Here is a 54,197-nt window from a genome sequence, read left to right on the forward strand (position 1 = left end):
ACGATCTCGTCGATCATGTCAGCCGCACTCTTGCGCGACGTCCCCTTCTTCGATCCGCCTCCACCGCCCGCCTGCGTGCGCTCGTGGATCATCGACGGCGCGGCGCGCGGGCGTGTCACCGAGGTCGGCGCCAGACCTGTCCCGGTCCAGGCATTGTCGGCATTCCCGGTCGCATATCCTCGCCCGTCGTCACGCTCCTGCGCCGCGGCCGGGCTCCCGGGCATCGCATTGCGCAGCGTATTGGCACCCGAGATCAGCCGGTCGAGCATTGCCCCGATATCGCCGAGACCGGACAGGACACCCCCGAATTTTTGCTCATTGAGCGCCCGCAGTTCATCCTGCGCCATGCCCGCCTTGTCAGCAGCACCGCCATCGAATCCGAGCGCGCGCCCGATCTCGCTCAGCGAGCCGATCACCCCATCAAAGCGGGCTGCATTGACCGCCTGCAGCTCGGACAGTGCATCTGCCGCACGGTCCCGGGCGGCAGCAACGCCAGCTGCAAATTCCTGACCGGTGATTGCCCCCTGCCGATATTCCAGTGCCAGACGCTGCATTTCCTGCGCCGCATCGGACAGGGTCTGCGCAAGATCGTCGTTGCCCATGTCCGATGCCCGCGACGCCGCAGATTTCAGCTCGGAGGACATATCGACAGCAGCATTCGTCAGGAACAGATATCCGTCACGGATGTCCTGCACCTGCCGCATCTGCTCATCAGTCAGTGCACCAATGCTCTTATAATATTCATAGATCCCTTGCCCCAGAGACCTGATGCCCTCTTCATCGCTGCGGAAAAAATCCGTGATCCTGTTTTCAAAAATGTCGACCGGGATGTCGGCGAGCGTCACTGCCGCCCTCTTCGCGATCCGCTCAACTCTCGCCCCGAGGGCTGCATACCGCCGATCCAGCTCAGTTGCCTTCGCGATCATCTCGGCATCGAAAACGGCACCCGCCTCATGCGCCAGACGGATCGTCTCGCGCAGGCCATCCGCCCCCTGATCCAGCAGCTGCACGAACTGCTCTCCGCCGGTGCCGCCCATCACCTCGTCGAGGATGCGGATCTGCGCCGCCTTGTCCATGTGCTCGAGCCGCTTGATGATCTCGAGCATCAGCGCAGACGGGTCCTTCAGCCGCTGCGCCAGATCTGTCGCTGTGAACCCGAGGCGGCGGAAACTTTCCTCACCCGCACCGCCGCCGGTCTTGATCCACTCATCGGCGCGCAGCGACAGCTCCTTGAACCCATCGACCAGCGCATCGACCCCGACCCGGTTCTGCTCGGCGACATATTTCCACTCCTGAAACGCCTCGAGCCCCAGGCCGGATTTTTTCGCCTCGTCCCCGATCTCGGCAATGCCTCGCACCGTGCCGCGAATATTGCTCGTGATCGCGGCAAAGGCGGCGGTCACCGCGCCCCCGGCAAGGCCCGTCACGAAGGCCGTGCCGAGGCCAGTCATGCGCGACATCGTGTCGGCGACACCACCCTTGACCACCTCGCCGAAGCCGTGGACCGTCGTCTCGGATTTTTTCAACCCCTTGTCGAACTCGGCGGTGTCTATGCCGAGCTTCGCCATCAGTTTCGTCAGGATTCCCGCCATTCGCTCCAGCTCCTCGTGCGCCCCTGCGCGGCCATGACCTCGCGCAGCGCCGCCATCTCGGCACGCTGCTCTGCGGCTCTCATCTCCGGGTCATCGTCGGCATCGGCCGGCCGCGACAGCAGGCTGTCCAGCGCCGGGATTTTCTTTGCGCGGCCTAGGATCGCCCCCAGCCATGCACCATGGATCATGCCATCGTCCGCACGGTGGCGCGCAGCAACTGCCGCCCGCGTGACCAGCATGTAAAGGCGGGGCGTTGCGGACAGAAAATCGTCGATGTCGAGGCCAAGTTTCAGCCACGCATCCAGCAGGTCAGCCACTGCAACCACGGTGCCGTCTGCCGTTTTTTTTTCCGGTCTTCATCCCGGATTTCCGTGGGCAGAGATGCCCGCAGGCAACGCGCAATCAGATCCGGGTGACGCTCCAGCAGATCTGCCGCATTGCCCAGCGTGTAATCCGGCTGATGCTGCAGCGCCGCGGCATGCACGATCTGCGCCAGATCCGTGATCCTGGTCATCTCTCCGCGCTCGAACCGTGCGACGGCTGCGAATGCGCTCTCCCCGGTCTCGGCCTCATAGGCCAGATAGGCCCGGAACCCCAGGCGCAGGATGATGGTGCGGCCCGCTACATCGCGGACCGCCACATCGTCAAATCCGACCCGCCGGCTCATGCAGCCGGGTCCGCGGCATCGCCAGTCACGATGCCATTCACGCGGAAGACAACCGTGCCGGTGGCCTTTCCCTGCACCGGCGCACTGCGACCGTAGGATTTCACGAATGCCGCATAGACCTCGGGTGTCTCGGCACCGGCGGGCGTGATCTCCAGCTGGATGACCTCACCCGTGCGCCGCAGCACGCGCAGCAGGATGTCCTGCTCGCTCTCCGGGATCCAGTCGACAGGCACCGACATGGTGCCATTGTCGATCATGCCGGAAATATATTCCTTGGTACGATTGGGCGAGCTGTGCGAGGTCGCATCGACATCGTCCGCCTCGCCCGTCGGCATGTCGAAATCGCCAACCCCCTTGATCACGGTCCAGGCCGGGACCGCACCACGCCCGATGCGAATTTTCGCGCCCCAGGCAATGGCAACGCCAGTCGTGCTCATGTCATCTCTCCTTCATGTCAACGACCCCTCCACGAGGTCACGCGAAAATTCACGACGACCGTGCCGATACGGCTCGATCCATCTCCCGATGTGACGGTGGTCACCTCATCGGTGGTGCACTCCGTCTCGCGCGTCATCAGCGCACCGATGACAGCCGCTTCGATTGCATCTGCATCGAGATCGAGCTGATCCTCGATTTCGGTGCCGCCGGCACGCTTCAGCACGACCTGCAGCAGCGTGCCCCTTTCTGTCTGCCCATGGGCCGACGGGCGCGATTTTTCCGAGGGTGTCACGACGCAAATCAGCGGCATCGCCATGGTGTCGATCCGCTCCGTCCATGCCGTCATCTGCGTGATCCCGGACAGGGCTGCATCGGCAGCCATGGCCGCCCGCGCCGCAGCCCGATACTCGGCCCGGTAGTGCGCCATCACTCCACCTCGTACAGTTCGCACACCAGGTGTGCATCGACTGCCGGAGACCCACTCGGCTGGGCATTCAGGATCTCGTAGATACGCCCGTCACCAGGGGCGATGCGGTCGCCACGCTGAACCTCGGGCGCCAGATCGGATCGCACCCGCCATGTCGGCGCCATGACCAGGACTGCGTGGCCATCTCTGTCCACGTCCTCGGTAGGATGGCGCCGGAAGATCGAGCCGATCTGCCTCGATCCACCACCACGCGGCATATAGGTGACCGGGGAGCCGAGCATGTCGCTCAACACCCCGGCCATCCCATCGAAGATGCTCATCAGCGGATCACCCCATCGAGCAGCACAGACCCCACCGCCGACGGGTTTGCCGCCGCGCCCGCCGCCGCGCCGATCAGCGTGTTGTCGGTGTCCACCGTGGTCACCAGCCGGGCGGCGTCGTCCCAGTAGAGCGCATCGCCGATGCTCCACGCCTCCGCCGCGACCTTGGCAAGGTCGAACACGCCGACGCGCTCGATCTCGACGCCCGCGCCGACCTCGGCATCGTGCTGCGCGACACCGACGATCGCGCCGCGCTTGAGCAGCTGGCCGCCGGACACCGCATAGGGAGCCGGAACGGCGATCGTGCGCCCGGCCTGAAGGAAGTTCTTCATCGCAAATCTCCATTGCACAGGATGAAAACGACGAAAGCCGCCCGAAGGCGGCTCTCGTCAGGGGCAGTTAGGCTCTGAACGGGTCAGCCCGCGTTCTTGTAGCCGCCGACGAAATCGGCAGCGCCGAGACCGAAGTCATGCTCGACCGTCATCGAGAAGCCCTGCGTCCCGAAGGGCTCCTCGGTGCGCACCCGCGGCGCCTCTGCGCCGTCGAGGAAGCCATAGACCCAGCACGGCGCCCGTTCGGACAGCAGATACCAGGCGCCATCCTCGATTTCCGAGGTCACCACAGGCTTCAGACGGCCCGAGAACGGGTTGACCGCATCCGCCGAGGTCGGCGTGATCGTCGCCACGCGCCGCTCCGCCTCGGTCTCGCGCTCGGGACCAACCAGCAGGATCGTGGGGGCCAGGTTGCGCGTGATACCATCGACCGATTTCTGACGACGCATGGCCGCGCGGCCATCCGACAACGCCTCATCGGTGATATCAGTCCCGGCCGCAGCGAGGTTGCCGTGATCGGCGTGGAAGATCGCCTTGCCGTCCGACATCTTGGCGCCAAGCGCCCCGGCGTAGAACAGCTGCTCCTCGAAATGCGCCACCGTCTCGCCATAGCTCGACAGCATCTCATCGATCGCGCCCAGATCGTCGTTGATCATCATCTGGCGCGAGATCGTCAGCCCGCGACCATAGGCGGCGATCACTGCGGTCTCGCCGCTTTCCCCGAAGGTGCCCCACTTGATCTCGCCGGTTTCGCCCACCGGCAGCAGGGTCGGGAAATCCCCGGTCCGCACCAGCGGCATCGGGCGGAAATCACGGAAGTTCCGCTTGCGCGCGATCGCCCGGTAGGTGGGCTGGAAGGCGCTGTAGCGTTCAAGCAGCACCTTGTTCAGCGCATTCTGGAAGATCGCCGGAAAATCCGACGTGGCATGCGACGCATCCATGAAGATGCCGATCTTGTCACCGGCGGAACGGATGCGCCCCCGGTGCCCGATCGAGGCCGCCGCGATCTCGACGATCGACATGTCCATATAGCCGCGCGCGGCGCCGGAGGTGGGATCACGGCCGGTGATCTGGGCAGTCAGGGCCTCGGTCATCCCCTGCCGCATCGTGGTGCGCTCGTCGCGCAGGATCTGGGCCCGGCTCAGGCCGGGGCGCGGTTTCGTCATCGTCGGGTTCCCGTTGTTGGAGGTGTAATCGGAGATCGCCTGCGCGGTGGTGAGGCCGCGCCCGATCCAGTTCATCGCGATGTCGGCGCCAAGGCGGCGCGAGGCCGCAAAGCGCAGGATGCCGGCCGCATGCGGATTGTCCTGCCCCGGCTCGTCCTCTTCTTCCGGATCGGCGCCCGGCTCCCCTTCCAGCTCCCCTTCCGGGTCGTCTTCCGGGTCGTCTTCGGGCGGCGGCTCATCGCCATCCGGCTCCCCCTCGGGGTCGACGTCCATCTCGGGATCGTCGATCTGCTCCATCTCCTCCGCCGGATCGCCGGCGGCCCCGGCCGTCATCTTGGTCTTCTTCATCGTCTGTCCTTTCTCGCTCTTGCTGGGATCTGCCCCGGTCATCCGGGCCATGATGGAGGCAACCGACTGACCTGCACCGAGGCCGGAACCGACAGCCCGCAGGGCTGCCGACGCCTTCGGATAGAGCCGGTAGTCGAAGAGCGCGGCCGCCGCGGCCTCCGCCCCCTCGTCGGTCTCGGTCGCAAAGCCGGCTTCCACCGCTGCCGCACCGTCGAAATAGGTCTCAGCCCGCATGATCTCGCGCGCAGCCTCGACGCTGATGCCCGCCCGCGCCGCATAGACCGCGGCATAGGCATTGGCGCAGACCGCCAGCCCCTTGGCGGCATCGAGGTGATCCTGCTCGGTGCCGCGGCCGACCGTCCACATGCTTGCCGGGTCATGGATCATCATGATCGCCCCGACCGGCATCACGATCCGGTCGCCTGCCATCGCGATCAGCGAGGCGGCCGAGGCCGCGATCCCGTCGATCACCACCGTGACCTCGCCGTCGTGGTTCTTCAGCGCGGTGTAGATCGCCTGCCCCTCGGTCGCGATCCCGCCGCCCGAGTTGAGCCGCACCGTCAGCGGCCCCGAAAGCCCCGTCAGCTGCTCACGCACCGACGCTGCCGTGAAGCTCTCCTCGTCCCAGAAGGAGGCCCCCACCGAGCCGGAGAGACAGATCTCATTCATCCTGCGTTTCCTTGTCGCTGAACCCCGCGACCTGCCGCGACACATCGGCGCGCGGGTCGCTGTCGAACGGCAGACCGAGCCGGTCCGCCTCTTCCTTGTCCTGAAGCTGTTCCTCGAGCAGACGCTCGGGATCGACCCCGAGCTGGCGCACCACACCCTGCCGGCTCTGGAAGCCCGAGCGGACCGCCTCGCGCAGCGCACTGAACTCCCGCGCCGGGTCCACGAGGATCCGGTGCGGCGGCACCCAGGTCAGCCTGACCGCCCCGGGGATGTCCCACAGCTCTGGCGTGACGTCAGACCATGCCTCGACGATCCATCGTCCGATCGGCTGCAGCATCATCGGCACCAGCATCCGCCACTGCCAGCCGGAGACGTTGCGTTCCATCTCCAGACGTCCGATCCGGGCAGAGGAGAAGTTCACCCCGCCCAGATCCCCGGTCATCGCCTCGTAGGTGATCCCAACCCCCATTGCGACCGAGCGATAGACCCCCTTCTTGAACTCGCCATAGTCCCCGACCTGCGGCGGCTCCCCGAACGTCATGTCCTCGTCCGAGCCCACCGGCATGATCAGCCCGGGCTGCAGCGTCTCTCCCAGCTCCGGGCGCGGCATGTTGTCCATGTTCATGTGGTGGAAGGCCACGAAACAGGCGGCGATCTTCTGCCGCATCAGATGCGCGTCGTCGGCATCGTCGGCGTTGAGCAGCTTTTCCGCGACCGGCGTGTACCAGCTCACCCCGCGCGTCTGCCCCGGGCGGTCGACGCGGAAGACATGAATGAGATCCTCAGCCGGCACCCGCTCGGAGGTCAGCGGCGACGCCCCGGGGCGCCATTCACCGCCCGGATGCTGGGTATAGAGCCAATAGGCGACCCGGTTGCCGCCCTGGTCATACTCGATCCCCTCGCGGATCTCGTGGCCGTCGAGCGTCAGGCCGAAGCGCGTGTCGTCGATGTAGTCAGGCTCCAGAACCTCGAGCTGCAGCGGGATGCAAAGCCCAGCCGATGCCGGACGATGCCGGCGGATCAGGACCTCACCCGCATCGACGATCGTGTTCATCGCCAGCGCCTGCAGCCCGTAGAGGTTCTGCAGCCCGCATCGGTCGATCGCGACCGTGTCGCAATGGGTCTCGATCATCTCGAGGCCCTGCAGCTTCAGACGCTTCTGCATCGGCACCGGCAGGACGCGCGAGCACTGGATCTTCGGCAGGATGCCGTCACCGACCACATGACCGGTGATCACCTGCTGGATCCGTGCCGCCATCGGCGTGTTGCGGATCAGGTCGCGTGCGTAGAAGGCAATCCGGCGCCGGTCCCGCCCCGCAAGATCGGCATCCGAGCCGCTCGCCCGGATGCCCTCGTTGTTCCGCCCGAGCTGCGCCGCGCGATAGTGCATCGTCAGCAACCGCGCGCGTTCCCGTTCGGCAGCGCGGCGCGGAGAAAACGCCGCCACCACCCGGTCGATCATCCCCATCACCTTACCCCCTGGAAAACTTCGGCCGGTAGAGGCCCGGCCTGCTGACCGGAGAGACCTCGTCTTCGATCATCGCCGCGATCCGGCGCATCTCATCGAGCGAGCGGAAGGTGACCTTCTCGCCGTTTACCTCGAGCGAGGTCACCCCGCGCGCGATGTTGGCCTTCAGCTGGGCCAGTTGCTCTGCCGTGTAGCTCACAGCCATCCCTTCCCCTTGCGGATCCATCCGCCACGGCCGGGAGCCCCGGACCATGGCGCCTTCGGCGGCGCCGTGCGGGGCTCTGCCGGCTCGGCGCCCTTCACCTCTGCCCCGGCCGGGGCATCGGTTCGCGCGGTGTCCTTGGCCTCAGACCGCACCAGGAACGGGTTTTCCGCCCCCAGCTGCGCCCAAAGCGGCGGCGCCGCCCAGTTGATCGTCTCGCCGCGCTTGTGGATGTGCAGCGCCCGCGCCTGCACCAGGTGGTCGAGGCTTTCGTTGCGCACCATCCCGGGCCGCTTGGACCAGCCCTTGTCGCCCCGGCGCTCGGCGGTGAACTCGGTCAGGTGGTCGTCCTCCATCCACTCCCCGATGAGGCAGGCATTCACATGGCCGGCCTCGGCCCGCAGCGATGCCATCACCGCATCCTTCAGCCGGTCCGTCGCCATGTGCAGGATCTGGATGTCCTTCGCGACGCGCCGGCGCCTGGCCTTCTGGCTGGCGCTTTCCGGCGCCTTCAGCCAGACCCGGTCGGCGCGGTTCAACCCGCCCTCGCCGCGGGTCAGGAACCAGCGCTCCCCCTGCCCGGCCCGACGCCGCCCGCGGTAGAACCGATAGGCGTTGTCCGTCGTGGCGCCGCCGCCGTGCATGTCGATCGCCAGCGCCACCGCCCGGAGCCGCACCTCCGTGCCCTCGACCGGCCAGCTGCGCTCGGCCAGAGGTTCAAGCGCGGCCCAGTCCTCGGCCTGCTCGAACGGCTTGAGCAACCGCTCCGCCTCCGCCCCCGGCATCGAGAAGATGTCGAAGCGGTCGATCGGCATGTGCTGCCCGTCCTGCCCCCAGGCGGTCACCCCGACGGCAAAGCGCGTTCCCTGAACGTCGACCGACACCGTCACGTAGCGCGCCCAGGAGGGCGCCACCCCGCGCGGAAGATCGACCCCGCGCGCCTTGTCGCGCAGCCCCTGCACCGTGACTTCCATCTCGGACCCGGCCGAGCGCGGAAAGTGAGGCTGGGCAAAGCCGGTGTTCATCACCGTCTTCAGCTTTTCCTCGTCCCCCGTCGCCTCGAATGTCACAATCGCCTGACGATACATCGTGACCAACTCCTTCCAGGACGAAAAGGCCGCGGCCGTGCCGTCGAGCCAGTAGCTCAGCATGTCGGTGCGGCGGACCCGTCCGCTGTCGATCGGCACAAGCTGTGGACGCCCCTCGGCGTCGGCCTCGCCGCTCTCGTGCAGCCAGCGCCCCGCCGCATTCAGCTCGCGCTTGAGCTCGTGGCCAAAGGTCTCGCGGCAATGCGGGCAGCGCATCCGCGCCGCCTCGCCCGCCTCCATCGGGTCGCCGCTCTCGGGATAGACGAGCCGCTTGTGGGTTGGCTCGAACAGCGCGCCGCAGGACGGGCACGGCCAGTACCAGCGCCCCCGCGTCCCGTGCGGATAAAGTGCGAGCACACCATAATTGACCGGCGGGCAGTCATGCGGTGTCCGCGCGCGCCAGCTTTCATCCCGGAGCGGCGCGCCAGGACTGCTCTCGACCACCACCATGCCGCGCGACAGGTAGGTCCGCGCCCGGGCTCGCATCAGCGAATAGGCATCGCCCTCGCCATCGATGCTCTCCGGGAAGTGGTCGTAATCGGTGCCCAGCACCAGCCGCATCGTCGCCGAGCTCAGCTTGGTGATCGTCGGCCAGTCGATCGTCAGCTGCGTCCCCCCGGTGAAGAGCTTATGATAGATGTTGTCCGCCCCGCGCCCGCTCGCCTGGCGCGCCCGCAGATCGGGGCTGTTGCGCACCATCGGCGCGAGCTTGTTGCGCTCGAACTCCGCCGCGGCCTCGCGCGTCATCTGGAACAGCGCCACCCGCCCGGGATCCGCACAGATCGTGTAGGCCAGCGCCGATTGCAGCATCTGCGTCTTGCCCGACTGCGACGGCCCGCAGAACGCGAGCCCCCGATAGCTGCGCGACGCGATCATGTCGGAGGGCTCGACCATGTAGGGCGTCACATCGCGCCGAAACGGCTGCCACTGCCCCGACACGTTCACCCGCATGTATTTCTCGGCCGCCTCCGTTACCGAGATCTTCTCGGCCGGACGCCATGCCGGCAGGGCCAGCCGCAAAGCCACCCTCGGGTCGGCGTAAGGCGGCAGAGGCCCGAAATCATCGAGCATCCGCATGCCCGGCCTCCTCAGATCAGAAGTTGTTCGCTCAGGTCCGCCTCGCCGACCTCGCGGTCGCGAAGCTCCCGCTCCTCGATGCAATCCGCCCAGGCGGTCAGCAGGTCGCTGCCGATCCGCGCCACGGCCGAGACCTGCGACGGGCTCAGGTCGATCTCCCGTTCCAGCCGGTCCGGCATCGCCTCCAGACCGTCGCGCACGATTTTCCCGAGGCTTTCGAGCAGCTCGAGCACGTCGGGCAAGGGCACGAGCTGGCGGCGCCGCCGCTGCGCCTCGGACCAGCGCATGTCGGCCTCGGCCAGCTCGCGCCGCTCCTTCGCCGACATCTGCGCCGCGGGGCTGTCGATCTCGACCCCAAGCATCTCCGCGCGCAGCAGGCTGATCTGCGCCTCGTTGTGCCGGCTGCGCTGTGCCGCCTCGGCCTCGCGCGACTTGCGCCAGGCCCAGCAATGCGACAGCCGCAGCACATAGGCCCGGCCGTTGCCGCCGACCTGCGCCACCGGCATGCCTTCGCGGATCCACTTCGCGACCGTGTTCACCGTGGTGCCGAAAGCCTGCGCGATCTCTTCCTGGTTCATGTCGGCGTCGCTGACCATCGCCGGCAGTGGGTGCGCCCGCAACAGCGGCGCAAGATCGTCGTCGATCTCCACCGGCAGCAGCGGTACTTCCACGCTTTCACCCGCCATCATAAACCCCAACAACCACCCCATCTTGTAGACTGAAAAATCACAAGAAAACACGCGAGCATCGGGGTTGTAATGACCCCCATTCGGGACCTTTCCAGGAAGGACCCACCGGATTTTGACCCCGGACCTCTCCCCCCGATCGGTGCCCTACTTCGATCGCCGCGCGATCATCTTCTCGAAGGCACGCCGGATCTGTTTCGGCAGCTCATCGCGATACACCTTCTCGACGCCATCATAGAACCCGAGCAGTGGGGTGTAGCGGGGCGCCCGGTCCAGGAAATGCATCACCTTGGTGATATCACCATCACCATCACGCTTCCAAATACCCTTCGACAGCTTCGACCCATCGCGAGGCACGAAATATCCTGCCCGCTTCCGATAGCGCTTCCGCGATTCCTTCGTGGTGTTCATCTTCGGATCATGGCGTGCCTGCACGCCCGACATCGCCTGATTGCGCTCACCCGCCTGCCAGTTGCCATACTGGTTCAGCTTCGCACCACTCGCCGGCACACCGAAAGACACTGCCCCGCCATATTTCAGGTTGTATTGCAGTGCCCGCTCGGTTCCCGTTTGCGGCCTTGCGCCGCCCGCCTCCTCGACCTTGAGGAAATGCCGGCGGTCCGCAGACGGCCGTTCCATCACTGTGATGGTGAGATCGGTTGGCCGTGCACCCCGGATTCGAAATGCATTGAGCGCGAAAGGCGTCGGGCGGTCAAACACGAGACGCATCCGCTCCTGCAAATGACTGATCACCTTGGGCGCCGTGTCATTGAGCGCCCATGTCGATGCAATCTTCGCATCACGCTCTACCAGTCGATCGACGGCGCGCTGAAAATCGCGCAGCGATTGCGGCGTGATGGCGAAGTCGATCTTCATGAGGTTCTTTCATGACATGCAAAAGCGCCCGATGGAAAATCCATCAGGCGCTCTTGTAGATGATGACAAGGAATATGCATCCGGTTGGACTAGCCGTCAACCCCCCGTGTCAGTTGACTTGCGACATGCGCCGCAGCGCATCAGCCAGGGCCATGGCGGCCTTGCGTGCATTCGTCCCGCCCGGGCTCCTGCCTGTGCCACGGATCACCTGCGACACCGTCTGACCACCACAGCAGACCTGATCGACGAGATCGCGCACCGACAGCCCCGGCTTGATCACATGACCATCGGCGTCGATCCACCTGGCAAATACAGACCCACCGCCGATGGCCAACCTCAGTGCCCTGATCCGCCTTCCGTCAGAAATGACCGCGTCGATATAGCCACCATCCCCGGTTCCGCCTGAGCGCCCCGCCATCATGGTCTCGACCGAGACACCGCGCAGACCGGCTGCATCATGGCGCTCGATCAGCGCTGCATAGTCTCGGCCTGCCCTGATCGCGGCGGCAGAGAACAGCATGCGATGCCCGTCACCACCGCGCCGCCGCGCCTGCAGATCCATCAGGTCGAATGCGTCGGCGCCGCGGGCAGCATCGCGCCCACGATAGCCCGCATGCTGCACCTCCCAATCCGCTTCCCCCTTCGGGCAGACAGCAATCGGGGAAAATGCGATCATCGGCCCACGCGCAGGTGCAGCAATGATCTCGGGGCCGCACCGATCCGGCGGACTGGACCGGTCACGCAGGCGTGCGACACGATCCGCATCCGTCGAATACGGATCTGGCAGGCCAAGCGCCCTGGCGATCTGCCTGACCGCGCAGGTCTTCTGCACCGCGATCATCGCCGCAAATGCCTCGATCTCTACATGCTGTGTGATCATTGTCACCTACCCCAATCCATAGATTTTACGCCTGTCTCACGGGAGGCTAGGGAGGCGAGAGGTTGCATACACATCTAGCCTCCCGTTCCACGCAGCCTTTATTTTCGTTTAATTTCCAAGCACTTAACACTTTAGCGGGAGGCTAGGGAGGCTAGGGAGGGTAATTGTAAGAAATGCGTAAGACGGGTCTTCAAAATTCACTTCATGTCTCACATACGCATTACCTGAATTTACCCTCCCTAGCCTCCCTAGCCTCCCGTACATGAGTGCATGATATTGACAATGAACAGCAATCCCCCCGAACCCCGAAGCATTCCAGCCTCCCGTTCCGTTGCCTCTAGCCTCCCTAGCCTCCCGTGAAGACTGGAAAACGGGGTACGGGGCATCATGCATCGACGTCGTCTCGCACAGAGGCATTACGCAGGATGCGGCCCTGACTGTCCCGCGGCATGTTGTAGTATCGCGAGCCGAACGGCTCGACCAGTCTGATGCCCAGGTATTGACTGATCGAATTTTTCGCCTTTGTGAAGGAGCGACTCGTCGCCGGGTGCTTCCACCGCCCTGCGAGACCTGCCATCTTCTTCGACACGGTCATCGGTTTGAAGGCGCCCTTGCCGTTCTCATCGAGCCAGAAATTGAACGCCTCGCACAGATCGCGCGCATAGATCACATCCTGCGGGTCACCTGAGACATGGCAGCAACCAGCCAGGAATGCGCCATACGGGTCACTTTCCTCGCGATAATCCCGCGTCGCCTCGCTGACGATCTCTGGCACCATCAGGCCCTGCTCGAGGTATTCCAGCAGTCCATTCACCAGCCAGCGGAATATGCCGTTTCTCTCCTGCCACAGCTTCTCGCCCAGCTTCGCATCTCGCTGTTCCGGCGGGATCTGGACATCGAAAGGCACCAGCAGCACACGCCGCCAGATGCCGTCGTCGCCGCCGCGGATCTCGGGCTTGTGGTTGCCGCTGATCGACAGCTTGAACAGCGGTCGGAACTCGACGAAATTCGTGTGCAGCGCGCGCACGAGCATTACCTCGCCGCCCGTCAGCTCCTTGATCAGTGCCTCCTGAAATCGCATCCCCTCGTCGGGTTCCGAGGCCCGCACGAATCGTGCCCCGATCAGCTGCATCAGGTCCGGTGTCGCATCCCCACCACCGCGGCGATTTGATCCTGTCAGGCTCTCGATTTTCGCCGATGCAGCATAATCGCCCATCATCCTCAGGATAAGATCCATCAGCACGGATTTGCCATTGGCACCTGAGCCATAGAAGAAGGCAAATTTCTGCTCACCAGTCAGGCCAGTCAGGCTCAGCCCGAGCCAGCGCTGCACGAAACGACGCACCTCAGGGATCGGCAAGACCTGCTCGATGAAGACATCGAATACCGGGCAGGTGGCCTCCGGGTCCCACATCAGAGGCATCATCTTCGACAGCATCTGCGCCCGGTCATGGTCCTCTGTCACCAGGTCAACATAGCGCCGCCCGTCCTGCTGATCGACCATGAACCGCAACACGACATTCTCGGTGTTGATCACCAGAGGATCTGCATCGAGCGCTTCGAGCTCGACCACCCGACGGACCGACGCCTCGGTCAGCATGTTCTTGATCGCGTTCGTGTTTCCGGCGTTCTTGGCATGGGTCAGGCGTCGCGCGACAGACGTCTTGTGCCCATCCATCACCTCGGCCGCGGCTGCAATCCGCTCCTGCGCCGCCCTGATGGCCTCGGCCTGCTCGGTGCTGCGCCGCGCCTTCGGAATGGCGATCAGGTCCTCGATCTCGGCCTCGGCACCCTCTGCCGCCGCGACGATTTCCTGCTGTCTCTCACCGATCGCCAGATAGCGCGTCTCCTGCGCGATCAGATCCGACAGGCCCTGCGCCAGCCGCCGCACGGCGATCTCATCCGGGTCGAGCTTCCAGCGCTGCCCGGTCCACAGATGCCAGCCGACGCGCGGCACAAAGCATATATCTGCACCGTGGTGAACGATCAGACGCTGTCCATTGCCGACGTCATTCAGGGGCAGCTGCGCGCAGATTGCCGCCGGCGCCTCTGTATCGCCGGCACCATCTCCGCCGGGTGCGGGATCGGCCGCGGAGCATGCGGCATACCCATCCCAGCCAGTGACATCCTCTGCATCCTCCACGATGGGGGTCACCTGCATCAGCGGGTCAAAATCTGTGCTCATCGTCCCCGTCCCGTAAATCGACCCGCCGGGTCGACGCGGCCCAGAAATGCCTTGCGATCTGCATCGCCAAAGCTCTCCCAGATCGCCGCGAAAATCCTCTTCCGAGCGGCCTCGCAAAAGGCCGTCCGCTCAATCCTGCGCAGACCGGCTGCGACATAGGCCTCGACCTCATGGGGCGTCGCGAGATCTGCCCACCAGGCAGCATCCTCCCGGATCCGGCCGGTCAGGGTGTCCGCCTCCGGTATCCCTGCCCCCAGCTCATCCAGAACCCACGCCATCACCTGCACTGCATCGTCGCCTCCGCAGACGCGGATCGATGACAGCAGCTGCAGCACTGCCTCCTGACGCCGGAAATCCTCTATTCCGGCGCCGGTGGGCAGTGCCGCGTCACCCCCGGCCGCCATAGACAAAAACCGGGAGGTTGCGGCTGATTGCCCACTGCACCTCTGCCCAGATTCCCGCCGACCGATCCCAGCCCGGGATATCCGGCACCACGATCATCGCGGCCTCATTCAGGATCGGCCGGCACCAGTCCGCCCAGAAATCGCGATCAAGTGGATTGAGCCTGCGCCCGGCCGTGCAGGCCTGCGCATGCATCGCCTCTGCCGCCAGCACGATCGGGCTGACCGCTGTCACACGCTCTCGCATCAGCATAACCATGTGCCGCGATGCCATGACCGACAGCGCCACCGAGCGCTCGAGCGACCATTTCCCCTTGACCAGCACCTCGCGGGTGTAGGGCGTCGCGAGATAGGCGATGCCGACATTATGTCGCGCGACAACTGCTGGCGTCGCACCGACATGCACCAGCTGTGCCCATGGCCCGTCCCTGTCCAGGACCTGCACCCAGTCGATTGCCTCGGCCGAGGTCATTGCGCGCACCCCGCTGCGCGCTGCGCAATGGTGGCCCCGTGCGGCGTGACCTCATAGATCGTCACATCGGACCCGACACCGCGCTCCTTGCCGCCGACGATCAGACCCTCTGCGTGCATCGCCTTGATCGCGGCATCCGAATCCACCTCGACCGGCATCGTCGCAATCAGCTCACCGCGCGTCAGCGGCACGCAGATGTGCCGGCTCCGGCGCCAGAATGCGGCCATCAGCGTGCGATGATCGAGGCCGATTTCATCGGCGCGGGCCAGATATCCGATCCCCCGCAGCCCGGCGAGGTCACACCCCGCGGCGTCCCGGCGCCGCAATCCGTCGCTCATGTCCATCTCCGTGTAAAAATGTGCGGCGGGTGTCCCATCCCGCCGCACCAGTTTCCCGCAGCCCAGGCATTGAAAACTGCGGGGGTGTTCCTCAGTCATCGGCGGCCATGCAGTCCAGAAATCCGCCATCCTGCGTCCAGATCTCCAGCCGCTGCCGCTCGACCGTCAGCGCCTCGGCGCTCTCGTGGGCACCGGCATCGCGCAGCGTCCCGACCGCTGCCGCAAGGCGATCGTCCGCCTCGGAAATCAGCACCCGCGCCGCATCTGCGATATGCACCCAGCTCACCGGTCACCCTCCAGCAGGTCGCTCCTGCCGATGGCGGTCAGCGCCTCGGCCCGCGTCATCTTTCCCCGCGTTTTCAGGACGTCATAATCCGCCCGTTCAGCGTCGCTGAGACAGGACAGAGGGTTTCCGGTCTGGCCTTTCTGCACGATGCCCTCATCGGTGGATCGGCGCTTGTCCGGCAACCTGATCCCGTGCCGCCCCTGCGCCAGCGATACCACCGAGACACTCCGCCCCAGCTGCCCAGCTAACTCGCTCACGCCCCATCCCTGCGCGACGGCATAGCGCAGGCGATCCGGCCAGCTCATTTCCCGCAGATCTGTCATTCCTCGCCCTCCAGCCGTGCCGACATCCGCCGCATCACCTCGAGCGATTCCGTGATTTCCTTGCGCGCCCTCGACCGGTCTCCGCGCCCCGTGGCATAGTCCAGCACCGCACTCATCGCCTCGCCATGCTCGCGCGATGACACGGCGACCTCTGCCAGCAAATCGACCGAGGTCGCCTCGGGCAGCGTCTGCGCCAGCCAGCGCCGCACGCTCTGCGACCCGATTGCACGCTCGAGCGCGAGGATTTCGATGAGCGGCCATTCCAGCTGCCCGGACTGCCGCCGCGAAATCGTGCCCTTCCCGACCTCCCGGCCAAGCGCAGCGCTGATCAGCGCCGCCGCGGCTTCCATGCCGCCCGCCTCCCGGATCAACCCTTCCATCAGGGCCCGGATCATCGCAGCGTCATTCATCGGTCGGCCCTCGCAGGACAGGACTGGAAACCGGGTTTCCGTGACCGTCATCCTCGCCGGGGGTAGCGTGGGGACATGAAAAGAATTCAGGCATTAGACAGCCATCCCCTTCACCTGACGCCGGCACCTGCACTCGGCAAGCTGCGACAATGTGAGGTCAGCTCCACGCTTTGCAGCAGCACGGATGATGTCCAGATCATAAGACGCAGGAATGCGCCCACGCTGCTTCCATGCCGCGACTGTCGGATATGGAAGCGACAGTTCCTTTGCCAGGTCCGAGAGGTTCGGGAAGATTTTCAGCACGTGTTCCATGATCGCACTATGCGTTACGCATTGCAGCACGTCAATGCCCATTGCATAGCGTCGCATGGTAGGACGGCGCCATGACGACGATTGCAGACAGGCTAAGAGAGGCGCGCGAGCGTGCCGGCTATGCGGTGGCGACCGATGCTGCGCGCCGCTTCGGGTGGGCGACACCCACCTATCTTGCCCATGAGAATGGCAGCAGAGGAATCAAGCCCGAAAAGGCACGCGAATATGCACGGGCCTTCCGGGTGTCCGCCGAATGGCTTCTACTTGGGATCGGCGAGAAGACGAAAAAGCTCGTGCCATTCGTTGGCTATGTCGGCGCCGGTGCCGAAGTCTTTGCGATCGATGACGGCGGGTGCCTGGACGAAATCGACCCGCCGCCCGGCATCGGGCCCGAGGCCGTCGCCGTCGGCGTCAAGGGTGACTCGATGTTCCCACGCTACATGGCCGGCGATATCCTGATCTATGACCAGCAGACAACGCCGGTCCGCGCAGACGGGCAGGAGTGCATCGTCAGCTTGCCGGATGGCCGGAAATTCGTGAAGATCGTCCGGGCAGAGCGGGATGGAACAGCGACGCTCGAGAGCTTCAATGCGCCCCCGATGCGCAACCTGATCGTGGAATGGGTCGCCCCGATCCTATGGGTCAAACGCAGCAATTCGAACTGATGTCGTTGAATAGGATATGAAATGCAAACATATGGAATTGCAAAGGTTTTTATACTCCTGATCGAGGTGATCGGGTGGCTCGCAGTTGCAATCGGTCTTTTCGCCGGCCTTGCGCTGATCAGACAGGAAGGGGTTCAGATGGCCGTTCTGAGCGGCTTTTCAATCACCGCATCGGGTATGACCCTGATTACGGTGATGCAGATTGCACGCGCCATTATCGACACCGCCAGGAATACAGCCAAAATCGTCGATCTGCTTGAGAAAAAATAGCCCTGCACCACCCCAGATCGCCCCCGCGCCCTCGGCCCGCCACATGGCGGGCCTTTTGCATATTGGGTGACAGCGATCTTTCGCTATGCGTTTTGTAGTTGACTGCGTGCTATGCGTTGCGCATAGTTGCCCCATCACCCGCCGCTGACACCCACCCCGGGCTGATCGCGGGATCACCGATGGAGGCACAATGATCGACACCACCGAATACAAGGCAGCGCCCGGCCTGACCGATGACCTGATCGGCCGGCATGTCATCATCCGCTCGAACTACGCCGGCGTGCATGCGGGCACGCTCACCGCTGTCGGCCCCGGCGGCAAGGTGCGGCTCAGCGCCTCGCGGCGGCTCTGGTATTGGTGGGCTGCGCAGGGGCACACGCTCACCGGCGTCGCGCTGCACGGCCTCAAGGCCGACAAGTCGAAGATCGCCGGGGCGCTCGATGACATCGTCATCCTCGATGCCTGTGAGATCATCCCGACGACGGCGCAGGCACAGGCATCGATCGAGGAGGCACCGACCTATGAACCCTGATGGCGGCAGCGGCAGCGGCATCTTCGGCGGCGGCTTCGGCAATGGCGACGGCGACGCCGATGGCGGCGGCGGCGGCGGTATTGGCGATGGCAGCGGCGGCGGCGGCGGTATTGGCGATGGCAGCGGCAGCGGCGGCGGTATTGGCGACGGCAGCGGCAGCGGCGGCGGCAACGGCAACGGCAGCGACGGCGGCGGTATTGGCAGCGGCGACGGCAGCGGCATCGGATACGGCGATGGCGGTGGCGGCGACTGACAGAGATCACTGAAAATCAACAGCTGGCGCGATCAGTGCCAGCATCCGAACCGACGGAGGATCACATGGGAAAGACCCGCCTGCACGTTTCCGACCTGCTGCTCGCGGCGCTGATCTGCGCCGGCAGCCTGGTCATCGCCCGCGCCGCGCTCGATACCGCGCTGGCGCTGCCGCAGCTTTCTGCCGGGGCGCTCGCCTGATGGTGCTGCCCGTCTCTCCCCTCGCCCGCCTGCTCGACCGTCTCACGCCGCTTGAGCCCGAGGATCGCATCGACGCGATCATGGGCGAGATCATGGCGACCGGCCGCAGCCAGCTCAACCTGTCCGTGCGGCCCGCGTGGATCGAGCTGCACGGCATCAAGGCCACGGGCCCCGACCTCGCCATGCTCTGCGCGCGCTGGATCGCCGCGGCGGTCGATGCCGCCCCGCTGGCCGAGGCCCGTGCGCAGGTGCCGCCGCGCAAGCCCAAACCCAGAGGCTGACATTGCACGGCGCGGGCGCCGGGACCTCCCCGCCGCCGCCCGCGCAGCCGCGACCCCGGCGGCGCCACCACTCACGATGACCACAGCTGCCGCCGGGGCAGTGATCCGGGCATGTCGCCCGGTGCGGGCGGGATTGCATTCGGCTGGCACCCGCCCGCCAACCATCGAAAGGAACCACCCCACATGACCGATCACAACCTCACCGCATGCCTTGGGAAGCAGGCAGAAGACAAGATCACCGGGATCCGGGGGACCATCACCATGCTCGCCCAGTATGTGGCGGGCACTCCCCGCGTCATGCTCGAGGCTGCCGCGCAAGACGGCAGCCTGCGCGAGATATGGCTCGATATCGACCGGGTCAGGATCAATGACGAACAGGACATCGAGGCTGAAATCAAAGGCAAGGGCCTGACTGCCGCACGCATCACACCTAACATGATCGACGCAGAGATTGTGGGCGAAGAATATCACGTCTTCCCGGGATCCAGCCTCACCATTTGCTGCCTGACCCTCAAGAACGGCTTCACGGTTACGGGCGAAAGCGCCTGCGCCAGCCCTGGGAACTTCGACGCAGAGATCGGGCGGAAGATCGCCTGGGGAAATGCTCGCGAGAAGATCTGGCCACTGATGGGGTTCAGGCTTCGCGACCAGCTCTCCGCCTGACCTTCCGGTGACCGGCCCCCGCGCGGGCCGGCATCCCGAGAGCCAGAGGAGATAGCCATGAATGCGATGACGCCTGCCGCCCCGCGGCATGAAGAAAATCAGGCCAGCATGGCCAGCCTCACCGCCATGCCGCCGGTCGACACGGGCGGGCGGATCCCGGTCAAGAACACGGCTGCGGACATCGCGGTCAGCGACCACTCCTACAGCGTCACCGCGGACGATCTGCGCCAGTTCATCGAGCGCTTCGAGCACCTCGCGGCCGAGAAGAAGGACATCGCCGAGCAGCAGAAGGACGTGATGGCCGAAGCGAAGGCGCGTGGCTACGACACCAAGGTGATGAAGATCATCATCGCGATGCGCAAACGCGACCGCGACGATCTGGCCGCGGAAGAGGCCACCCTCGACCTTTACATGCAAGCACTTGGGGCGCGGTGATGAACGCTCAATCCAAGATCTCCGCCGACACGCACCAGATCGCCAGCGCCTATATCCCGCTGGCAGAGTTTCGCCGGGCCGCGCGGCTGATGGCACAGGTGGTGCCGCGGCGGAACGTTATCCCTGTGCTGGGCTATGTGCGCGTCACGATCGGCCACGGGCGCGTCAGCCTGTGCGCGACGGACCTCGATATCGAGCTGACCATCAATGTCGACGCCGATACGGCGTTTGAGGGTGAGACCGCGGTCATGATCCGTGCCGCCACGCTCGCATCCTTCGCCGCAGCCGCGCGGTCCGTGGTCAACATCTCGGTGCATGCACCGGCGGGCGAGGACACGCCGAGCCTGATCCTGATGGACGGCGGCGACATGGTGGTGCGTCAGCGTGCCCTGATCCCGACCGGGGATTTCCCGCAGTTCTCCGCCTCGACCGTCAAGACCGCCACCTGGACGCAAACACCTGACGAGCTGCGCCGGATGATCCACCTGTGCCGCCACTGCATCAGCGCCGAGGAGACGCGGTATTACCTGAACGGCATCTACCTGCATGCACGCCCCGATGGCAGCACCCTGCGCGCGATGGCGACGGACGGGCACCGTCTGGCGGTCGTGGATACCGACACGCAGATCAGCGCGATCTTCGGCCAGACGCTCAGTGCCATCATCCCGAAACAGCTGGTGGATCTGCTGAAGCTGGTCACGCGGCCCGGGGATAACGCCCTCCTGACGGTCACGATGTGGGAGCGCCACGTGCATATTCATGGGCTGGACATCGAGGTCAGCGCCAAGCTGATCGACGGCCGCTATCCCGAGTACAGCCGCGTGATCCCCGCCGCATCCGATGCGATCTGCTGCACCATCTCCGGGGCAGAGCTGACCAGGCTGAAGCGTGCGGCGGCTGGTGCCGACTATGACGCCCATATCGCTCGCCTCGACGCCAGCAAGGGGATGATCTGCATCGGCAACCAGGACGGCGGGATCGAGATGCCGATCGACATCAAGTGCAAGGACGGCATGACGCCGCCGGTTTTTGGCTTCAGCCTTTTCTACCTCGCCGAGCAGGGCCGGGTTACGCCGACCTTCACGGTCAAGGGCGCCGGCCCCAGAGATCCGTTCATCATCCACGGTGACGATCCAGACGCCATGTTCGTTCTTATGCCGGCGAGGGTGTGATGGAACAGCCTCACCACCCTGCCCGCGTCAGCCTGGCGCCGCTCCCGGAGGCGCTGCGCCTGCGGCACGACGATCCGCGCGCTGAGACGGCGCCGCCTCGCGACGTCATCTCGCCCCCACGCCGCCCGCGCCGCCGCACTCCCGTTCTGGTCGTGGCGCTGCGCGAGATGCTGGCGGAGGGGCGCGCATGACCGCCCTGCGCGTCCTGATCGGCTGCGAGCGCTCGGGCATCGTGCGCCGCGCCTTCGCGACCCGCGGGCATGAGGCCTGGTCGTGCGATCTCGCCCCGGCCGAGGATGGCAGCAACCGGCACATGGTCTGCGATGTGCGCGAGGCGCTCGGCCTCGGCTGGGATCTGGCCGTCATCTGCCACCCGCCCTGCACGCGCCTCGCCAACAGCGGCGTGCGCTGGCTGGCCACCCCACCGCGCAATCCGCCCGACGAGGTCACCGCGGCCGAGCGCGCAGCCTGGCGCGGGCTCGATGACGCGACCCGCCTGCAGATCATGTGGCGCCTGCTCGATGAAGGCGCGGCACTCTTCTCGGCGTGCTGGAGCGCTCCGGTGCCGCGGATCGCGATCGAGAACCCGGTGATGCACAAGCACGCCAAGGCACGGATCCACGATTTCCGCCCCTTTGCGCAGAGCGTGCAGCCCTGGCAATTCGGCACCGATCCCGCCGGCCCGGACAATGTGACGAAGCGCACCTGCCTGTGGCTGCGCGGCCTGCCGAAGCTCACGGCCACCGGCACGCTCGACGGCAGCACCGCGCGCGACGAAATCCACCGCGCCCCGCCCGGCCCCGGGCGAAAGGTCTTCCGCAGCCGGTTCTTCCCCGGCCTCGCAGCGGCCATGGCCGAGCAATGGGGCGATCACGCCCTCGAAGAGATCAGGAGGATCGCATGACCAGAGAAGAAGCCATTGCGCGGATCAAGGCGCTGCGGGCCCGCGCCGCCGACGAGGCATCCTCTGAGGCAGAAGCCGCCGCGGCCGCCGCACGCGCCTCGAAGATCATCTTCCAGTTCGAGGTGACCGAAGAGGAGTTGATCGAGCGTGGCGTCGGCGGCGTGACGGAGGCCGAGCACAACGCCGGACGGCGCTATGCCCACCCGACGCTAGAAGAGGCCGCGGGCGCGATTGGCATGTATGCCGAATGCAGCGCGCTGTTTCGCCGGGGAGCCAACCTGTGGGTCGGGCAGCCGGAGGACGTCGAGTTCGCGCTCTACCTCTGCGAAATGATCCAGGCGGCGGCCGAGCGCGCCTATCTGAACCACCGGAAGGCCAGGTTCTTCTCTGCGCCGAATGCTCACTATCGGAGGTCATTCCTGATCGGCTTCGGCAGATCGATCGCCGAGAGGCTTTGGAACATGACGTCCGAGCGGCGGAGGAGCCGCGCGCGCAAGGGCGGCGGCACTGACCTCATCGTCGTGAAAAATGCCCTGATCGATGCCTACATGACGGAAAACTATCCGGACATCGGGCACACCAGGAGCCGCGCGCGGAAAGAGCCCGATCACAGGGCCTTCCTGTCCGGATATGTGGATGCGGCGCGCGTGAACCTCGAGAGACCACTCTGCGGAACGCCTGCAGCCGGCAAGATCGGAAACGCGGCATGACCGCTGCACCGTCTGCCAAAGCCGTCCCCCGCCGCGCCGTCGACGCCCTGGACATCATCACAGCGGTTGCGCCGCTGGTGGTCGAAGCGAAGCAAGAAGGGAAACAGGAATGAGCACGATTGCTGCGGCTGCTGACCGCTATCTCGACTGCCTACATGGTCTCGCGCGCACCCTCACAGCACAAGCATCTGAAAATATGGTGAGGGCGCTGGTGGCAGAGCGCGACGCGGTGGTGAAGCGCGCCGAGAAAGCTGAGGCTGAGGTCGCGCGACTGCGGGCGCAGGCTGACCCGGTGGCGTGGCTCTGCGAAGACCAGACTTTCAAGGGGGAATATCACTTCGAGCGAAAGGCAGAGAGGGCTGCATTTTTCGAGAGCGAAGGGGACTGGGCGGTGACGCCGCTCTACGCCTCCGTCACCGCCCGCCCAGAGACCAAGGTGCGCGCCGATGTAGCCACCGCCCGCGCAGCGCTGGCCGAGATCGCCAAGATCAGCGCCATCCCGATCCGCCGCATCGCGCAGGATGCGCTCGACAAGATGGGAGGTGAGTGATGGGGCGACACGAGAAGGCAGCAGGCATCCGGCCGATGTGGGTCCGCGTCTCTGACGTCGCAATCTGGTTTGGGGTATCTCGGGCAACCGTCTATCGGGCAGCTGCACGCGGAGAAATCACCATCCATAGGCAGCGCGGGAGCAGAGTGAATTCCGACGAGATGGACGCATGGCTGCGCGGAGATCATCCCCCTATCACTACCTGACAGTGGGGCTAATTGTGGGGCCTGAAAATTCGAATGCGAACATAAATCATTAAAAACAATGCATTGCATTAATTTAATGGTGCGGGCGACCGGACTCGAACCGGCATGGGCTGGGCCCGAGGGAGTTTAAGTCCCATGCGTCTACCATTTCGCCACGCCCGCACTCGGCCCTTGGCTAGCGCGCCCGGGGCGCGCCGGCAAGCGCTCAGCGGCCCTCGAAGCGGGCCGCGCGCTTCTCGAGGAAGGCCTGCACCCCCTCGCGGAAGTCCCGGGTCTGGCCAAGCCCGCCCTGCAGCTCCGCCTCGAGCGACAGCTGCGCCGCGAGATCGTTGGCGGAACTTGCCCGCATCGCCCGCTTCACCGCGGCAAAGGCGCGGGTCGGGCCCTTCGCCAGATGCTCGGCACGCGCGCGCCAGTGATGGCCGAAATCGACGTCGGGCACCGCCTCCCAGATCATCCCCTGCGCCGCCGCCTCGGTCGCGGTCACCTTGTCGGCGAAAAGCGCGAGCCCCATGGCGCGGGCAAGCCCGACCTGCCGCGGCAGCCACCAGGTGCCGCCTGCGTCCGGCATCAGCCCGATCCGGGTGAAGGCCTGCAGGAAGACCGCCGATTCGGTGGCGATCACCACATCGGCCGAGAGCGCGAGATTGGCCCCTGCCCCGGCCGCGGCGCCGTTCACCGCGGCAATCACCGGCACCGGGCAGTCAGTGATCGCCTTCAGCACCGGCTCGTATTCCTCGCGCAGCACGGTCTCGAGGTCGAGCCCCCCGGTCGCCGCGCCATCGGCCAGATCCTGACCCGAGCAGAAGGCCCGCCCCGCGCCAGTGAGCACGATCGCCCGCGCCTCGCCCGCGGCGCGGCTCAGCGCCTCGCGCAGCTCGGCCCGCATCGTGGTGTTGAGCGCATTCATCACCTCGGGGCGGTTCATCGTGATGACCGCAAGCCCCTCGGAAATCTCGTAACGGATCGTCTGCCAGCTCATGCCGTCCTCCCTTGTCCCGACCGGAGATTAGCCGGGACAACGGGGGACGAAAGCGAAACCGTGCGTCACGGCCCGGGCCGCGGGCGGCTCAGGAGTTCATCAGCTCCTTCAGCCGCGCCTCTTCCTCGGGGCTGAGCGCCTTCGCGGCGGGCGGCTCCTCGCGGCGGCGGCGGCGGATCCAGACGAAGGCACCGCCAAGCGCCACCAGCAGCACCGCGGGCCCGGTCCAGTACAGGATCAGGTTCGCGCCGGTTTTCTCGGGCTCGAACAGCACATATTCGCCATAGCGCGCGGTGATGTAGTCGAGCACCTGCGCATTGCTGTCGCCCGCTGTCAGCCGCTCGCGCACCAGAAGCCGCAGATCGCGCGAGACGTCGGCATTCGATTCGTCGATGTTCTCGCCCTGACAGACCGGGCAGCGCAGCACCTGGCTGATTTCCCGCGCGCGTTTCTCGAGCGCGGGATCGGCCAGCACCTCGTCGGGCTGCACGGCATGGGCGGGCGTGGCCAGAAGCAGCAGCAGCGCAAGACGTTTCAGCATGGTCACTCCGCGGGCTGGATGGTGGGGACGGCGGCTTTGCGGGCGCCGGCCGCAACGCGATAGCGCCGGTCGCTCAGGCTGAGCAGCCCGCCAAAGGCCATCAGCAGCGCGCCCGCCCAGATCCAGTCCGCGAAGGGCTTGATATAGGTGCGCACCGCCCAGCCACCGCCCTCCTGCGGGTCGCCGATCACCAGATAGACGTCACGCAGGAAGCCGCTGTCGATGTCGGCCTCGGTCGTCGGCATCGCCTGCACCGGGTAGATCCGCTTTTCGGGATGCAGCGTGGCGACGAACTTGCCGTCCTGGCGCACGGTGATCGTCGCCTCGGTGGTGGTGTAGTTCGGACCGGGCAGGTGCTCGACCTTGTCGAGGGTGATCGCATAGCCCGCGACGGTGAAGGTCTCGCCGACCTGCGCGACGCGGATATCCTCGACCTGGCCCGCCATCAGCAGGCCGATGCCGGCAAAGACGACGCCCAGCCCCGAATGCGCCGTGGCCTTGCCCCAGTCGGCACGCGGCAGACGGGCGAGACGGGCCGGCGTGCGGCCGGCGCGCACCCAAAGCTCGGCCGCGGCGCCGAAGACGAGCCACGAGCCCAGCCCCGCCGCGACCAGCGCCAGCACCGGGCGCCCGGACTCGAGCGTCCAGGCAAGGCCCGCAACCGCAAGCGCCAGGATCGCCGCCGGGGCGAGCGGGCGCACGAGCTTGCCAAGGGCCGCCCGCTTCCACGGCATCATCGCACCGATCGGCAGGATCAGGGCGAGGATCACCATGAAGGGCGTGAAGGCCTTGTCGAAGAAGGGCGCACCGACCGAGAGCTTGCGCCCCCAGGCCATCTCGGCGACCAGCGGCCAGAGCGTGCCGACGAAGACGACAAGCGCCGCGGTGGCCAGCAGGATGTTGTTCAGCACCAGCGCGCTTTCGCGCGACACCATCGAGAACACGCCCTTCGCCTGCATTGCCCCCGCCCGCGCGGCGTAAAGCGTCAGCGCGCCGCCGACGAAGAGGGCGAGGATGAACAGGATGAAGATGCCGCGCTTCGGGTCATTGGCAAAGCTGTGCACCGAGGTGATGACGCCCGAGCGCACGATGAAGGTGCCGATCAGCGAGAAGCCGAAGGCCATGATCGCGAGAAGGATCGTCCAGCTTTTCAGCGCCTCGCGTTTCTCGACGACGATCGCCGAATGCAACAGCGCCGCGGCGAGCAGCCAGGGCATGAACGAGGCGTTCTCGACCGGGTCCCAGAACCAGAAGCCGCCCCAGCCGAGCTCGTAATAAGCCCACCACGAGCCAAGCGCGATGCCGATGGTCAGGAAGATCCAGGCGGCAAGCGTCCAGGGCCGGACCCAGCGGGCCCAGGCGGCATCGACGCGGCCCTCGATCAGCGCGGCGACGGCGAAGGAGAAGGCCATCGAGAGCCCGACATAGCCGAGGTAGAGGAAGGGCGGGTGGAAGGCGAGGCCCGGGTCCTGCAGCAGCGGGTTCAGGTCGCGGCCGTTGAAGGGCGGCTCGGCGAGACGGGTGAAGGGGTTCGAGGTGAGCAGGATGAAGCCCAGAAAGGCCACCCCGATCGAGGCCTGCACCGACAGCACCCGCGCCCGCAGCCGCGGCGGCAGCGCGCCGCCGAACCAGGCGGCGGCGGCGCCGAAGAGCGACAGGATCAGCACCCACAGCAGCATCGAGCCCTCGTGGTTGCCCCAGAGCCCGGTGACCTTGTAGAGCATCGGCTTGTCGGTGTGCGAGTTCTGATAGACCACCTTCAGCGAGAAATCCGAGGTGACGAAGCCGTGCATCAGCGCGGCGAAGGCGACTGCGATCAGCAGGAACTGCGCCGTGGCGGCGGGGTCTCCGACCGCCATCCAGCCGCTCCAGCCCTTCTGGGCGCCGATCAGAGGGATCACCATCTGGATCAGCGCCACGCAAAAGGCGAGGATCAGGGCGAAATGGCCGAGCTCTGCAATCATGGGAATGTCCTCTCTGTCCGCGGGTGCGATCATAGAGGGTCTGGCCGCCCCGGCCAAGGTGGCTGCGCGTCATTGTCGCGGGGGCACGCGATGGTGATGATGATCAGGCCACCGCCAGCGCCAGCCAGACCGCCCCGCCCGCGGCCACCGCAAGCGCCGAGATCGCCGCAAGCGCAAGCCAGAAGCGCAGGGGCCCCGCCAGCATCGACAGGAAGATCCGCCCGACGGTGTTCGACACCAGGGCCATCAGCACCGCGGCCCCGATCATCCGCGGTGCGAAGGTCTCGCCCGTCAGGCGCAGCGCGCTCAGCACCGCGACGTCGACATCGAAAATCCCCGAGGCCGCCGAGGTGACGAGGAGGCCCGAGCCGCCGAAGCGCGCGCTGAGCGCGGCGTTCAGCATCGAGACGCAGGCAAAGAGCGCGGCAAAGGCCAGCAGCGCGCGCAGCTCGAACGGGTTGCGCAGCATCTCGCTGCCCTCGGGCAGGCTTTTCGCCCGCGCCAGCACCAGCCCGCCGACCAGCGCCAGCACCGCCGCCGCGGTGGCGGTGACCGGCAGGATCTGCACCAGCACCGGCCCGCCGATCAGCCCGACGACCACCGTCACCCGCAGCACCGACACCAGCGCCGCCAGCGCCGCCGCGCCGGCGAGCGGCACCGGGCGCTCGGCCTCCTTCGCCATGCGTGCAAGCGCCACGGTGACCGCGGTCGAGGAGACGAGCGCGCCGGCAAGCCCGCTGACGATCAGCCCGCGCGTCGTGCCCAGCATCCGCACCGCGATGTAGCCGAGATAGGAGATCGTCGCGATCAGCACGGTGAAGAACCACACCTCGCGCGGGTTGAAGCCGCCCCAGGGGTCGATCGTGCGGTCAGGCAGCAGCGGCAGCACGATCACCGTCATCGCCGCCAGCACAAGGGCCGAGCGCAGCTCGACCCAGCTCAGCCGGCGCAACGCGCTGTGCAGCATCTCGCGGCTGGCAAGGATGCCCGCGAGCGCCGTGCCGCCCGCCGCAGCGACCCGGTAGTCGCCGACCACGGCGAGCGCGCCAAGGCCGAAGACGCCAAGGCCGGCCATCAGCCCGGTGACGCTGAAATTCTCGTCATGCCGGGATTCGCGGTATTCAAAGAGACCGAACAGCGCCGCGAAGCCGAGAAAGGCCGCACCGAGCACGATCGAGGAGCCGAGCGCCAGGCTGACAGCGGCGAAAACGCCGCCAAGCAGGCCGAAGATGCCATAGGTGCGCAGCCCGGCGGTGCGGCTGCCCGAGGGCTCGTCGCGCTCGCGCCAGCCGCGCTCGACCCCGACCAGAAGGCCGATCGCCAGCGCGACGCCCAGCTTCAGCATCGTCTCGTCCATCGTCGCCCCTCCCCTTGCGCGCCCATCATGGCGCGCGCGCCAGCCGGAGGGAAGGCGTCAGAGACGCGCCGAGGGCCGGCGGGTCGACAGCTGCAGATTGGTTTCGGTCCGCTGCACCCCTTCGATGCGGCGGATGTGCAGGATCGTCTCGTCCAGATCGGGCAGGCTGCGCGTGCCGATCTCGACGATCAGATCCCACTGGCCGTTGGTGGTGTGCACGGCCTGCACCGCAGGCAGGCCGAGCAGCCGTTGCACGACGCGCTCGGTGGCGCGCCCTTCGACGGTAAGCATCATCATGCCGCGCACCGGCGAGGCGGTGACGTCGGCGCGGGTGAGCACGGTGAAGCCCGAAATCTCGCCCCGCGCGACCAGCCTCTCGATGCGCGTGCGCACGGTGGCGCGGGAGAGGCCGAGCTGCGCGGCCAGGTCCGAGACCGAGGCACGCCCGTCCCGCCGCAAGGCGGCGATCAGGCGCTGATCGGTGTCATCGAGCCGGTCCCCGCGCGGTGCCTCTCCCCACATCGTCTCAGCCCTTCTTCACGGCGAGGATCGAGGCCTCGAGGATGTCGAGGGCTTCCTCGAACACCGGCTCCTGGATGGTGAGCGGCGACAGGAAGCGGATCACGTTGCCGTAGACGCCGCAGGTCAGCAGCACGAGGCCACGCTCGAGCGCTTCGTCACAGACCTTCTTCACGAAGTCCGGGTTCGGCGTGTCGGTGCCCGCCACGTTGAACTCGGCCGCGTTCATGAAGCCCGGGCCGCGGATCTCGACGAGTTCCGGCACCTGGTCCTGCAGGCTGGCAAGGCGCTGCTTGAGGCGCGCGCCAAGACGGGCGGCGCGGTCGCACAGGCCCTCTTCCTCGATCACGTCGAGCACGGCATTCGCCGCGGCCACCGACAGCGGGTTGCCGGCATAGGTGCCGCCAAGGCCGCCCGGCTGGGCGTGGTCCATGATCTCGGCACGGCCGGTCACCGCCGAGATCGGCAGACCGCCGCCAAGGCCCTTGGCCATGGTGGTGATGTCGGCGGCAACGCCGTGGTGTTCCATCGCGAAGAGCTTGCCGGTGCGGGCAAAGCCGGTCTGCACCTCGTCGGCGATCATCACGATGCCGTTCTCGTCGCAGATCTCGCGGATCTTCTTCATGAAGCCTTCGGGGGCCGGCACGAAGCCGCCTTCGCCCTGCACCGGCTCGAGGATGATCGCGGCGATCCGGGTCGGGTCGGCGTCGGATTTGAACAGACGGTTCAGCGCCTCGAGCGCGTCATCCATCGACACGCCGTGCAGCGCGTTCGGGTAGGGCAGGTGCCAGACGTCGTTCATCATCGGGCCGAAACCGACCTTGTAGGGCGCGGTCTTGCCGGTGAGCGTCATGGTCATGAAGGTGCGGCCGTGGAAACCGCCGGCGAAGGCGATCACGCCCGAGCGGCCGGTGTAGTGACGCGCGATCTTGATCGCGTTTTCAACAGCTTCGGCGCCCGTGGTGGTGAAGATCGTCTTCTTCGGGAAGTCGCCCGGAACCTTGGCGTTCAGGCGCTCGGCCAGCACGACATAGTTTTCGTAGGGCATCACCTGGTGGCAGGTGTGGGTGAAGGCGTCGAGCTGCTTCTTCACCGCCTCGATCACCTTCGGGTGACGGTGGCCGGTGTTCACCACGGCGATGCCGGCGGCGAAGTCGATATAGCGTTTGCCGTTCTTGTCCCAGACCTCGGAGTTCTCGGCCTTGGCGGCGTAGATCTGCGTGGTCATGCCCACGCCGCGGGCGACGGCGGCGTTCTTGCGGGCGGTAAGTTCGGGCGAGGTTTGCACGGTCATGGGGAACTCCGATTCGTGATGACTCACCATCTCACTTTGCATTTTTTCTGCAAGAAATTTCTTGCACCCTGTGATGGTGCCGCCCAGATTGCGGGTGTAAGGCTTAGAAAATGACCGATTCCACCGCTCCCTCTGACCAGACCGACGGCGAACCGACCTTCCGCGTGACCGAAGCTGCGCGCGCTGCGGGTGTTGCGCCCTCGACACTGCGGCTGTGGGAGACGCAGGGGCTGATCGCGCCGCAGCGGCGCGCCTCGGGACAGCGGCTTTACAGCGCGGCCGACGTGGCGCGGCTGCAACGGATCTCGTTCCTGCGCCGCGAGGCGGGGCTGAACCCGGCAGCGATCCGCGCCACGCTCGAAGCCGGGGGCGACAGCGCCGAGACCGCTACGGCAATCACCAACGAACCGCTCGGCGCCGCGCTGCGCCAGCTGCGCAACGCCCGCGGCGAAAAGCTCGATGACGTGGCGCAGGCGATGGGGATCTCGGCCTCGGCGCTGTCGACGCTCGAGCGCACCGGCGCCGGCGTCAGCTTCAAGGTGCTTGCCGATCTCGCGCAATATTACGGCACCACGGTGTCGCGGCTGTCGGGGCAGGATGCGCCGGGCAGCCCGGTGGTGCGCTCGGGCGCGGCACGGATCTGGCCGATGCCGGTCGAGGGGGTGCGGGTCGAGGTGCTGGCCGAGGGCCGCCGGCAGATGGACTGTCACCGCTTCATCCTTGCCCCCGGCGCCGCCTCGGAAGGCGGCTATGGCCACGAGGGCGAGGAATTCATCACCGTGCTCGAGGGCCGCTTCCGCATCACCCTCGACGGCGAGGAGGTGCACGAACTCGGCATCGGCGATTCGATCTATTTCGAAAGCCGCCGCCCGCATGCCTGGGCGAATGCCGCCGACGGCCGCACCGTGGTGATCTGGGTGAACACGCCCCCCACCTTCTGACACGCTTTCGTGAAGCGGGTTGCGGGCGCCCTGCCCCGGGGCCACTGTGCGCGGCACATGACCGGAGGACCCCCATGCGCCGCCTGATGCTGACCGCCCTCGCCTGCCTCGCGCTTGCCGCCTGCAAGGACGAGGCCGCCGCCGACCCGCTCGAACTGCTGGGCATGGGCGTCGAGTGGCACGTGACCGAGATCGCCGGCGCCCCGGTGCCCGCGGGCGTCAGCGTCACCATCGCCCGCCCCGAGGACGGGATGATCGCCGGCTCCTCGGGCTGCAACCGCTATTCGGGCCGGGTCAGCACGCATGACGGCAAGCTCGAGATCGGCGCCCTCGCCGGCACCCGGATGGCCTGCTTCGGCCCGGCCGAAGAGGTCGAACGCGCCTTCCACTCGACGATCGGCCGCGCCAAGGACGCGCAGATGGCGGGCGACACGCTCGAGCTCACCGATGCCGCGGGCAAGGTGCTGATCCGCGCGATGAAGTGACCGCGCTCGCTTGACGGCGCGGGGCGGATCGGAAACTCTCGCCCCATGTTCCCGATCCGCGACCACAACCCCTCGCTGCGCACGCCCTGGATCACCCGGGGCCTGATCGCGATCAACCTGTTCCTTTACCTGCTGACCGCGCCCTGGGGCGGCAACATGGAGGGGCTGTGGCAGGCGGGCGCGCTTTATCCCGCGGCGGTGTCGCAGGGCGCGTGGATGTGGGGCCTGTTCACCCACATGTTCCTGCACGCAAGCCTGATGCATGTGGGCGGCAACATGCTGTTCCTGTGGGTCTTTGGCGACAATCTCGAGGACCAGTTCGGCCCCCTCGGCTTCCTCGCCTTCTATCTGCTCTCGGGGCTCTCTGCGGCCGGCGCGCAGATCGCCATCGACCCGACCAGCACGATCCCGATGGTCGGCGCCTCGGGCGCGATCGCCGGGGTGATGGGCGGCTATCTGCTGATGTTCCCGCGCGCCCGCGTCGACGTGCTGATCATCTTCATCATCTTCTTCCGGATCTTCACCATCCCCGCCTGGATCGTGCTGGGGGTCTGGTTCGGGTTGCAGGTGATCGGCAGCACCGAGACGAGCCTCACCGGCGGCGTCGCCTATTGGGCCCATATCGGCGGCTTCCTCGCCGGGCTCGTGCTGACCGTGCCGCATTTCCTGCGGATGGGCGGCACGGGCTTCTGGGCCCGCACCCATGGCCGGCCGCCGCATCCGGACATCGAATATATCCGCACCACGATCCCCGTGGTGCCCCGCCGGAGACGCTGATGCTGCCCGAGATCCACACCCCCCACCGCCTGACCTGCCATTGCGGCGCCGTCGAGATCGAGGTGACGCTTTCGGACGGGCTGAACACGAAGCGGCGCTGCGACTGTTCCTTCTGCCGCCGGCGCGGCGCGGTCGCCGTCTCGGCCCCGCTCGACGGCATCCGCATCGTGAAGGGGGCCGAGAACCTGACCCTCTACCAGTTCGGCACGCAGACGGCGAAGCACTGGTTTTGCAAGACCTGCGGCATTTACACCCACCACCAGCGCCGCTCGAACCCGAACGAATACGGGGTGAACGCGGGCTGCCTCGAGGGCGTGAACCCGCGCGATCTCGACCCCGTGGCGTGGTCGGACGGCGTCAATCATCCCTCCGATCGGCGCGGATGAAGCCCGCCGCGCGCTCGGCGATCATGATCGTCGGCGCGTTGGTATTGCCGCCGATCAGGCTCGGCATCACCGAGGCATCGACCACCCGCAGCCCCGCGATGCCGTGCACCCGCAGCTTTGGGTCCGTCACCGCCATTGCGTCGCGCCCCATCCGGCAGGTGCCGACCGGGTGGTAGATCGTGTCGGCACGCGCCCGGATGTCGGCGATCAGCCCGGCATCGGTGCCGTCATGCGGATAAAGCCGCGTCCCGCGCCAGGGCGCGAGCGGCGCGGCCCCGGCGATGGTGTCGAGAAGCCGCGCCCCCTTCAAGAGCAGCTCCGCGTCACGCGGATCGCTCAGGAAGGCCGGGTCGATCGCCGGCGCCGCCCGCGGGTCGTCCGAGGCGAGCCGCACCGTCCCGCGCGAGAACGGCCGCAGCGCGCAGACATGCACCGACCAGCCATCGGCCAGATGCGGGCGGCGCATATGCTGATCGACGATGCCGACGACGAAGTGGAGCTGCAGATCGGGCTCGGCCAGCCCCGGTTCCGAGCGCAGGAAGGCCGCGCCCTCGGCCATCGGCGAGGCGAAAAGCCCCTCGCCATGCCGTTTCCAGAACCCGGCGGCGCGCGCCATGCGCCACAGCCCCGCCGGGTTCAGCCCGACCACATCGGGCCGCGGCGAGGTGTAGGAGATGATGTAATCGAGGTGGTCTTGCAGATTCGCCCCCACCCCGGGCAGGTCGAGCACGGGCGTGATGCCGATCTCGCGCAGATGCTCGGCCGGACCGATGCCCGACAGCATCAGCAGTTGCGGCGAGCCAAAGGCGCCGGCCGAGACGATCACCTCGCGCCGCGCCTCGATCCGCAGATGGCGCCGGCCGCGGCGGACCAGCGCCCCCGTCGCCCGCCCCTCGGCGATCAGCAGCCGCTCGGCCCGCGCGCGGGTTAGCACGGTCAGGTTCGGTCGCGCCATCACCGGGTGCAGATAGGCCGCCGCCGCGGAACAACGCTCGCCCTTGCGCGGCCCGTCCCAGAATTGCGTGACCTGATAGAGCCCTGCGCCCTCCTGCTCGGCTCTGTTGAAATCGTCGTTCGGCGCGCAACCGACGGCGGCGCAGGCCTCGATGAAGGCGCGGGTTGCCGGGCGCGGCCGGCGCTGGTCGCCGACCTGCAACGGCCCTGCATCACCGTGCCAGTCCGACGCCCCGCGCATGTTGCGCTCGGCAGCAAGGAAATGCGGCCGGCAGGCGTCCCAGCCCCAGCCCTCCGCCCCGGCCTCGGCCCAGGCGTCGTAATCCGAGGGCCGGCCGCGGATGTAGAGCATCGCGTTGATCGCGGACGAGCCACCGAGCCCCCTGCCCCGCGGCTGAAACCCCCGTCGCCCGTTCAGCCCCGGCTGCGGCACGGTCTGAAACGCCCAGTTGTGAATCGGCGGCCGGCCCGGCACCATCGCCGCAACCAGCGCCGGCGCGCGCACGAAGATGTCGCGCGCCTCGGTTCCGGCCTCGACCAGACAGACCCGCAGCGCCGGGTCCTCGCTCAGACGCGCGGCCAGAACGGCGCCGGCCGAGCCGCCGCCCAGAATGAGATAGTCGAAAATCATCAGGCTCCTCCCCCAATGGGAGAGGAGCCTAACGGGATTTTCAGGGCCAGACAGCGTGACGCGAAGTCAGCGCCGCAGCGTCACTTGCGCAGGCTGCCGCCGGTGGCCTTGGCCACCTTGTCAACGATCTTGGCCGACACCGCCTCGATCTCGGCATCGGTCAGGGTCTTGTCCTTCGGCTGCAGCCGGACGGCGAGCGCGATCGACTTCTTGCCCGCCCCCATCTGCTCTTCCGCCTTCGCGCCGGTGAAGGCGTCGAAGACCGAGACCGCCTCGATCAGCGCCTTGTCGGCACCAAGCGCCGCGTTCACCGCCGTCATCGCCTCGACCGAGGCATCGACGACGAAGGCGAAGTCGCGTTCGACCGCGTGCAGATCATGTAGCGCCAGCGCCGGACGGGTCGGCGTTTTCGCCTTCGGGAAGGGGATGTTGGCGAGACGGATGGTGAAGGCCACCGCCGCGCCCTTCACCCCGATCTCGCGCAGCACGCGGGGGTGCACCTCGCCGAAGGTCGCCAGCACATTCGGACCAAGCGCGATGTTGCCCGACCGGCCCGGATGCCACCAGGCATCGAGCTTGCGGTTGATCTGCACCCGCGCCGGCGCGCCGATCGCGGCCAGCACCGCCTCGACATCGGCCTTGGCGTCATAGACATCAACCGCCCGGCGCGAGCCCCAGGGGTCGCGGGCCGCACGCGCGCCGACCAGCAGCCCGGTCGCCTGCGTCACCTGATCGCCCGGCTCGCCGCCGATGAAGGCGGGGCCGACCTCGAAGAGCGCCAGATCGGCAAAGCCGCGCGCCTGATTGCGCGCCGCCGCCGCCAAGAGCCCCGGCAGCAGGTCGGGACGCATATGCGTCATTTCCGAGCTGATCGGGTTCTCGATCCGCATCGCCTCGGACCCGCCGCCGAACATCGCCGCAGCGGCCGCGTCGATGAAGCTGTAGGTCACGCATTCGTTGTAGCCGAGTGCCGCGATCGTGCGCCGCGCGGTCTTCTCGCGCACCTGCGCGGGGGTCAGGATCGGCCCCGGCACGCCGGTCGTCTCGCGCGGCATCGGCTTGCCCACCAGCTTCGAGAGCGAGGCGACGCGCGCCACTTCCTCGACCAGATCGGCCTCGCCCTGCACATCGGGGCGCCAGCTCGGCGGGGCGGCCATGTCGCCTTCGAAGGAGAAGCCGAGCGCCTCGAGCGTGCGGCGCTGTTCCGCCTCGGGGATTTCCATGCCGACCAGCGAGATCACCCGCGCCGGGTCGAGCCGATAGGCCCGCGCGGTGTCGGGCACGGCGCCGTCGACCACCACCTCCGAGGCCTCGCCGCCGCACAGGTCAAGCACCATCTGCGTCGCGAGTTCGAGGCCCGGCAGGGTGAACGCGGGGTCCACGCCGCGCTCGAAACGATAGCGCGCGTCCGAGGTGATCTTCAGCGCGCGGCCGGTGGCGGCGATGGTGATCGGGTCCCAATAGGCGCTTTCAACGAAGACATCGACGGTCTCCTCGGTGCAGCCCGAGAGCTCGCCGCCCATGATGCCCGCCAGGCTTTCCGGCCCCTTGTCGTCGACGATCACCATCTGGCCCGGGGCCAGCGCATAGGTCTTGCCGTCAAGCGCCAGCAGTTCCTCGCCGCCCGCGGCCGGGATGATCCGCAGCTTGCCCTGCACCTTCGCCGCGTCGAAGACGTGCAGCGGGCGGTTCAGGTCATAGGTGAAGAAGTTGGTGATATCGACCAGCGTCGAGATCGGCCGCAGCCCGATCGCAATGAGCCGCGCCTGCAGCCAGGCCGGGCTCGGCCCGTTCTTCACGCCGCGGATGAGGCGGCCGGCAAAGAGCGGGCAGCCCTTTTCCTTCAGCCCCGCGTCGATCTCGACCGCGACCGGGCAGGCAAAGCCGCCGGGCACCGGCTCGACCACCAGCGGCTTCAGCACGCCCAGCCCGCGCGCCGCAAGGTCGCGCGCCACGCCGCGCACGCCAAGCGCATCGGGGCGGTTCGGGGTGATCTTGATGTGGAACATCGGGTCGACCGCCTCGGGGCGGTTCTCGGCCAGCCAGTCGGTGAACTTGCAGCCGACCTCGGAATTCAGGCTGTCCTCGGGCAGCTCGATGATGCCGTTATGCTCGTCCGAAAGCTCCAGCTCGCGCTCCGAGCACATCATGCCGGCGCTTTCGATGCCGCGGATCTTGCCGATGCCGAGGGTGACATCGAGGCCCGGCACATAGTCGCCCGGTTTCGCCAGCACGACGGTGATCCCCGCCCGCGCGTTCGGCGCGCCGCAGACGATGGTCTTCTCGCCCTCGTCGGTCAGCACCTGACAGACGCGCAGCTTGTCGGCGTCGGGGTGCTTCTCGGCCTTCAGCACCTTGGCGATGGTGAAGGGGGCAAGCTTGGCGGCCGGGTTCACGACCTCCTCGACCTCGAGCCCGAGGTCGGTGAGCGCCTCGGCGATCTCGTCCACGGTGGCCGAGGTCTCGAGATGGTCTTTCAGCCAGGAGAGGGTGAATTTCATTGGTTTTTCTCCATCTGGAGGACGCCCGTCGCGCCATTGGATTCTGTTGAGTAACTCAAGTTACAGCTCTCGACCTTCAGTCCGCCGTCTCCGCCAAGCGCTCCATTCACAGCGAACTCGCTCTGCGCCGAATGCGACCATCAGGATGCCCCCCACCAGCATGAACAACGCGATCACGACATGGAGTGGGGTCACCGGGAACGACGTGTAGTATGGATCGAACAGGTAGGGCCAAAACATCAGGAAGACCGCAAGGCCTAATGCCATGGGAAGGATCATCGCTATGCCCAATGCGACTCTTCCGAGCGCGGCAAGCAGGGACAACAGAGATCCCTCCCCCTGTTTCACTTACTCAGCCCCCCGAACACCGTCGGCAGATCGAGCGGCGCGAAGCCGTAGTGCTTCAGCCAGCGCAGGTCGCTCTCGAAGAAGGCGCGCAGGTCGGGGATGCCGTATTTCAGCATCGCGATGCGGTCGATGCCCATGCCGAAGGCAAAGCCCTGCCACTCGTTCGGGTCGATCCCGCCCGCCGCCAGAACCTTCGGCTGCATCATCCCCGAGCCGAGGATCTCAAGCCAGCTGTCGCCCTCGCCGATCTTCAGCTGACCACCTTCCCACGAGCAGCGGATGTCGACCTCGGCCGAGGGCTCGGTGAAGGGGAAATGCGAGGCGCGGAAGCGCAGCTCGACATTCGGCACCTCGAAGAAGGCCTTGCAGAACTCCTCGAGCGTCCATTTCAGGTTCGCCATCGAGATGTCGCGGCCGATCGCCATGCCCTCGACCTGATGGAACATCGGCGCGTGGGTCTGGTCCATGTCCATGCGGTAGACGCGGCCCGGCGCGATCACGCGAATGGGCGCGCCTTTCGCCTCCATCGCGCGGATCTGCACCGGCGAGGTATGGGTGCGCAGCACATGCGGCGGGCGCGCATCGGCCGGGTCGCGCGCCATGAAGAAGGTGTCGAACTCCTGCCGGGCCGGATGCTCGGGCGGGATGTTCAGCGCGTCGAAATTGTACCAGTCGCTTTCGATCTGCGGCCCCTCGGCGACGTCGAAGCCCATGTCGGCGAAGATCGCCGTGACCTCGTCCATCACCTGGCTGACCGGGTGGATCGTGCCCGCGGGCCGCGGCCGGCCGGGCAGCGTGACGTCAAGCCACTCGGCCGACAGCCGCGCGTCCAGCGCGGCATCGGCGAGCGCCGCCTTCTTCGCCCGCAGCGCGGCGTCGATCTCGGATTTCAGCACGTTCAGCGCGGCGCCGGTGGTCTGCCGCTCCTCGGGGCTCATCTGCCCGAGTTCGCGCATCTTCAGGCTGATCTCGCCCTTCTTGCCGAGCGCCGCAAGCCGCAGCTCCTCAAGCGCGGCCTCGTCGCCGGCCTGCGCGATGCCCCCGAGATATTTCGCCTTGAGCTCGTCGAGCGCGTTCATCTGTTCTCTCCTGGCTGGTCGGAGCCCGTGCTAAGCGTGCGCCGGCCCGATTTCAAGCGCGTGAAACGAAAAACCCCGCGCACGGCGAAGCGCCGGCGCGGGGTTCGAAATGCAATCCCGGGATCGGGAGATTACGCAGCCGCGGCAGCCTTCGCCTGTTCGACGATGGCACCAAAGGCTTCCGGCTCGTGGATGGCGAGATCGGCGAGGACCTTGCGGTCGACCTCGATGCCGGCCTTGGCGAGCAGGTTGATGAAGCGCGAGTAGGTCATCTCGGCATCGAACGCGCGCACGGCGGCGTTGATGCGCTGGATCCACAGCGCGCGGAAGTTGCGCTTGCGCTGCTTGCGGTCACGGGTGGCGTACTGGTTCGCCTTGTCGACCGCCTGGGTCGCCGTGCGGAAGTTGCGCGAACGGGCCGAGTAGTAGCCCTTGGCCTTGTTCAGGACCTTCTTGTGCGAGGCGTGGGTGACCTTGCCGGATTTGACGCGGGACATTGTTCAGGCCTCCGTTCAGCGGTTGTAGGGCATGTATTTTTTGACGATCTTCGCGTCCGAGTCGGACAGGATCATCGTGCCCGCGCTGTCGCGGATGAACTTGGTCGTGCGCTTGATCATGCCGTGGCGCTTGCCGGCCGGGCCAGCAATGACCTTGCCGGTCGCGGTGAATTTGAACCGCTTCTTGGCAGCGGATTTGGTCTTCATCTTGGGCATTTCCGTCTCCTCTAGTCGAGAGTGAACGTGCGACTCGGCATGCCACTTCGGCCGGCCGCACGGTGGTCAGGAGGCGGCTGATAGGGCCTCGCCGCCAGTTTGGCAAGAGCAAATCCGCCCGTTCCGTCGCGCCCGGCGTCCGGGCTCAGTGCAGCAGCCGCGCCAGCACCCGGGCAAAGGCCGCGGGGATCTGCGTCGGGCTGTAGCCCGTGGGCCGTTGCAGCACCGCCGCGACGATCAGCACCCCGCCAAGCGCCAGTGCCACGGCCGCCGCCCGCGGCGGCCGGCTTTCGGAAAAGGCCGAGACGGCCGCGGGAATGGCAAAGGCCGCGATCAGCAGCCCTCCCACCAGCAGAAAGTCACTGTCGATCATCGCCCCACCCCGCAGCCGGCCTGCGCTCAGGCTATTCCGGGTCGGTGCGGAAGATCAATCGCTCGTCGCAGGGCGCGACACGCAGGATGTTGGTGGTGCCCTGCACGTTGAAGGGCACGCCCGCGATCACCACGATCTGGTTGCTCTCGTCGGCAAAGCCATAGTCGCGCGCCGCGCGGGCAGCATTGACCACCGCCATCTTGAAGCGCTCGACCTCCTCGCAACGCACCGCATGCACGCCCCAGAACAGGCACAGCTTGCGCAGCGTCGCCGGCAGCGGCGACAGCGCGATGATCGGCACCCGCGGCCGTTCGCGGGCGCTGAGCGATACCGTCTTGCCCGATTGCGTGTAGCAGCAGATCGCCGAGATGTCGGTGGCCTCGGCAATCTCGCGCGCCGCCGCGACGATGCCGTCGGCGATGGTCTGGCGCGTCACCAGCCGCGAGGCCTCGATCACCTCGCGATAGGTCGGATCGCTCTCGACCGAGCGCGCCACCGCGTTCATCGTCGCCACCGCCTCGACCGGATAGCGCCCGGCGGCGGATTCGGCGCTCAGCATGATCGCGTCGGCGCCCTCGTAGATCGCCGTCGCCACGTCCGAGACCTCGGCGCGGGTGGGCATCGGGCTTTCGATCATGCTTTCCAGCATCTGCGTCGCGACGATCACCGGCTTTGCCGCGGCGCGGCACTTGCGCACCAGCCGCTTCTGGATCGGCGGCACCGCCTCGACCGGCAGCTCGACGCCAAGATCGCCGCGCGCCACCATGATCCCGTCCGAGACCTTGAGGATCTCGTCGAAGGCCTTCTCGGCCGCGGGTTTCTCGATCTTCGAAAGCACCGCCGCGCGGCCCTTCGCCAGCGTCCGCGCCTCAATCACGTCCTCGGGGCGCTGCACGAAGCTGAGCGCCAGCCAGTCGACGCCAAGCGCGCAGGCGAATTCCAGATCCTTGCGGTCCTTGTCGGAGAGCGCGGCGAGCGGCAGCACCACGTCGGGCACGTTCACGCCCTTGCGATTCGAGATCGTGCCGCCCACCGTCACCGTGCACTCGGCGAAATCGGCGCCGCAGGCCTCGACCCGCATCCGGATCTTGCCGTCGTTCACCAGAAGCCGGGTGCCGGGCACCAGCGCCGCGAAGATCTCGGGATGCGGCAGGCAGACGCGGTGGCCGTCGCCCTCGGTCGGGTCGAGGTCGAAGCGGAAGCGCTCGCCCTCCTCCAGATCGGCCGCCCCGGCGGCAAAGGTGCCGACGCGCAGCTTCGGCCCCTGCAGGTCGGCCAGCACCGCGACCGGGCGGCCGGTGTCGGCCTCGATCTGGCGGATGATGTCGAAGCGCGCGCGCTGCTCGTCATGCGTGCCGTGGCTCATGTTCAGCCGGAACACGTCGGCGCCCGCCTCGAACAGCGCGCGAATGGTCTTGTAATCAGAAGATGCGGGGCCAAGCGTTGCCACGATCTTGACGTTGCGAAGGCGTCTCATCCGTCCTCGATCCTGTTGTTTCAGTCGGTTGGCGGGCCGCGCCCAGCTATGGAACAAAAACCGGCAGGGGGCAACTGGCCCTGCCCGCCCGGCTGGCGTAAACCTGTCGTGACCGAAAGAGACGACGAACACATGACGCATCCTGCCTACGAGATCATCGGCGCCGAAAGACCTGCGCGCTGGCTTGTCACCGTGGACCACGCCACGAACCGCGTGCCCGACTGGGTGAACGGCGGCGCCCTTGGCATCGCGCCCGCCGACATGGCGCGCCACATCGCCTGGGACGTGGGCGCGCTTGGCCTCGGGCAGGCGCTGGCCGAGCGGCTGGATGCCGCGCTCATCCACAGCGATTTCTCGCGCCTTGTCATCGACCCGAACCGTGGCGAGGACGACCCGACGCTGGTGATGCAGCTTTACGACGGCACGATCGTCCCGGCGAACCGCGCGATTTCGGAGGCGGCGGTCGAGGAACGGCTTGCCCGCCTGCACCGCCCCTATCACGCCGCGCTCGAGGCGCTGGCCGCGCGCCGCCCCGACACCGCGATCTGCGCGATCCACTCCTTCACCCCGCAGCTGCGCGGCCATGCGCCGCGGCCGTGGGAAGTGGGGGTGCTGTCCTCGCACAAGGACCGCCGCCTTGCCGTGCCGCTGATCGCCGCACTGGCCGCCGCAGGCATCTGCGTGGGCGACAACGAGCCCTATGACGGCCATCTCGACGGCGATTCGATCGACCGTCACGCCCTCGCTCCCGGCCGGCCGAACGTGCTGATCGAGTTGCGCAACGATCTGATCGCCGGGGCCGCGGGCCAGCAGGCCTGGGCCACGCGGCTTGCCCCGGTGCTGGCGCAGGTGCTGGCGGAAAGCGGCCTCTGACTCCGCCCCGCGCGGGAAACAATATCCGCAACCGCCGCGCGATTGTCCGACCCGACGTTACGGCTTCACCATTTTTTTACTGTTCTTCTTGACCTCGTCCGCGATCCCGCGACATTGAAACCAATCACTGTTTTCACCTGAGGTATTTTCACCATGGATATGTTGTGGCTTTTCGCACTTTTGCCGCTCGGTCTTGCCGGGGCCGCGTTCAGCGGTTTCGGGGATGATGACGACAACACCCATGACGATGCCAGCGAAGAGCACAGCGGCCAGCGCCTCACCGGCACCTCGGGTCCGGACCTGCTCACGGGCGGCGATGGCAATGACACGATCATGGGCGGCGGCGGCAATGACCGCGGTGTCTCGGAACTCGACAGCATCATCGACGGGGTCACCTCGCTCGACGACATGACCGGCGCGCTGCACGATGCCGGTGTCTTCGGCCTTGACGGTGGCGCAGGCGACGACAGCCTGAACGGCGGCACCGGCGGCGACGCGCTGATCGGCGGCGCGGGCAACGATACGCTGGCGGGCAATGTCGGCGACGACCTGCTCGCCGACGATTCGGGGCAGGACACGCTGCTGGGCGGTTCGGGCGACGACGGGCTGATCGCGCTCGACACCATGGCGGGGGCGGCCGACCTGCTCGACGGCGGCGCGGGCGACGACCTGATGCTTGGCGACGATGGCGACACGATGACCGGCGGCGACGGCGAAGACGGCTTCGGCATCGTCTGGAGCCCGGGCGACGCCCCGGTCACGATCACCGATTTCACCCGCGACGACATGGTCGAGGTCGTGGTCGACGGCTTCGACCCGGAACGGGACAGCTTCCTGATGGACAGCCTCGAGGGCGGCGTCGGGCTTTACGTCAACGACGCGCTGGTCGGCACGCTCGAAGGCACCACACTCGACGATCTGCACTCCAACGACTCGATCTTCCTGACCGACTCCGCGACGGGTGACCAGTACGGCGCCGAGGCCGCCACGAAAGCGCCCGACACCCCGGACGAGACGGCCCCCGGAGAGGAGACCACGGATCCGGCCGACCCCATCGGTCAACACCTCACCGGCACCTCGGGCCCGGACATGCTCACGGGCGGCGATGGCAATGACACGATCATGGGCGGCGGCGGCAATGACCGCGGTGTCTCGGAACTCGACAGCATCATCGACGGGGTCACCTCGCTCGACGACATGACCGGCGCGCTGCACGAGGCCGGTGTCTTCGGCCTTGATGGTGGCGCGGGCGACGACAGCCTGAACGGGGGCGTTGGCAGCGACGCGCTGATCGGCGGCGCGGGCAACGATACGCTGGCGGGCAATGTCGGCGACGACCTGCTCGCCGACGATTCGGGGCAGGACACGCTGCTGGGCGGTTCGGGCGACGACTGGCTGATCGCGCTCGACACCGTGGCGGGGGCGGCCGACCTGCTCGACGGCGGCGCGGGCGACGACCTGCTGTTTGGCGACGATGGCGACACGATGACCGGCGGCGACGGCGAAGACGGTTTCGGCATCGTCTGGGCCCCGGGCGACGCCCCGGTCACGATCACCGATTTCACCCACCACGACATGATCGAGGTCATGGTCGACGGCTTCGACCCCGCGCAGGACAGCTTCCTGATGGGCAGCCTCGAGGGTGGTGGCGTCGGGCTTTACGTCAACGACGCGCTGGTCGGCACGCTCGAAGGCACCACACTCGACGAACTGCACGACAGCGATGCGATCTTCCTGACCGACTCCGCGACGGGCTATCAGTATGGGGTGGCGGACTTGGCACAGACCGCCAACGGCGCGGATGCCAGCCTCGCGGCACGAAGCCCGGACACCGCGGGCCACGTGATCCTCGGAACCAATGGCGCCGACGCGCTCGAGGCCGGCAACGCCGGCGACACGTTGTCGGGCTTTGCCGGCCCCGACACGCTGACCGGCGGCGCGGGCGACGACCGGCTCTCGGGCGGTAATGGCTTCGACCTGCTTACCGGCAACGACGGCGACGACACGCTGAGCGGCGAGATGGGCAACGACACGCTGAGCGGCGGCGCCGGGCAAGACAGCCTGAGCGGCGGCTCGGGCGATGATGTGCTGGCGGGCGAGGCGGGCAACGACACGCTGGTGGGCTGGGACGGCAACGACGCGCTGGCAGGCGGCACGGGCAATGATGCGCTCGACGGCAGCCACGGCGCCGACACGCTCTCGGGCGGCGAGGGCGACGACACGCTCCTTGGCGGCGGCGAGGCCGACAGCCTTTCGGGCGACGACGGCAACGACCGGCTGAGCGGCGGCGACGGTTCCGACACGCTTTCGGGCGGCACCGGCGACGACACGCTCTTCGGCAATGCCGGCAACGACCGCATCGCGTCGAACCGATATCATCAGTGGAACAGCGACGGGCTCGGGAGCCAGTGGCAGCTCGACCTGGCCATCAAGTACGACGACGTCTTCGGCCTGCGGGGCGGCGAAGGCAACGACAGCCTTGACGGCGGCACCGGCGACGATGCGCTGATGGGCGAGGCCGGCAACGACACGCTCGCCGGCAATGTCGGAAACGACCTGCTCTTTGACAACCTTGGCGAAAACACGCTGCTGGGCGGATCGGGCAATGACACGCTGGTCAGCAATGACAACGAGGGCGGCCAGCCCGACCTGCTCGACGGCGGCCGGGGCAGCGACTTTCTCATGGGCGACGACGGCGACACGATGACCGGCGGTGACGACGGCAGGCAGGACACGTTCCAGATCCTGTGGGAGCCGGGCGACACCCCGGTCACCATCACCGATTTCGCTGGCAGGGACCGGGTTGTTATCCTGTACGAGAACTTCGACCATGATGCGGGCAGCTTCTGGATGGAGCGCTCGGGCGAGTCGGACGTGACGCTGATGATCGACGGCGAGCCGGCCGCGACGCTGTCGAATGTCGATCTCGACGCGCTCGACGGCACCACCGCGATCCTTGTCGAGAACTCCTGGCATCGTGCGATTCCGCCCAGCCTGTCGCCCGATGTCCTGCGCGGCGAATACATCGTCGGGCGCGAGGGCTGGGACCAGCTCTGGTCGCGCTCGATGCGCGGCGACACGCTGGTCGGCCTTGGCGGCGACGACGCGCTGACCAGCCATGCCGGCAGCGACCTGCTGTTGGGCGGCACCGGCGAGGACACGCTCACCGGCAACGGCGGCGCGGACACGCTTGAGGGTGCATGGGGCAACGACGTGCTCGACGGAGGCGATGGCGATGACCTGCTCCTTGGCGGCGACGGCTTCGACACGCTCCTTGGCGGCGCCGGCAACGACAACCTGAGCGGCAATGGCTGGAGCGACAGCCTGGACGGCGGCGCAGGCGATGACACGCTCTATGGCAAGTCTGGCGACGACACGCTCACCGACAGCGAAGGCCGCAACCTGCTGGTCGGGAACTGGGGCGACGACACGCTGAGCGCGCTTGATGACGTCTCGGGCGCGCCCGACACGCTGATCGGCGGCGACGACCGGGATGTGATGATCGGCGACGACGGCGACGTGATGTCGAGCGGTTCGCGGCTGAACGGCGTCGCGGTGCACGACGGTGCCGACGACCTCTTCATCGTCGACTGGAACGAGGGCGACGCACCGGTCGAGATTCAGCTGTTCTCCTGGAGCGACGGGTCGAGATATGCCGAGCAGGACGAGATCCGGATCTCGGTGCCGAACTTCGACCCCGCGCAGGACAGCTTCCAGATGGACAGCATCGAGGGCGGTGTCGGGCTGTTCGTGAACGACGCACTCGTCGCGCGGCTTGCCGGCTGCACACTCGATACGCTGCGCGATTGCAACACGATCGTGGTCGCCGACGAGACCAGCGGCAGCAGCTACGGCATCGAGGTCGCCGCCTAGCCAGACGGCTGACGATCCGGCGCGCGGCCCCTAACGGGGCCGGCGCCGGCGCGAAAGTCTTGCGCCGCGCCCACGCCGGGGGCAGGCTTTGACAAAGGCTGCGGAGGCCCGGATGATTGTGCTGCTCCTGCTGTTCTTCGCCCTCGGCGCCACGCTTGCGCTGCTGACTTGGGCCGAACTCTCGTCCGGCCGGCGCGACACGCCGCCGCCGTCTGCCGGCGCCCCTGCCCCGGCCGACGCACCAAAGACCGGGGCGCGGGAGACGGGCCTCGCCCGGATCACTGCCGGACCTGCCGATCCCGAGGCGGAAGACGGCCCGCCGGGCGCCGCCCTGACCCGCGTGCGCGGCTTCGCCCCGGGCGATCTGCTCGAGCTCGAACTCGACATCCCCGCCCCCGCCGCCGACGAGATCCGCTTCGAGCAGGCCGGCCCGCACGCCCGGGTGCTGATCGCGGGCGCCCCGGTGCTGCTGATCGAGGACACCGAGGCCGCCAGCCTGACCCCGGCGATCTTCCGCTTCCGCAGCTGACCCCCGAAACGAAAAGGCCCCGGCCGAAGCCGGGGCCCTGATCGGCGCCAGTCGGGGAAAGATCAGATCCCGACCTTGCGGCTTTCCTCGATGTAGATCTCGCGCAGCCGCTGCGACACCCGGCCGGGGGTGCCGTCACCGAGGCTCACGCCATCCACCTCGACGATCGGCATCACGAAGGCCGAGGCCGAGGTGTAGAAGGCCTCGTCGGCCGCCTGCGCCTCTTCGATGGTGAAGGGGCGTTCCTCGATCTCCAGCTGCGCCTCGCGCGCCATCTTCAGCACCGAGCCGCGGGTGATCCCGTGCAGGATGTCGTTCGACAGGTTGCGGGTGATGATCTTGTTACCCTTGACGATGTAGCAGTTATTCGACGAGCCCTCGGTGACGAAGCCGTCCTCGACGAACCAGGCATCGTCCTTGCCGGCCTTCTCGGCCATCATCTTCGCCATCGAGGCCCAGAGCAGCTGCACGGTCTTGATGTCGCGGCGGTGCCAGCGCAGGTCGGGCACCGAGATCACCTTGATGCCGGTCAGCGCGTGCGGGTCGTTCGCCAGGCCCGGCTTCGACTGGGTGTAAAGAACCACGGTCGCGGGCGTACCGGCCGGCGGGAAGTGGAAGTCGCGGTCGCCCGCATTGCCGCGCGTCACCTGCAGGTAGACGCCGCCGTCGGTGACGCCGTTCAGCTCGACGAGCTTGCGGTGGATCGCCAGCCATTCCTCGCGGCTGATGTCGCAGGTCATCTCGAGCTCGCGCAGCGAACGCTCGAGACGGGTCATGTGGCCCTCGAACTCGATCAGCTTGCCGTCGAGGACGCAGGTCACCTCGTAGACGGCATCGCCCATGACGAAACCACGGTCGAAGATCGAGACCATGGCCTCTTCCTCGGGCAGATACTGGCCATTCAGATAGACGGTGCGGCTCATGCAGATCTCCTTCTCAGCCCCACAGGCCCGGTTCGGGCGGGAAAACGCGGCCTGCGTCGTAACACAGCGGCGTGTCGCGGTCTTCGGCCAGAAGCAGCGGCCCGTCAAGGTCAACAACCTCCGCCCCTTGCGCAACCAGCACCGCGGGCGCCATCGCGAGGCTCGATCCGACCATGCAGCCGACCATCACCCGATAGCCCTCGGCCCGGGCCAGATCGCGCAGCGCCAGCGCCTCGGTCAGCCCGCCGGTCTTGTCGAGCTTGATGTTGACCATGTCGTATTTGCCCTTGAGATGGGCAAGGCTCGCGCGGTCATGGCAGCTCTCGTCGGCGCAGACCGGCACCGGGCGGGTCAGGCCGATCAGCGCCTCGTCGGCCGCAGCCGGCAGCGGCTGTTCGACCAGCGCGACGCCAAGCCGCACGAGATGCGGCGCCAGATCGGCATAGACCTCGGCGCTCCAGCCCTCGTTCGCATCGACGATGATCGTCGAGCCGGGCGCCCCCGCCCGCACCGCCTCGAGCCGCGGCATGTCGTCGGGCGTGCCGAGCTTGATCTTCAGAAGCGGCCGCGCGGCATTCTTCGCCGCCGCCGCCCGCATCCGCTCGGGTGTGTCGAGCGAGAGCGTGTAGGCGGTGGTCAGCGGCCCGGGCGCGGCAAGGCCCGCAAGCTGCCACACCCGCTTGCCCGCGGCCTTCGCCTCGAGATCCCACAGCGCGCAGTCGACGGCATTGCGCGCGGCCCCCGGCGGCAAAGCGTCCTGCAGCTCGGCACGGGTGATCGCGGCCGGCAGCGCCTCGATCTGCGCGGTCACCGTTTCAAGGCTTTCGCCATAGCGCGCATAGGGCACGCATTCGCCCCAGCCGGTCAGGCCATTGCGCTCGATCCGCACCGTCAGCACCTTCGCTTCGGTGCGGCTGCCGCGCGAGATGGTGAAAACCTCGGCCAGGCGGAACACGTCCGCGGTCACGGAAATCATCCCGTCCCCCCCTTTTTTCTTGGCAAAAATACTCCCGCCGGAGGCCCCGGCCCCCGGCGGGTGTCACCGTCTCAGATCGCGGCGAGCGCGTCCACGAGCTTTTCCGCACCGAAGCGGAAGGGGTCGGTGGCGGGCAGCCCCATCTCGGCCTCGAGCCCGGCGAGATAGGCCTTCGCCTCGTCCTCGGCCATGTGCTGGGTGTTGACCGAGATGCCGACGACCACGCAGGCCGGGTTCGCCACGCGGGCGAGCGTCAGCGCCACGTCGCGCAGCGCCTCGAGCGAGGGCAGCGTATAGCCCGGCAGGCCGCGCATGTGCGGCCGCGTCGGCTCGTGGCACAGCACCAGCGCATCGGGCTGGCCGCCATGCACCAGCGCCATCGTCACCCCGGAATAGCTCACATGGAACAGGCTGCCCTGCCCCTCGATCAGATCCCAGTGACCGGCGTCATTGTCGGGGGTCAGATATTCGACCGAGCCCGCCATGAAATCGGCGATCACCGCATCGAGCGGCACGCCATCGCCGGTGATCAGGATCCCGGTCTGGCCGGTGGCGCGGAAATCGGCGGCGATGCCGCGGGCGCGCATCTCCTTCTCGATGCAGAGCGCGGTATACATCTTGCCGACCGAGCAATCGGTGCCGACGGCCAGCATCCGCTTGCCCGTGCGCTTCACGCCATTCGCGATCGGATAGGCGACCGAGGGCACACGCACGTCATGCAGGGTGCGGCCACAGGCCTGCGCCACGGCAACAAGCTCGGGCTCGTCGCGCAGCAGGTTGTGCAGGCCCGAGGCCAGATCGAAGCCCTCTTCCAGCGCCGCGACCAGCACCTTCTTCCACGCGGGCGAGATGATGCCGCCACGGTTCGCCACGCCGATCACCAGCGTCTTGCAGCCCGCGGCCTTCGCCGTCGCCAGGTTCATGTCCGGCAGGCCCATATCGGCCTTGCAGCCTTCCATCCGGTACTGGCCCACGGCGAATTCCGGACGCCAGTCCTTGATGCCCTGCGCCACCTTGGCGGCAAGCTGGTCGGGCGCGTCGCCCAGGAAAAGAAGATAGGGGGTCTCGATCTGCGCCATGGGTTCCTCGGCCGTGCTGATGGGGTGTTTGGCGAAAGATTACCGCGACCGCAGCGGATTTCCTGAGAAACATGCGCCGTGATCGCGGAGGACATCGCAGATTCTTCGACACTTTGATGATTTCATCGAAGAAAGATGCAAGTTTTCTTTCTGCCGCGAAATTCATCACCACGATCGGGCCTCGATTCTGCGATTGCGAAACAAGGCTTGCAAGCAAGTGCGCAAGATTATATCCCGGCGACAACAAAACTCGTAACATACTTGCCGAGAGGTGCCATGAGCTTCCGCGTCCAGCCGCCTGCCCCCGCCCGTCCCAACCGCTGCCAGCTTTTCGGACCCGGCTCGCGCCCGGCGATCTTCGAGAAGATGGCGAAATCGGCCGCGGACGTGATCAACCTCGACCTCGAGGATTCGGTCGCCCCCGACGACAAGGCGCAGGCCCGGCGCAACATCATCGCCGCCTCGCATGACATCGACTGGGGCAGCAAGTATCTGTCGGTGCGGATCAACGGCCTCGACACCCCCTATTGGTATCGCGACGTGGTCGAGCTGCTGGAAGAGGGCTCCGAGCGCATCGACCAGATCATGATCCCGAAGGTGGGCTGCGCCGCCGACGTCTATGCCGTCGACGCGCTGGTCACCGCGATCGAGGCCGCGAAGGGCCGCAAGAAGCGGATCTCGCTCGAGGTCATCATCGAGACCGCCGCCGGCATCGCCCATGTCGAGGAAATCGCCGCCTCGAGCCCGCGGCTGCAGGCGATGAGCCTTGGCGCCGCCGACTTCGCCGCCTCGATGGGGATGGCGACGACCGGCATCGGCGGCACGCAGGAAAACTACTACATGATCCGCGAAGGCGCGAAATACTGGTCGGACCCGTGGCACTGGGCGCAGACCGCGATCGTCGCCGCCTGCCGCACCCATGGCATCCTGCCGGTCGACGGCCCGTTCGGCGATTTCTCCGACGACGAGGGCTTCCGGGCGCAGGCGCTGCGCTCGGCCACGCTCGGCATGGTCGGCAAATGGGCGATCCATCCGAAACAGGTCGCGCTCGCCAACGAGGTCTTCACCCCGTCCGAGGCCGCAGTGACCGAAGCGCGCGAAATCCTCGCCGCGATGGAGAAAGCCAAGGCCGAAGGCGCCGGGGCGACCGTCTACAAGGGCCGTCTTGTCGATATTGCTTCGATCCGGCAGGCGGAAGTTATTGTCAGACAGGCCGAAATGATGAAAGCTTGAGCACTGTGAAAACGATTCGCCGACGCGAATCGGTCTGGATCCCGGAGCGGTGGGGAGGGGAGGCCCCGCCTGCATGAGGGAAACAGGGGCGCCCCGATCCCAGGATCGGGGCGTTTTCCTTTTCCGCCTCTCTCAGACCAGCGGCAGCCGCACCTCGGTCAGCAGCTCGGCCGGCGGCGTGTCGCGCGGATCGTTCAGATAGACCTCGTAGGGCGCAGGCGCGGCCGCCGTCTCGCCCGACACCGCGAGCCAGTCCTCGATGAAACGCCGCCCGGTCTCGGGCAGCTGATCACAGGGACCGCGCAGCAGCATGACCGCATAGCGCCCTGCCGGATAACGGATTTCCTCGAACGGCGGGCGCAGCGCGAAGGCCTCGGTGACCAGCACGCAGGCATGGGCGCGCAGGTCGGCCTCGGGCGTGCGGCGCGGGTTGTCATGGCCGACGGCAGCGGCGCGGCGCACCTGCGCCCAATCCCCGGGGCCAAGCAGATCGCGCAGCCGCTCGAAGCTGCTGCCAAGTTTGCGGTAGTCGCCCCGGTGCAGCACTCCCGCCAGCCGCACCGCGCCCAGTTCCCGAACCGAAATCTCGTGGCCCATCGGATCCGCTCCTTCACCCGTGCCGGATCCTCCCCGCCCCAGCATGCCACCCGCCGCGCCCGCCGTCACCTTCCCCCGGCGTCAGTTGCAATTCCCGTGCCGCGCCGGCATATAGTCGGCAGCACTGACGGAGGGTTTCGATGACCACCTATCTCGAGTTCGAAAAGCCGCTCGCGGAAATCGAGGGCAAGGCCGAGGAGCTGCGGGCACTCGCGCGCGCCAACGAAGAGATGGATGTCGAGAAAGAGGCCGCCGCGCTCGACAAGAAGGCGGCGCAGCTGCTCAAGGACCTCTACAAGGATCTGAGCCCCTGGCGGAAGACCCAGGTCGCGCGCCATCCCGACCGGCCGCATTGCAAGGATTACATCGAGGCGCTGTTCACCGAATACACGCCGCTCGCCGGCGACCGCAACTTTGCCGACGATCACGCGATCATGGGCGGGCTGGCGCGTTTCAACGATGCGCCGGTGATGGTGATCGGCCATGAGAAGGGCCACGACACCGCAAGCCGGATCGAGCGCAACTTCGGCATGGCCCGCCCCGAGGGCTATCGCAAGGCGATCCGGCTGATGGACCTGGCCGACCGCTTCCGGCTGCCGGTGATCACCCTCGTCGACACCCCCGGCGCCTATCCGGGCAAGGGCGCGGAAGAGCGCGGCCAGGCCGAGGCAATCGCCCGCTCGACCGAGAAATGCCTGCAGATCGGCGTGCCGCTGGTCTCGGTCATCATCGGCGAGGGCGGTTCGGGCGGCGCGGTGGCCTTCGCCACGGCGAACCGGATCGCGATGCTCGAGCATTCCGTCTATTCGGTGATCTCGCCCGAGGGCTGCGCCTCGATCCTGTGGAAGGATGCCGAGAAGATGCGCGAGGCGGCCGAGGCGCTGCGCCTGACCGCGCAGGACCTGAAGAAGCTTGCGGTGATCGACCGGATCATCAAGGAGCCGCTCGGCGGCGCACAGCGCGACCGCGCCGCCACGATCGCCGCGGTCGGCTCGGAAATCGCGCTGATGCTCGACGAGATGAAGGGCAAGAAGCCGGCCGAGCTGATCAAGGACCGCCGCAAGAAGTTCCTCGACATGGGCTCGAAGGGCCTCGCTGCGTGACCCCCTGGCTCACCCTCGCCATCGCCGGCCTGCTCGAGGTGGTCTGGGCGGTCGGGCTGAAATACTCCGAGGGTTTCACCCGGCTGGTGCCCTCGGTGGTCACCGTGGTGACGGTGGTGATCAGCTTCCTGATGCTGGCGAATGCGATGCGCGCGCTGCCGGTCGGCACCGCCTATGCGGTCTGGAGCGGCATCGGCGCGCTTGGCACGATGATCTATGCAGCGATGTTCTTCACCGAGCCGCTGAACCTGATGCACGGGCTGGGTGTGGTGCTGATCGTCGCCGGCATCGCCGCGCTGAAGATCGCCTGAGCCGTCCGGCTCCGGCGCCTCAGCGCTGCCCCGCCGGCGTCGCGACAAACCCCGCTTCGGCCATCAGCGCGTCCGACGTCCCTTCGACCTCCGCCTCGATCCGCTCCATCAGCGGATGCAGCGCCATCCCCGGCGCGATCGCCGGCAGGTATTCGACGACGCCCCTGCCCGAGCGGATCGGGAAGCCGCGCTTCGACCAGAACAGCCCGACATTGGTCGCCACCGGCACCACCGAAAGCCCCGTCGTCTCGTAGAGCGCGCCGATGCCCGGCTTGTAGCGCCGCTTCTCGCCCGGCTTCACCCGTGTGCCCTCGGGGTAGACGATGAGCTGGCCGAGCCCCTCGCCCTGCTGCCGCGCCGTCACCTCGGACAGCATCACCTTCATCGCCTCCGATCCCTTCGAGCGGTCGATCGGGATGCAGCCCGCCTTCCAGGCGAACCAGCCCATGATCGGCACGCGCAGGATCTGCTTCTTCATGATGAAGGCGCGCTCGGGCGCATGGCGGGCGATGATCAGGATGTCGAAGAAGCTCTGGTGCTTGGCGCCGATGATGCAGTCACCCACGGGCGGTTGCCCGCGGATCTCGTAGCTCAGGCCAAGATCGACCTTCGCCGCCCAGAGCAGCGACCGGCACCAGACCGAGGCGACCCGGTGCACGCCGCTGCGGCCATACCACGGCACCTGGAAGATCACCCCCCACAGGCCCAGCACCAGCGTCACCAGCGCGATATGGAGGTAGAAGAAGACCGAGCGCAGATAGGTGAACCAGGTCACCTTGCCCGGGCGCATCGTCTCTGCCGCCGCCATCAGCGCACCTCCTTCAGCATGCGGAAGGCCGCATGGCGGGTCGCGGCGAAGGCGACAAGGGCTGCCAGCGGCGGAATGAAGAGCGGCCAGAGCCAGCCCCAGCCGGTAAAGCCGAGCCCGGTGAGAAAGCCGCCGGCCTCGTCGGTCGCGGGCAGAAGCGCGATGGCGATCATCGCGACCACGGTGCCCGCGGCGGCGCCGGTCAGCCCGCGCAGGGTGAAACGGCGCACGAAGGCCTGGGCGATGAAGGCATCGCGCGCACCGACCAGCCGCAAGGTGCGGATCACCTGCCCGTTCGCGGCGAGCGCCGCCTGCGCGGCCAGGGTGATCATCCCCGCCATCGCGCCGCCGATCAGGATCATCGAGAGCCAGCCCAGAAACCGCAGCCGCCCCGCCGCCGCGACCAGCGGCCGGCGCCAGCGGGTGTGGTCGTCGAGCACCGCGCCGGGCGCCTCGGCCGCAAGCCGCAGCCGCAGCCCCTCGGTATCCATGCCCTGCGCGGTCTCGGTCAGCTCGATCAGCTTCGGCAGCGGCAGGCTGTCGACCGGCAGATCGGGCCCGAACCAGGGATCGAGCAGCTTCTTCATCTCGGCGTCATCGAGGGCGCGATAGCTTGCCACCCCCGGCGTCGTGGCGAGCGCGTCGAGCACGGCCTTGGTCTGCGCCTCGATCTGCTCGGGCGGGGCCGAGATCCGGATCGTGGCCGAGCGCGCCAGCGCCTCCGACCAGCGATCGGCAAGGCGGCCGGAGGCAAGCGACAGCGCCA

63 protein-coding genes and 1 tRNA gene (2 of these 64 cut by a window edge) are annotated in these 54,197 nt (G+C 67.2%); 23 read left to right on the plus strand and 41 right to left on the minus strand.

Annotation, left to right across the window (positions count from 1 at the left end; all coding sequences use genetic code 11):
• From EOW66_RS02115 to EOW66_RS02215, 21 genes are all read right to left on the minus strand, one after another.
• A protein-coding gene (locus EOW66_RS02115) for a hypothetical protein (RefSeq protein WP_128154445.1) crosses the window boundary here: on the minus strand, positions 1-1,592 show its 5' portion. The gene continues 748 nt to the left of window position 1, outside the view; only the first 1,592 of its 2,340 coding nucleotides appear in the window; its start codon is at positions 1,590-1,592; its stop codon lies off the left edge, out of view.
• Positions 1,577-1,909, minus strand: a complete 333-nt coding sequence (locus EOW66_RS02120) for a hypothetical protein (protein ID WP_128154447.1) — start codon at positions 1,907-1,909, stop codon at positions 1,577-1,579. The genes EOW66_RS02115 and EOW66_RS02120 overlap by 16 nt, the downstream gene beginning before the upstream one ends.
• Entirely contained in the window at positions 1,882-2,259 is a 378-nt protein-coding gene (locus EOW66_RS02125; RefSeq protein ID WP_128154449.1) for a hypothetical protein, read from the minus strand. Before EOW66_RS02125 ends, EOW66_RS02120 begins: the two co-directional genes overlap by 28 nt.
• Positions 2,256-2,696 (minus strand): phage tail tube protein, encoded by a 441-nt coding sequence (locus tag EOW66_RS02130; protein WP_128154451.1) that lies wholly within the window; start codon positions 2,694-2,696, stop codon positions 2,256-2,258. The genes EOW66_RS02125 and EOW66_RS02130 overlap by 4 nt, the downstream gene beginning before the upstream one ends.
• A 17-nt stretch (positions 2,697-2,713) precedes the next feature.
• Entirely contained in the window at positions 2,714-3,124 is a 411-nt protein-coding gene (locus EOW66_RS02135; RefSeq protein WP_128154453.1) for a hypothetical protein, read from the minus strand.
• Complete coding sequence (locus EOW66_RS02140; protein ID WP_239017464.1) at positions 3,124-3,444, minus strand: head-tail joining protein; 321 nt, start codon at positions 3,442-3,444, stop codon at positions 3,124-3,126. Before EOW66_RS02140 ends, EOW66_RS02135 begins: the two co-directional genes overlap by 1 nt.
• Positions 3,444-3,776, minus strand: a complete 333-nt coding sequence (locus tag EOW66_RS02145; RefSeq protein ID WP_128154454.1) for a DUF2190 family protein — start codon at positions 3,774-3,776, stop codon at positions 3,444-3,446. Before EOW66_RS02145 ends, EOW66_RS02140 begins: the two co-directional genes overlap by 1 nt.
• Before the next feature lie 83 nt (positions 3,777-3,859).
• On the minus strand, positions 3,860-5,959 hold the full coding sequence (locus EOW66_RS02150) for a head maturation protease, ClpP-related (RefSeq protein WP_128154456.1): 2,100 nt from the start codon (positions 5,957-5,959) through the stop codon (positions 3,860-3,862).
• Positions 5,952-7,427 (minus strand): phage portal protein, encoded by a 1,476-nt coding sequence (locus EOW66_RS02155; RefSeq protein WP_128154457.1) that lies wholly within the window; start codon positions 7,425-7,427, stop codon positions 5,952-5,954. The genes EOW66_RS02150 and EOW66_RS02155 overlap by 8 nt, the downstream gene beginning before the upstream one ends.
• A gap of 4 nt (positions 7,428-7,431) precedes the next feature.
• Complete coding sequence (locus tag EOW66_RS02160) at positions 7,432-7,632, minus strand: phage head-tail joining protein (RefSeq protein ID WP_128154459.1); 201 nt, start codon at positions 7,630-7,632, stop codon at positions 7,432-7,434.
• Positions 7,623-9,794, minus strand: coding sequence for a phage terminase large subunit family protein (locus tag EOW66_RS02165; RefSeq protein WP_239017465.1), 2,172 nt, complete (start codon positions 9,792-9,794; stop codon positions 7,623-7,625). Before EOW66_RS02165 ends, EOW66_RS02160 begins: the two co-directional genes overlap by 10 nt.
• An 11-nt stretch (positions 9,795-9,805) precedes the next feature.
• Positions 9,806-10,465, minus strand: coding sequence for a DUF1441 family protein (locus tag EOW66_RS02170; RefSeq protein WP_239017466.1), 660 nt, complete (start codon positions 10,463-10,465; stop codon positions 9,806-9,808).
• Positions 10,466-10,627: 162 nt separating this feature from the next.
• Positions 10,628-11,356, minus strand: coding sequence for a hypothetical protein (locus EOW66_RS02175; protein WP_128154463.1), 729 nt, complete (start codon positions 11,354-11,356; stop codon positions 10,628-10,630).
• 109 nt (positions 11,357-11,465) lie between these two features.
• Positions 11,466-12,236 (minus strand): hypothetical protein, encoded by a 771-nt coding sequence (locus EOW66_RS02180; protein WP_128154465.1) that lies wholly within the window; start codon positions 12,234-12,236, stop codon positions 11,466-11,468.
• A 385-nt stretch (positions 12,237-12,621) separates the two neighbouring features.
• Positions 12,622-14,421 (minus strand): DNA primase family protein, encoded by a 1,800-nt coding sequence (locus tag EOW66_RS02185; RefSeq protein ID WP_128154466.1) that lies wholly within the window; start codon positions 14,419-14,421, stop codon positions 12,622-12,624.
• Positions 14,418-14,756, minus strand: coding sequence for a hypothetical protein (locus EOW66_RS02190; protein WP_239017467.1), 339 nt, complete (start codon positions 14,754-14,756; stop codon positions 14,418-14,420). The genes EOW66_RS02185 and EOW66_RS02190 overlap by 4 nt, the downstream gene beginning before the upstream one ends.
• A gap of 52 nt (positions 14,757-14,808) precedes the next feature.
• Positions 14,809-15,294 carry a DUF1937 family protein gene (locus tag EOW66_RS02195; protein WP_128154468.1) on the minus strand — a complete coding sequence of 162 codons (486 nt, stop codon included), beginning with the start codon at positions 15,292-15,294 and terminating at the stop codon, positions 14,809-14,811.
• Positions 15,291-15,632 (minus strand): hypothetical protein, encoded by a 342-nt coding sequence (locus EOW66_RS02200; RefSeq protein WP_128154470.1) that lies wholly within the window; start codon positions 15,630-15,632, stop codon positions 15,291-15,293. The genes EOW66_RS02195 and EOW66_RS02200 overlap by 4 nt, the downstream gene beginning before the upstream one ends.
• 91 nt (positions 15,633-15,723) lie before the next feature.
• Positions 15,724-15,918 (minus strand): hypothetical protein, encoded by a 195-nt coding sequence (locus tag EOW66_RS02205; protein WP_128154472.1) that lies wholly within the window; start codon positions 15,916-15,918, stop codon positions 15,724-15,726.
• On the minus strand, positions 15,915-16,241 hold the full coding sequence (locus EOW66_RS02210) for a hypothetical protein (RefSeq protein WP_128154473.1): 327 nt from the start codon (positions 16,239-16,241) through the stop codon (positions 15,915-15,917). Before EOW66_RS02210 ends, EOW66_RS02205 begins: the two co-directional genes overlap by 4 nt.
• Positions 16,238-16,636 (minus strand): hypothetical protein, encoded by a 399-nt coding sequence (locus EOW66_RS02215; protein ID WP_164880994.1) that lies wholly within the window; start codon positions 16,634-16,636, stop codon positions 16,238-16,240. Before EOW66_RS02215 ends, EOW66_RS02210 begins: the two co-directional genes overlap by 4 nt.
• Positions 16,637-17,034: 398 nt before the next feature.
• On the opposite strand from EOW66_RS02215, the gene EOW66_RS02225 reads away from it, so the two are divergent.
• The 13 genes from EOW66_RS02225 (at position 17,035) to EOW66_RS20900 (ending at position 23,804) form a co-directional block, all read left to right on the plus strand.
• Entirely contained in the window at positions 17,035-17,628 is a 594-nt protein-coding gene (locus EOW66_RS02225) for an XRE family transcriptional regulator (RefSeq protein ID WP_128154478.1), read from the plus strand.
• Between the two features lie 21 nt (positions 17,629-17,649).
• A complete protein-coding gene (locus tag EOW66_RS02230) occupies positions 17,650-17,898 on the plus strand; it encodes a hypothetical protein (RefSeq protein ID WP_128154480.1) in 249 nt (82 codons plus the stop codon).
• A 190-nt stretch (positions 17,899-18,088) separates the two neighbouring features.
• Complete coding sequence (locus tag EOW66_RS02235; RefSeq protein ID WP_128154481.1) at positions 18,089-18,430, plus strand: DUF6948 domain-containing protein; 342 nt, start codon at positions 18,089-18,091, stop codon at positions 18,428-18,430.
• Entirely contained in the window at positions 18,420-18,683 is a 264-nt protein-coding gene (locus tag EOW66_RS02240; protein WP_128154483.1) for a hypothetical protein, read from the plus strand. Before EOW66_RS02235 ends, EOW66_RS02240 begins: the two co-directional genes overlap by 11 nt.
• Positions 18,684-18,748: 65 nt before the next feature.
• Positions 18,749-18,883, plus strand: coding sequence for a hypothetical protein (locus tag EOW66_RS20785; protein ID WP_275402030.1), 135 nt, complete (start codon positions 18,749-18,751; stop codon positions 18,881-18,883).
• On the plus strand, positions 18,883-19,164 hold the full coding sequence (locus tag EOW66_RS02245) for a hypothetical protein (protein WP_128154484.1): 282 nt from the start codon (positions 18,883-18,885) through the stop codon (positions 19,162-19,164). The genes EOW66_RS20785 and EOW66_RS02245 overlap by 1 nt, the downstream gene beginning before the upstream one ends.
• A gap of 183 nt (positions 19,165-19,347) precedes the next feature.
• A complete protein-coding gene (locus EOW66_RS02250; RefSeq protein WP_239017468.1) occupies positions 19,348-19,827 on the plus strand; it encodes a Gp49 family protein in 480 nt (159 codons plus the stop codon).
• Between the two features lie 126 nt (positions 19,828-19,953).
• Positions 19,954-20,262 carry a DUF2312 domain-containing protein gene (locus EOW66_RS02255; RefSeq protein WP_128154763.1) on the plus strand — a complete coding sequence of 103 codons (309 nt, stop codon included), beginning with the start codon at positions 19,954-19,956 and terminating at the stop codon, positions 20,260-20,262.
• A complete protein-coding gene (locus EOW66_RS02260) occupies positions 20,262-21,434 on the plus strand; it encodes a DNA polymerase III subunit beta (protein WP_128154486.1) in 1,173 nt (390 codons plus the stop codon). Before EOW66_RS02255 ends, EOW66_RS02260 begins: the two co-directional genes overlap by 1 nt.
• Before the next feature lie 187 nt (positions 21,435-21,621).
• A complete protein-coding gene (locus EOW66_RS02265) occupies positions 21,622-22,338 on the plus strand; it encodes a hypothetical protein (RefSeq protein WP_128154487.1) in 717 nt (238 codons plus the stop codon).
• Positions 22,335-23,048: a DUF7168 domain-containing protein gene (locus EOW66_RS02270; RefSeq protein ID WP_128154488.1), complete on the plus strand. Its 714-nt coding sequence runs from the start codon at positions 22,335-22,337 to the stop codon at positions 23,046-23,048. The genes EOW66_RS02265 and EOW66_RS02270 overlap by 4 nt, the downstream gene beginning before the upstream one ends.
• A gap of 109 nt (positions 23,049-23,157) precedes the next feature.
• On the plus strand, positions 23,158-23,598 hold the full coding sequence (locus tag EOW66_RS02275) for a hypothetical protein (RefSeq protein ID WP_128154490.1): 441 nt from the start codon (positions 23,158-23,160) through the stop codon (positions 23,596-23,598).
• 35 nt (positions 23,599-23,633) lie between these two features.
• Positions 23,634-23,804 (plus strand): helix-turn-helix domain-containing protein, encoded by a 171-nt coding sequence (locus EOW66_RS20900; protein ID WP_394342831.1) that lies wholly within the window; start codon positions 23,634-23,636, stop codon positions 23,802-23,804.
• A gap of 77 nt (positions 23,805-23,881) precedes the next feature.
• On the opposite strand, the gene EOW66_RS02285 is transcribed toward EOW66_RS20900, so the two are convergent.
• The 7 genes from EOW66_RS02285 to EOW66_RS02315 form a co-directional block, all read right to left on the minus strand.
• A tRNA-Leu gene (locus EOW66_RS02285) sits at positions 23,882-23,966 on the minus strand.
• 43 nt (positions 23,967-24,009) lie between these two features.
• Positions 24,010-24,786 carry an enoyl-CoA hydratase-related protein gene (locus EOW66_RS02290; protein WP_128154492.1) on the minus strand — a complete coding sequence of 259 codons (777 nt, stop codon included), beginning with the start codon at positions 24,784-24,786 and terminating at the stop codon, positions 24,010-24,012.
• A gap of 88 nt (positions 24,787-24,874) precedes the next feature.
• Positions 24,875-25,327: a cytochrome c-type biogenesis protein gene (locus EOW66_RS02295; RefSeq protein WP_128154494.1), complete on the minus strand. Its 453-nt coding sequence runs from the start codon at positions 25,325-25,327 to the stop codon at positions 24,875-24,877.
• 2 nt (positions 25,328-25,329) lie between these two features.
• Complete coding sequence (locus EOW66_RS02300; protein WP_128154496.1) at positions 25,330-27,291, minus strand: heme lyase CcmF/NrfE family subunit; 1,962 nt, start codon at positions 27,289-27,291, stop codon at positions 25,330-25,332.
• A gap of 103 nt (positions 27,292-27,394) precedes the next feature.
• Positions 27,395-28,648 (minus strand): MgtC/SapB family protein, encoded by a 1,254-nt coding sequence (locus EOW66_RS02305; protein WP_128154498.1) that lies wholly within the window; start codon positions 28,646-28,648, stop codon positions 27,395-27,397.
• Between the two features lie 57 nt (positions 28,649-28,705).
• Positions 28,706-29,170: an Lrp/AsnC family transcriptional regulator gene (locus EOW66_RS02310; RefSeq protein ID WP_113899248.1), complete on the minus strand. Its 465-nt coding sequence runs from the start codon at positions 29,168-29,170 to the stop codon at positions 28,706-28,708.
• A gap of 4 nt (positions 29,171-29,174) precedes the next feature.
• Positions 29,175-30,461, minus strand: a complete 1,287-nt coding sequence (locus tag EOW66_RS02315) for a 4-aminobutyrate--2-oxoglutarate transaminase (RefSeq protein WP_128154499.1) — start codon at positions 30,459-30,461, stop codon at positions 29,175-29,177.
• A 110-nt stretch (positions 30,462-30,571) separates the two neighbouring features.
• Between EOW66_RS02315 and EOW66_RS02320 the strand changes: the two genes are divergently transcribed.
• From EOW66_RS02320 to EOW66_RS02335, 4 genes are all read left to right on the plus strand, one after another.
• Positions 30,572-31,402, plus strand: coding sequence for a MerR family transcriptional regulator (locus EOW66_RS02320; protein ID WP_128154500.1), 831 nt, complete (start codon positions 30,572-30,574; stop codon positions 31,400-31,402).
• A 74-nt stretch (positions 31,403-31,476) separates the two neighbouring features.
• Complete coding sequence (locus EOW66_RS02325) at positions 31,477-31,887, plus strand: META domain-containing protein (RefSeq protein WP_128154502.1); 411 nt, start codon at positions 31,477-31,479, stop codon at positions 31,885-31,887.
• A gap of 45 nt (positions 31,888-31,932) precedes the next feature.
• Positions 31,933-32,664: a rhomboid family intramembrane serine protease gene (locus EOW66_RS02330; protein WP_128154503.1), complete on the plus strand. Its 732-nt coding sequence runs from the start codon at positions 31,933-31,935 to the stop codon at positions 32,662-32,664.
• The gene (locus tag EOW66_RS02335; protein WP_128154505.1) at positions 32,664-33,050 is read left to right on the plus strand and encodes a GFA family protein; all 387 of its coding nucleotides are present in this window, start codon (positions 32,664-32,666) and stop codon (positions 33,048-33,050) included. The genes EOW66_RS02330 and EOW66_RS02335 overlap by 1 nt, the downstream gene beginning before the upstream one ends.
• On the opposite strand, the gene EOW66_RS02340 is transcribed toward EOW66_RS02335, so the two are convergent.
• From EOW66_RS02340 to pyk, 7 genes are all read right to left on the minus strand, one after another.
• Positions 33,022-34,635, minus strand: coding sequence for a GMC family oxidoreductase (locus EOW66_RS02340; protein WP_128154507.1), 1,614 nt, complete (start codon positions 34,633-34,635; stop codon positions 33,022-33,024). The genes EOW66_RS02335 and EOW66_RS02340 overlap by 29 nt on opposite strands.
• Positions 34,636-34,715: 80 nt before the next feature.
• A complete protein-coding gene (gene pheT, locus EOW66_RS02345; protein ID WP_128154508.1) occupies positions 34,716-37,136 on the minus strand; it encodes a phenylalanine--tRNA ligase subunit beta in 2,421 nt (806 codons plus the stop codon).
• Between the two features lie 344 nt (positions 37,137-37,480).
• Positions 37,481-38,563, minus strand: coding sequence for a phenylalanine--tRNA ligase subunit alpha (gene pheS / locus EOW66_RS02350; RefSeq protein ID WP_128154510.1), 1,083 nt, complete (start codon positions 38,561-38,563; stop codon positions 37,481-37,483).
• A gap of 131 nt (positions 38,564-38,694) precedes the next feature.
• Complete coding sequence (rplT, locus tag EOW66_RS02355; RefSeq protein ID WP_113899239.1) at positions 38,695-39,060, minus strand: 50S ribosomal protein L20; 366 nt, start codon at positions 39,058-39,060, stop codon at positions 38,695-38,697.
• A gap of 15 nt (positions 39,061-39,075) precedes the next feature.
• On the minus strand, positions 39,076-39,276 hold the full coding sequence (rpmI, locus tag EOW66_RS02360; protein WP_113899238.1) for a 50S ribosomal protein L35: 201 nt from the start codon (positions 39,274-39,276) through the stop codon (positions 39,076-39,078).
• A 145-nt stretch (positions 39,277-39,421) separates the two neighbouring features.
• Complete coding sequence (locus EOW66_RS02365; RefSeq protein WP_239017470.1) at positions 39,422-39,649, minus strand: hypothetical protein; 228 nt, start codon at positions 39,647-39,649, stop codon at positions 39,422-39,424.
• Positions 39,650-39,680: 31 nt separating this feature from the next.
• Positions 39,681-41,126, minus strand: coding sequence for a pyruvate kinase (gene pyk / locus EOW66_RS02370; protein ID WP_128154512.1), 1,446 nt, complete (start codon positions 41,124-41,126; stop codon positions 39,681-39,683).
• Positions 41,127-41,258: 132 nt separating this feature from the next.
• Between pyk and EOW66_RS02375 the strand changes: the two genes are divergently transcribed.
• The 3 genes from EOW66_RS02375 to EOW66_RS02385 all read left to right on the plus strand — a co-directional run bounded on the left by EOW66_RS02375 (position 41,259) and on the right by EOW66_RS02385 (position 46,401).
• Positions 41,259-41,999, plus strand: coding sequence for an N-formylglutamate amidohydrolase (locus EOW66_RS02375; RefSeq protein WP_128154513.1), 741 nt, complete (start codon positions 41,259-41,261; stop codon positions 41,997-41,999).
• Between the two features lie 153 nt (positions 42,000-42,152).
• Positions 42,153-45,872, plus strand: coding sequence for a calcium-binding protein (locus EOW66_RS02380; RefSeq protein WP_128154514.1), 3,720 nt, complete (start codon positions 42,153-42,155; stop codon positions 45,870-45,872).
• Positions 45,873-45,984: 112 nt separating this feature from the next.
• Positions 45,985-46,401 carry a hypothetical protein gene (locus tag EOW66_RS02385; RefSeq protein ID WP_128154516.1) on the plus strand — a complete coding sequence of 139 codons (417 nt, stop codon included), beginning with the start codon at positions 45,985-45,987 and terminating at the stop codon, positions 46,399-46,401.
• Positions 46,402-46,463: 62 nt separating this feature from the next.
• Here EOW66_RS02385 and EOW66_RS02390 read toward each other — a convergent pair whose 3' ends face one another.
• From EOW66_RS02390 to dgcN, 3 genes are all read right to left on the minus strand, one after another.
• Positions 46,464-47,324, minus strand: a complete 861-nt coding sequence (locus tag EOW66_RS02390) for a D-amino-acid transaminase (RefSeq protein ID WP_128154517.1) — start codon at positions 47,322-47,324, stop codon at positions 46,464-46,466.
• 13 nt (positions 47,325-47,337) lie between these two features.
• Entirely contained in the window at positions 47,338-48,300 is a 963-nt protein-coding gene (gene dgcA / locus EOW66_RS02395) for an N-acetyl-D-Glu racemase DgcA (protein WP_128154519.1), read from the minus strand.
• A 71-nt stretch (positions 48,301-48,371) separates the two neighbouring features.
• Positions 48,372-49,379 carry an N-acetyltransferase DgcN gene (gene dgcN / locus EOW66_RS02400; protein ID WP_128154521.1) on the minus strand — a complete coding sequence of 336 codons (1,008 nt, stop codon included), beginning with the start codon at positions 49,377-49,379 and terminating at the stop codon, positions 48,372-48,374.
• A gap of 276 nt (positions 49,380-49,655) precedes the next feature.
• Here dgcN and EOW66_RS02405 point away from each other — a divergent pair, with 276 nt between their 5' ends.
• A complete protein-coding gene (locus tag EOW66_RS02405) occupies positions 49,656-50,612 on the plus strand; it encodes an L-malyl-CoA/beta-methylmalyl-CoA lyase (protein ID WP_128154523.1) in 957 nt (318 codons plus the stop codon).
• Positions 50,613-50,744: 132 nt separating this feature from the next.
• Here EOW66_RS02405 and EOW66_RS02410 read toward each other — a convergent pair whose 3' ends face one another.
• The gene (locus EOW66_RS02410) at positions 50,745-51,209 is read right to left on the minus strand and encodes an AraC family transcriptional regulator (RefSeq protein ID WP_164880996.1); all 465 of its coding nucleotides are present in this window, start codon (positions 51,207-51,209) and stop codon (positions 50,745-50,747) included.
• A 140-nt stretch (positions 51,210-51,349) separates the two neighbouring features.
• On the opposite strand from EOW66_RS02410, the gene EOW66_RS02415 reads away from it, so the two are divergent.
• Together EOW66_RS02415 and EOW66_RS02420 are read left to right on the plus strand one after the other, a co-directional pair.
• Positions 51,350-52,312 carry an acetyl-CoA carboxylase carboxyltransferase subunit alpha gene (locus EOW66_RS02415; RefSeq protein WP_113899228.1) on the plus strand — a complete coding sequence of 321 codons (963 nt, stop codon included), beginning with the start codon at positions 51,350-51,352 and terminating at the stop codon, positions 52,310-52,312.
• Positions 52,309-52,623: a DMT family transporter gene (locus EOW66_RS02420; protein ID WP_128154526.1), complete on the plus strand. Its 315-nt coding sequence runs from the start codon at positions 52,309-52,311 to the stop codon at positions 52,621-52,623. Before EOW66_RS02415 ends, EOW66_RS02420 begins: the two co-directional genes overlap by 4 nt.
• A gap of 19 nt (positions 52,624-52,642) precedes the next feature.
• Here the strand turns inward: EOW66_RS02420 and EOW66_RS02425 are convergent, their stop codons facing one another.
• Positions 52,643-53,431 (minus strand): lysophospholipid acyltransferase family protein, encoded by a 789-nt coding sequence (locus EOW66_RS02425; protein ID WP_239017472.1) that lies wholly within the window; start codon positions 53,429-53,431, stop codon positions 52,643-52,645.
• A protein-coding gene (locus tag EOW66_RS02430; RefSeq protein ID WP_164880997.1) for a cell division protein FtsX crosses the window boundary here: on the minus strand, positions 53,431-54,197 show its 3' portion. The gene runs 127 nt beyond the window's last position; the window shows 767 of its 894 coding nt (coding positions 128-894); its start codon lies off the right edge, out of view — the gene reads right to left on this strand; it ends in the stop codon at positions 53,431-53,433. The genes EOW66_RS02425 and EOW66_RS02430 overlap by 1 nt, the downstream gene beginning before the upstream one ends.

Origin of the sequence: Paenirhodobacter huangdaonensis (assembly GCF_004022465.1) — a bacterium.
GTDB lineage: Bacteria > Pseudomonadota > Alphaproteobacteria > Rhodobacterales > Rhodobacteraceae > Rhodobacter > Rhodobacter huangdaonensis.

Excerpts from the sequence above, each read along its gene's own strand:
- rpmI (WP_113899238.1), bottom strand. The coding sequence starts at position 39,276 with ATGCCCAAGATGAAGACCAAATCCGCTGCCAAGAAGCGGTTCAAATTC.
- pheS (WP_128154510.1), bottom strand. The coding sequence starts at position 38,563 with ATGAACGCGCTCGACGAGCTCAAGGCGAAATATCTCGGGGGCATCGCG.
- EOW66_RS02315 (WP_128154499.1), bottom strand. The coding sequence starts at position 30,461 with ATGACCGTGCAAACCTCGCCCGAACTTACCGCCCGCAAGAACGCCGCC.
- EOW66_RS02375 (WP_128154513.1), top strand. The coding sequence starts at position 41,259 with ATGACGCATCCTGCCTACGAGATCATCGGCGCCGAAAGACCTGCGCGC.
- EOW66_RS02145 (WP_128154454.1), bottom strand. The coding sequence starts at position 3,776 with ATGAAGAACTTCCTTCAGGCCGGGCGCACGATCGCCGTTCCGGCTCCC.
- EOW66_RS02235 (WP_128154481.1), top strand. The coding sequence starts at position 18,089 with ATGATCGACACCACCGAATACAAGGCAGCGCCCGGCCTGACCGATGAC.
- EOW66_RS02240 (WP_128154483.1), top strand. The coding sequence starts at position 18,420 with ATGAACCCTGATGGCGGCAGCGGCAGCGGCATCTTCGGCGGCGGCTTC.
- EOW66_RS02415 (WP_113899228.1), top strand. The coding sequence starts at position 51,350 with ATGACCACCTATCTCGAGTTCGAAAAGCCGCTCGCGGAAATCGAGGGC.
- pheT (WP_128154508.1), bottom strand. The coding sequence starts at position 37,136 with ATGAAATTCACCCTCTCCTGGCTGAAAGACCATCTCGAGACCTCGGCC.
- EOW66_RS02245 (WP_128154484.1), top strand. The coding sequence starts at position 18,883 with ATGGTGCTGCCCGTCTCTCCCCTCGCCCGCCTGCTCGACCGTCTCACG.
- EOW66_RS02195 (WP_128154468.1), bottom strand. The coding sequence starts at position 15,294 with ATGACCTCGGCCGAGGCAATCGACTGGGTGCAGGTCCTGGACAGGGAC.
- EOW66_RS02325 (WP_128154502.1), top strand. The coding sequence starts at position 31,477 with ATGCGCCGCCTGATGCTGACCGCCCTCGCCTGCCTCGCGCTTGCCGCC.
- EOW66_RS02270 (WP_128154488.1), top strand. The coding sequence starts at position 22,335 with ATGACCAGAGAAGAAGCCATTGCGCGGATCAAGGCGCTGCGGGCCCGC.
- EOW66_RS02225 (WP_128154478.1), top strand. The coding sequence starts at position 17,035 with ATGACGACGATTGCAGACAGGCTAAGAGAGGCGCGCGAGCGTGCCGGC.
- EOW66_RS02405 (WP_128154523.1), top strand. The coding sequence starts at position 49,656 with ATGAGCTTCCGCGTCCAGCCGCCTGCCCCCGCCCGTCCCAACCGCTGC.
- EOW66_RS02425 (WP_239017472.1), bottom strand. The coding sequence starts at position 53,431 with ATGGCGGCGGCAGAGACGATGCGCCCGGGCAAGGTGACCTGGTTCACC.
- EOW66_RS02250 (WP_239017468.1), top strand. The coding sequence starts at position 19,348 with ATGACCGATCACAACCTCACCGCATGCCTTGGGAAGCAGGCAGAAGAC.
- EOW66_RS02185 (WP_128154466.1), bottom strand. The coding sequence starts at position 14,421 with ATGAGCACAGATTTTGACCCGCTGATGCAGGTGACCCCCATCGTGGAG.
- dgcA (WP_128154519.1), bottom strand. The coding sequence starts at position 48,300 with ATGATTTCCGTGACCGCGGACGTGTTCCGCCTGGCCGAGGTTTTCACC.
- EOW66_RS02385 (WP_128154516.1), top strand. The coding sequence starts at position 45,985 with ATGATTGTGCTGCTCCTGCTGTTCTTCGCCCTCGGCGCCACGCTTGCG.
- EOW66_RS02390 (WP_128154517.1), bottom strand. The coding sequence starts at position 47,324 with ATGAGCCGCACCGTCTATCTGAATGGCCAGTATCTGCCCGAGGAAGAG.
- pyk (WP_128154512.1), bottom strand. The coding sequence starts at position 41,126 with ATGAGACGCCTTCGCAACGTCAAGATCGTGGCAACGCTTGGCCCCGCA.
- EOW66_RS02125 (WP_128154449.1), bottom strand. The coding sequence starts at position 2,259 with ATGAGCCGGCGGGTCGGATTTGACGATGTGGCGGTCCGCGATGTAGCG.
- EOW66_RS02365 (WP_239017470.1), bottom strand. The coding sequence starts at position 39,649 with ATGATCGACAGTGACTTTCTGCTGGTGGGAGGGCTGCTGATCGCGGCC.
- EOW66_RS02335 (WP_128154505.1), top strand. The coding sequence starts at position 32,664 with ATGCTGCCCGAGATCCACACCCCCCACCGCCTGACCTGCCATTGCGGC.
- EOW66_RS02155 (WP_128154457.1), bottom strand. The coding sequence starts at position 7,427 with ATGGGGATGATCGACCGGGTGGTGGCGGCGTTTTCTCCGCGCCGCGCT.
- dgcN (WP_128154521.1), bottom strand. The coding sequence starts at position 49,379 with ATGGCGCAGATCGAGACCCCCTATCTTCTTTTCCTGGGCGACGCGCCC.
- EOW66_RS02410 (WP_164880996.1), bottom strand. The coding sequence starts at position 51,209 with ATGGGCCACGAGATTTCGGTTCGGGAACTGGGCGCGGTGCGGCTGGCG.
- EOW66_RS02210 (WP_128154473.1), bottom strand. The coding sequence starts at position 16,241 with ATGACAGATCTGCGGGAAATGAGCTGGCCGGATCGCCTGCGCTATGCC.
- EOW66_RS02230 (WP_128154480.1), top strand. The coding sequence starts at position 17,650 with ATGCAAACATATGGAATTGCAAAGGTTTTTATACTCCTGATCGAGGTG.
- EOW66_RS02215 (WP_164880994.1), bottom strand. The coding sequence starts at position 16,636 with ATGATCCGGGCCCTGATGGAAGGGTTGATCCGGGAGGCGGGCGGCATG.
- EOW66_RS02265 (WP_128154487.1), top strand. The coding sequence starts at position 21,622 with ATGACCGCCCTGCGCGTCCTGATCGGCTGCGAGCGCTCGGGCATCGTG.
- EOW66_RS02290 (WP_128154492.1), bottom strand. The coding sequence starts at position 24,786 with ATGAGCTGGCAGACGATCCGTTACGAGATTTCCGAGGGGCTTGCGGTC.
- EOW66_RS02310 (WP_113899248.1), bottom strand. The coding sequence starts at position 29,170 with ATGTGGGGAGAGGCACCGCGCGGGGACCGGCTCGATGACACCGATCAG.
- EOW66_RS02260 (WP_128154486.1), top strand. The coding sequence starts at position 20,262 with ATGAACGCTCAATCCAAGATCTCCGCCGACACGCACCAGATCGCCAGC.
- EOW66_RS02340 (WP_128154507.1), bottom strand. The coding sequence starts at position 34,635 with ATGATTTTCGACTATCTCATTCTGGGCGGCGGCTCGGCCGGCGCCGTT.
- EOW66_RS02380 (WP_128154514.1), top strand. The coding sequence starts at position 42,153 with ATGGATATGTTGTGGCTTTTCGCACTTTTGCCGCTCGGTCTTGCCGGG.
- EOW66_RS02130 (WP_128154451.1), bottom strand. The coding sequence starts at position 2,696 with ATGAGCACGACTGGCGTTGCCATTGCCTGGGGCGCGAAAATTCGCATC.
- EOW66_RS02175 (WP_128154463.1), bottom strand. The coding sequence starts at position 11,356 with ATGAAGATCGACTTCGCCATCACGCCGCAATCGCTGCGCGATTTTCAG.
- EOW66_RS02165 (WP_239017465.1), bottom strand. The coding sequence starts at position 9,794 with ATGCGGATGCTCGATGATTTCGGGCCTCTGCCGCCTTACGCCGACCCG.
- EOW66_RS02160 (WP_128154459.1), bottom strand. The coding sequence starts at position 7,632 with ATGGCTGTGAGCTACACGGCAGAGCAACTGGCCCAGCTGAAGGCCAAC.
- EOW66_RS02295 (WP_128154494.1), bottom strand. The coding sequence starts at position 25,327 with ATGCTGAAACGTCTTGCGCTGCTGCTGCTTCTGGCCACGCCCGCCCAT.
- EOW66_RS02150 (WP_128154456.1), bottom strand. The coding sequence starts at position 5,959 with ATGAATGAGATCTGTCTCTCCGGCTCGGTGGGGGCCTCCTTCTGGGAC.
- EOW66_RS02180 (WP_128154465.1), bottom strand. The coding sequence starts at position 12,236 with ATGATCACACAGCATGTAGAGATCGAGGCATTTGCGGCGATGATCGCG.
- rplT (WP_113899239.1), bottom strand. The coding sequence starts at position 39,060 with ATGTCCCGCGTCAAATCCGGCAAGGTCACCCACGCCTCGCACAAGAAG.
- EOW66_RS02320 (WP_128154500.1), top strand. The coding sequence starts at position 30,572 with ATGACCGATTCCACCGCTCCCTCTGACCAGACCGACGGCGAACCGACC.
- EOW66_RS02255 (WP_128154763.1), top strand. The coding sequence starts at position 19,954 with ATGCCGCCGGTCGACACGGGCGGGCGGATCCCGGTCAAGAACACGGCT.
- EOW66_RS20785 (WP_275402030.1), top strand. The coding sequence starts at position 18,749 with ATGGGAAAGACCCGCCTGCACGTTTCCGACCTGCTGCTCGCGGCGCTG.
- EOW66_RS02275 (WP_128154490.1), top strand. The coding sequence starts at position 23,158 with ATGAGCACGATTGCTGCGGCTGCTGACCGCTATCTCGACTGCCTACAT.
- EOW66_RS02330 (WP_128154503.1), top strand. The coding sequence starts at position 31,933 with ATGTTCCCGATCCGCGACCACAACCCCTCGCTGCGCACGCCCTGGATC.
- EOW66_RS20900 (WP_394342831.1), top strand. The coding sequence starts at position 23,634 with ATGTGGGTCCGCGTCTCTGACGTCGCAATCTGGTTTGGGGTATCTCGG.
- EOW66_RS02305 (WP_128154498.1), bottom strand. The coding sequence starts at position 28,648 with ATGGACGAGACGATGCTGAAGCTGGGCGTCGCGCTGGCGATCGGCCTT.
- EOW66_RS02140 (WP_239017464.1), bottom strand. The coding sequence starts at position 3,444 with ATGAGCATCTTCGATGGGATGGCCGGGGTGTTGAGCGACATGCTCGGC.
- EOW66_RS02200 (WP_128154470.1), bottom strand. The coding sequence starts at position 15,632 with ATGAGCGACGGATTGCGGCGCCGGGACGCCGCGGGGTGTGACCTCGCC.
- EOW66_RS02135 (WP_128154453.1), bottom strand. The coding sequence starts at position 3,124 with ATGGCGCACTACCGGGCCGAGTATCGGGCTGCGGCGCGGGCGGCCATG.
- EOW66_RS02300 (WP_128154496.1), bottom strand. The coding sequence starts at position 27,291 with ATGATTGCAGAGCTCGGCCATTTCGCCCTGATCCTCGCCTTTTGCGTG.